Origin of the sequence: Defluviitalea phaphyphila, assembly GCF_001466305.1 — a bacterium.
In the GTDB taxonomy this organism is placed as follows: domain Bacteria; phylum Bacillota; class Clostridia; order Lachnospirales; family Defluviitaleaceae; genus Defluviitalea_A; species Defluviitalea_A phaphyphila.
The window spans coordinates 1-57,671 of record NZ_JWID01000010.1 but is presented as its reverse complement, the minus strand read 5'-3'; the positions used below and the strand labels follow the sequence as shown (position 1 = coordinate 57,671).

Here is a 57,671-nt window from a genome sequence, read left to right as displayed (position 1 = left end):
TGCCAAGGATATTGGCTAGGAGCATATCCGAAATTAGTTAATGGGCCAAATTGTCTTTCGTACATAATCTTAGCGTTCATTAATTCTTGAGTAAGTTTATTATAGTCCATAAGAGCTTGTTGATGGGTAGGATGGGTATCTAAATATAAATTAAGTTCAATTACTGCAAATTCTAATTCTTGTATTTTTCTTAAGCATTGTTCCCTATGCATTATATCCATATATATCCTCCTTTATTTATTTTTTGAATATGGTTGATAAAGATTAGGAAATAAGGTTCCTTTTTTTAATGCTTCATTTAATGGGAATAAATTATCATAAGGTTGATCTAGAATATAAGTCCTAGCGAGTTGAATATTTTTTGGCATTACAGGCATCATGGGAAAAGGCATGTGTTTTGGCATATTATTAGATGTATTCATTAAACGCACACTCCTTTATTTTTTTATAATATTTTATACATAAATAGGAATAAATGTGAAAAAATTATATGATTTTTAAGATATAAAATATGTTGTAACTATAAATTTAACACTATATAATAATGATTGATTGTTATTTTAATGTATAATAGACATACTATTTATAGATAATTTTATTTAATGAAATTGTTGAATTAAGTATAAATTTCAATTTATCTATAAAAAAAACAAGGAGGAATAGAATTGGAGAAAGAATTTCGTTCAGGATTTGTAACTTTAATAGGAAGACCTAATGTAGGGAAATCCACATTGATGAATACTCTTGTAGGAGAAAAAATAGCTATTATGTCTGATAAACCTCAAACTACAAGAAATAGAATACAAAGTATTTTAACTAAAGATGATTTTCAAATAGTATTTATTGATACTCCAGGTATTCATAAACCTAAGCATAAATTAGGAGAATATATGGTAAAAGTTGCTTCAAACACTTTAAATGAAGTGGATATAGTATTAATGCTTGTAGAACCTTCTAAAGTTATAGGACAAGGAGACAGATTTATAATTTCTCAATTAGAAAATATTAAAACTCCTGTGGTTTTAGTTATCAATAAAATTGATACAGTAGAAAAAGAAACATTATTAGAAATAATAGATTCATATAAGGATCTTTATAACTTTGCTCATATAGTTCCTATTTCAGCATATACAGGAGAAAATTGTGATAGATTATTAAAAGTAGTTAGTGAAATGCTTCCGCAAGGGCCTAAATATTTTCCAGAAGATATGATTACTGATCAACCAGAAAAACAGTTAGTGGCAGAGTTAATTAGAGAAAAAGCTCTTCATTTATTACAAAAAGAAATCCCTCATGGAATTGCAGTAGAAATAGAAAGTATGAATAGTCGAGAAAATAAGGATATAGTTGATATTCAAGCAGTTATATATTGTGAAAGAGATTCTCATAAGGCAATTATAATTGGGAAACAAGGTTCTATGTTAAAGCAAATTGGAAGTAGAGCAAGAAAAGATATAGAAAGACTTTTAGGATCAAAAGTATTTTTAGAATTATGGGTAAAGGTGAAAAAGAATTGGAGAAATGATTTGATTAAATTAAAAAATTTTGGATTTGATACAAAATCTATTTGAAAAACCATAAGGGCTGTATTACAATAAAATCGTGAACTTAAAAATGGGGTGAAAAAATGGAGCAGATAAAATTGTTGGATGAAATTAAAAATTTAATTGAGGGTAATAAAAATAGAGAACTAATAGATATAATACAAGACCTTCATCCAGCAGATATTGTAGAAATTCTGCTCGATTTAGATGAAGAAAGTCAAAAATATTTTTTTAAACTTCTTCCCCATGATATAGCAGCAGAAGTCTTAAATGAGGTGGATGGAGATACATTTTCATCAATTCTTGAAGTTTTAACAGAAGAAAAAACTACAGAAATTCTAGATGAAATGTCTTTAGATGATGTAGCAGATATTCTTGGAGAATTATCAGAAAATGAACAAAGCAAAATTATAAAGTTATTTGACCACGAAGATGCTACTGACATCCGAGATTTAATGCATTATAGTGAAGATACAGCTGGTGGTATTATGACCACAGAGTTTGTATCTGTTAAAGAAGATATGACTATATCTCAGGCTATAGAAGAACTTAGGAATATGGCAAGTGAAGCAGAAACGATTTATTATGTTTATGTTACAGATTATATTGGAACTTTAGTGGGAGTTTTATCTCTTAGAGAAATTATTATTAGTAACCCCAATTTACTTGTATCTGAAGTTATGCAAAGTAATGTAATATACGTTAATGTAAATATGGACCAAGAAGAAGTAGCAAAGTCAGTAGCAAAGTATGATTTGCTTGCAATTCCTGTAGTAGATGATGATACAATTCTTCAAGGAATTATTACTGTTGATGATATTTTAGATGTTATGGAAGAGGAAGCTACAGAAGATATTTATAGAATAGCAGGTACTAGTGAAATCGAATATAATGAAAATGATACTAATATTAATCATTTAGTATCTTCTGTGAAATCGAGACTTCCATGGCTTATGATAACTTTAGCTGGAAGTTTTATAACTGGTGCAGTTATTACAGGATTTGAATCTCAAATAAGCAATAATGCTGCATTAGTAAAGTTTATGCCTGCCTTAACAGGGATGGGTGGAAATATAGGAACTCAGTCTTCTACTCTTACAGTAAGAGGAATTGCAACAGGAAGAATAAATAGTAAAGAAATTTCTAAAAATCTATTTAGGGAGGCTTTAGTTGGGATAGCTATAGGAATTGTTTGCGGAATCGCTATTAGTCTTTTTGCAGGATTTGTATTTAATCAACCTCAGTTGGGGTCAATTGTAGGGATAGCTATGATTGCAAATATGCTTACTGCTTCCATAATAGGAACTTTAGCACCATTAATTTTTAAAAATGTTGGTATTGATCCTGCAGTTGCATCGGCACCATTTATTTCAACTACTATTGATATTACAGGAAATATTATTTATTTTACTTTAGTAAAATTAATGACATAAATTAAATATTTATTAATTATTTTGTCAAGGGATATAGTACTGGTAAGTTTTTTGTAGTATATAAAGCAGTTAAGAGGGTACCCTAATAGTATAAATTTAAAGATAGGGGGAACTCATATGCTTAAAAAAATATTTTGGGATGTTTTTCAAAAAACAGGTAGTATAGAAGCTTATCTTGCTTCTAAGGAATGTGAGCATAATGATTATGATTTAGAAATCTCTAAGGAAGTATTTCCTAATATAAAAAGTGAAATATATAGAAAAGATATAAAGAAAGATGAATAATATGAAACATATTAGTGTAAAAGGATTAGTTATAAAGGAAATTAATGTTGGAGAATCAGATAAAATTATTAAAATATTTACTAAAGATATAGGGAAAATATCAGCTTCAGCAAAAGGAGCAAGAAAACAAAAGAGTCATTTAATTGCAGGAACTCAAATTTTTTCGTATTGTGATTTTTTGATTTATCAAGGGAAAAATTATAATATTATACAGCAGTTAGAAGTAATTAATATATTTCATGGCATACGAGAGGATATAATAAAATTAACGTATGCCTCATATTTTTTAGAATTATTAGATGGAGTTACAGAAGAAAATCAGCCAAATAAAGAGCTTCTTTTACTTACATTAAAAACTTTATATGCTTTAGAAAAAACTAGTATAAATCCTAAATTAATTGCTAGAATTTACGAATTAAGACTAATGTCTTTAATAGGTTATATGCCAGAAGTTATACAATGTGTAAGTTGTAGAAATAAAGAAAATATATATAGATTTAGCTCTAAATTAGGAGGAGTTATTTGTAATAATTGTGTTAAACAAGATGAATATCCACATAAAATGTCTAAGACTACATGGTATACTATTCAATACATATTGTTTTCTGATCTAAATAATTTATTTAAATTTACTATTAACGATTCCACATTAGAGGAATTAGAAAAAATAACTAAAAACTATATGTCATATCATATAGAAAGAAAATTCAACACTTTAGATTTTTTAAAAGAGATAGAAGATTTTTATGGTTAATTTTATATTGACAAAATTTAATGAATTTGTTAGATTGATTAATGATAATTTTAAATAATGAAAATAAAGATACTGCGATGATAAAGAGGAGTAACTAAGTTAATTTTACAAAGCGAGTCAGGGATGGTGGGAGCCTGATAAAATTGCTTAGTGAAGGGCACTTTTGAGCAGAATGATTATTAAAGTGGATGCATTGCATCAAAAAGGGTGGAACCGCGGAAGTAAAACCTTTCGTCCCTTATTTAGAAGGGATGAATAGGTTTTTTTATTTATGCAAATATTAAAATGCAAAGCAGGAGGTTTAAATATGGAAAAAAACATGGAAAAAATTGTTGCTTTATCTAAGTCAAGAGGATTTATTTATCCAGGGTCAGAGATTTACGGAGGATTATCTAATACATGGGATTATGGACCTCTAGGAGTAGAACTTAAAAATAATATAAAAAAGGCTTGGTGGAAAAAATTTATTCAAGAAAATCCTTATAATGTAGGCGTGGATTGTGCCATTTTAATGAATCCTCAGGTATGGGTAGCTTCAGGACATGTAGGAGGATTTAATGACCCTCTTATGGACTGTAAAGACTGTAAAGAGAGATTTAGAGCAGATCAGTTAATAGAAAATTATATGAAAGAAAATAATATAGAAGGCTCTGTAGATGGTTGGGATAATGATAAGATGAAAAATTATATTGATGAAAATAATATAAATTGTCCAAATTGTGGAGCTCATAATTTTACAGATATAAGACAATTCAACCTTATGTTTAAGACTTTTCAAGGAGTTACAGAAGATTCTAAAAACGTTGTTTATTTACGTCCGGAAACAGCCCAAGGTATTTTTATTAATTTTAAAAATGTACAAAGAACTAGTAGAAAAAAAATACCTTTCGGTATAGGACAAATAGGAAAATCTTTTAGAAATGAGATTACTCCAGGAAATTTTATATTTCGTACTAGAGAATTTGAACAAATGGAATTAGAATTTTTCTGTGAACCGGGTAAAGATTTAGAATGGTTTGATTACTGGAAAGAATTTTGTAAACAATGGCTTTTATCTTTAGGAATTAAAGAAGATAACATTAGAATAAGAGACCATTCTAAAGAAGAGTTGTCCCATTATAGTAATGCTACTTCTGATATAGAATATTTATTTCCTTTTGGATGGGGAGAACTTTGGGGTATAGCAGATAGAACAGATTTTGATTTAAAACAACATCAAGAGCATTCAGGACAAGACATGAGTTATTTTGACCCTAATACTAATGAAAAATATATTCCTTATTGTATTGAACCTTCTTTAGGTGCAGATAGAGTAACCTTAGCTTTTCTTTGCGAAGCTTATGATGAAGAAGAAGTATCAAAGGGAGAAGTAAGAAAAGTTCTTAGATTTCATCCTGCAATAGCCCCTGTAAAAGCTGCAGTTTTCCCACTTTCTAAAAAGCTTTCTGAACAAGCATTTAAAATATATGAAAAATTAAGTAAATTATACAATGTAGAATTCGATGAAAGTGGAAGTATTGGTAAAAGATATAGAAGACAAGATGAAATAGGAACACCATTTTGTATTACTTATGATTTTGATTCTGAGACAGATGGTGCAGTAACTATTAGAAATAGAGATACTATGGAACAGGAAAGGGTAAAAATTGATGATTTAGAAAATTATTTAAAAGAGAAATTATATTTTTAAAAAATTTTTTAAAACCCCTATAAATTTTAAATATTTATGATATAATCAAGAATTGGATAGACAAAACTTACATATAGATAAAAATAGATAGATATGTCCCCCAATAAAAATAGTTTTGCCTATCTATAAAATAAATACTTTACAGGAGGTAATTTCAATGAGCAAACAGTTTGTTTACATGTTCAGTGAAGGAAATGCATCAATGAGGAATTTACTTGGTGGTAAGGGTGCTAATTTAGCAGAAATGACAAGATTAGGGCTTCCTATACCACAAGGTTTTACTGTTTCAACAGAAGCATGTAATGAATATTATAAAAACAACCAAAAAATTTCTAAAGATATTGTAGAGCAAATAGAAAAAGCTTTATCAAAGTTAGAAGAAATTTCAGGCAAAAAATTTGGAGATATTAAAAATCCATTATTAGTTTCTGTTCGTTCTGGTGCAAGAGTTTCTATGCCTGGAATGATGGATACAATTTTAAATTTAGGATTAAATGATAAAGCAGTTGAAGGATTTGCAGAAGCTACACAAAATCCAAGATTTGCTTATGATTCTTATAGAAGATTTATTCAAATGTTTGCGGATGTTGTTATGGGTATTTCTAAATCTAAATTTGAAAGAGTTTTAGATGAAATAAAAGAAGAAAAGGGAGTAGAATTTGATACTGATTTAACAGCAGAAGATATGAAAAATGTTGTTGTTAAATTCAAAGAATTATATAAACAAGAAAAGGGAGAAGATTTTCCGCAAGATCCAAAGATTCAATTAATGGAAGCAGTTACGGCAGTATTTCGTTCTTGGAATAATCCTCGTGCCATTGTATATAGAAGAATGAATGATATTCCAAATAGTTGGGGAACAGCTGTTAATGTTCAAATGATGGTATTTGGGAATATGGGAAATACATCAGGAACAGGAGTTGCATTTACAAGAAATCCTGCTACAGGAGAAAAAGCAATTTATGGTGAATATTTAATTAATGCACAAGGAGAAGACGTAGTTGCTGGAATTCGCACTCCAAAACCAATTAAAACTTTAGAAGAAGATATGCCAGAGGTATACAAGCAATTCTTAGAAATAGCTAATAAACTTGAAAAACATTATAAAGATATGCAAGATATGGAATTTACTATTGAAAATAAAAAATTATATTTTCTTCAAACTCGTAATGGTAAAAGAACAGCTGCTGCAGCATTAAAAATAGCAGTAGATTTAGTTGATGAAGGTCTTATTACAGAAGAAGAAGCATTACTAAAAGTTGATCCAAAACAATTAGACCAATTACTTCATCCAATGTTTGATATGCAAGCTTTAAAAGCTGCAAAACCAATTGGAAGAGGACTTCCAGCATCTCCAGGAGCTGCAGCTGGAAAAGTATATTTTACTGCTGAAGATGCAAAAGCTGCAAAAGAAGCTGGAGAAAGAGTTATTTTAGTTCGCCTTGAAACATCTCCAGAAGATATTGAAGGAATGGCAGCTGCGGAAGGTATTTTAACTGTTCGTGGAGGAATGACATCTCATGCTGCTGTAGTAGCTAGAGGAATGGGAACTTGTTGTGTATCTGGACTAGGCGAAATTAAAATGAATGAAGAAGAAAAATACTTTGAATTAGGTGGAAAAATTATTAAAGAAGGCGATTACATATCATTAGATGGTTCTACTGGTAATGTTTATGGAGAAGATATTCCTACAGTTGAACCTAAGATTTCAGGAGATTTTGCTAGATTTATGGCATGGGCTGATAAAACAAGAACACTTCAAGTTAGAACTAATGCAGATACACCAAAAGATGCTAAAAAAGCTGTTGAATTTGGAGCAGAGGGAATAGGATTAACTCGTACAGAGCATATGTTTTTTGAAGAAGATCGTATTCCAAAGGTTCGTAAAATGATTCTTTCTAAAACAGAAGAAGAAAGAAGAAAAGCTTTAGAAGATCTTCTTCCATTACAAAGAGAAGACTTTATTGGAATTTATGAAGCTATGGAAGGACGCCCAGTGACTGTACGACTTTTAGATCCACCTCTTCATGAATTTTTACCACAAGAAGATGAAGATATTAAAGAATTGGCTAAAGATATGGGAGTATCCTTTGAAGAATTAAAGAATACTGTAGAATCTTTACATGAGTTTAATCCAATGATGGGTCATCGTGGATGTCGTTTGGCAGTATCTTATCCTGAAATTGCAGAAATGCAAACAAAAGCAATTATTCAAGCTGCTATTAAAGTTAAAAAAGATAAAGGATATGATATAGTACCAGAAATTATGATTCCATTAGTAGGAGAAATAAAAGAATTAGAGTATGTTAAATCTGTTGTTGTAAAAACAGCTGATGAAGTAATTAAAGAATCAGGAATAGATTTAAATTATAAAATAGGTACAATGATTGAAATTCCAAGGGCTGCAGTTACTGCAGATGAAATTGCTAAAGAAGCTGAATTTTTCTCCTTTGGAACTAATGACTTAACACAAATGACTTTTGGATTTTCTCGTGATGATGCAGGTAAATTCTTAGAAGATTATTATGAAAAACAAATTTACGAATTTGATCCATTTGCTAGATTAGACCAAACAGGAGTAGGAGCATTAGTTGAAATGGCAGCTCAGAAAGGTCGTTCAACAAGACCAGATATAAAATTAGGTATTTGTGGAGAACATGGAGGAGATCCTTCTTCTATTGAATTTTGTCATAGAATAGGATTAAATTATGTATCTTGTTCACCATTTAGAGTACCTATTGCAAGATTAGCAGCAGCACAAGCAGCTGTTAAAAATAAAAATTAATTATTTTTATAAGTTGCTAGGTATTGTCTTTTGTTTATAAAAGACAATACCTATTTATTTGCAAAAAATTATTGTTTAATACATTATTAATAATTTTAAAATATAGCATAATAGAAAAACAAAAAAGAGTATTATTCCTTTATTTTTAAGGAAAATACTCTTTTTTATTATAAAATATAATTAAGTGAATTTTTAATTAAATTATATTTATAATTACAATTCTAAAGAACAAGGTGTTGTACATCCTAAAGAAGCTTCTACTGTAATATCTGCTTCTATAGGGAAAACTCCTGCTCCTAGGAATATTTGATTGTCAGAGGAGGTAGGAGTAACGGATTCTACGGTGTTTTGTATAGATACTTGATTAAATACGGAAGTAGACACTACAGTAAATTTAATTGTTTTTTTAATGGATCCACCAGAAGGTATAGAAATATTATTACAAACAATATTAATTCTTAATGGACCAACTAGATCGGTATTTACAGGAACTATTTCTTGGCTATTAGCAAAGGTTGCTGTACATCCGTCAAAACTGGTAAATCTAAGGGTGACGCCACTAGGAATAAAGATATTATCTACTATATCTACAGTAGTAGAAGGAGATTGACCAACAGATGATAAGGTAACTTGGAATTCTCCAGTATTAGTATCAGTTATTTGGCAACATTTTGTAGTATTAATTTGTACAGCATTTAATGTAGTTGTACATGTGGCAGTAGCTTCTGTGTCAGTTGCTGATGCCTGTGCTGTATTAGATATACGATATATTCCAGGAACTTCAATAGCTGTAATAGGAATAATATAGTTAATATTTACAACTTGACTTGGATCAATATTTCCTAAATTTCCACTAATAATAATTTCGCCAGGTAAAAGAGTGTTAACAGTCAAATTACCGGGAGTAACAATAATATTGCCCAAGGTAAAGTTATTAGGAATGGTTAAAACATCCCTAAATTGAACATTGTCTAATCTTGCGTTACCAATATTACTTACAGTTAATTGATAATTTAATATAGCTTCATTATTTTGAATAGTATAATTGCAATTTTTAGAAATACTTAAAGTTCCTTGTGGATTACATTCTGGTACTAAAAATCCACCATTACAGTCAAAAATCAATAAATCTGTAGATGCTTTTACGTCTATTGGTTGAGTAGCAACAGGGAAATTTCCATTTATCTCTCACAAACCCCTTTATCAAAGCGATCGTTTGTTTCAATTTTTAACCATTTAAATCCTTCAGGAGCAAGACCGAAGTTAGGGTCATCTGTAATCAATTCAAATTCTATTTCTGTAAATTCTCCACAGCCATCAATTTTTTCACTTACAATAATGTTTTCAATAGGAATAGATGAGCAAATAGGAATTAGAATATTACTAATTGCACTAGTATCTTGATCACAGTCGGTTAAAAATTTATAACTCCAGTAAGATTTTCCACTTTCAGGGTCAAAACAGGGGTTATTAACTACTCGACCATCTGGAATAGTTTGACATTTAGGTTGCGCTACTGAAATACCATTTATAGAGCCACAACAATTTAAGTTTTCATGAGGAGTACAATTACATTCTTGAATAATATCTGCCATAAATATGACACCTCCTAATTATTTTCTACAATATTATATGAAATAAGAACTTTTATGTTACCAAAAGGGAAAGAATTTTGTATAAATTTTGATATATGATATATTTTAATAAATAAAATTCATATAAATAAAATTAAGTTTAATATAATAAATATGTTTAAAATCCTATTCTTTTTTGATAGATTTGAAGGATTTTGAAATAAAGTGTAGTATATATAAGATAAAAGGGTTTCTAAGGATGTTAGATAGGTGGTGAAATAGATGAATCTCAGAGAGATACAAGAAAAAAGAGAAGAAGAATTTTTAAGTCCTTATGCAGTTAAAAGTAAAAATAGTAGAGGCAGAAAAATAGAAGAAAAAAAATGTGATGTACGTACAGATTTTCAAAGAGATAGAGATAGAATTATTCACTGCAAAACTTTTAGAAGATTAAAACATAAAACTCAAGTTTTTATTTCTCCAGAAGGAGATCACTACCGAACTAGACTTACTCATACATTAGAAGTTTCTCAAATTGCAAGAACTATAGCGAGAGCTTTATCATTAAATGAAGATTTAACTGAAGCTATTGCCCTAGGTCATGATCTTGGGCATACTCCTTTTGGCCATGCGGGAGAACAAGTTTTAAATGAAATATCTCCTTTAGGATTTAAACATTATGAACAAAGTCTTAGAGTTGTTGATATATTAGAAAGAAATGGGAGAGGATTGAATCTTACATGGGAAGTAAGGGATGGAATTATTAATCATCCAACTAAAGGAACTCCTAGTACTTTAGAAGGGAAAATTGTTCAATTATCAGATAAAATTGCATATATAAATCATGACATAGATGATGCAATAAGAGGAAAAATTATAAAAGAAGAAGATCTACCTAAAGATTGTATTGAAATTTTAGGAGATAATTTTAGCAAAAGAATTAATACTATGATTAGAGATATAATTAAAAATAGTATAGGGAAACCTGATATTATTATGAGCAAAGAAGTAGAAAGAAGTATGAAAAAATTACGTAAATTTATGTTTGAACATGTGTATATAGGTTCTTTAGCAAAAAAGGAAGAAAAAAAAGCTCAACATATTGTAAAACAGTTATATAAATTTTTTGTAAAACATCCTGAAAAGATTCCTAAAGAATTTTATTCTATTTATGAAGAAGAAAATAAAACAAAAGAAAGAATAGTGTGTGATTATATAGCAGGGATGACGGATAGATATGCTATAAAAAAATATTGTGAAATATATGTACCTTCTTCCTGGAATATTTATTAAGAGGGGAAAATATGAAGAACATTAGAATTGTTATAGATGGAGATAGTTGTCCAGTAATAAAAATTATCGAAGATATATCAATAAAATATAATATTACTGCTATTTTATTTTGTAGTTATTGTCATGTACCAAATAAAAAAAGTAATATAAAATATTGTATTGTTGATTCATATCCACAAGCAGTGGATTTAGCTATTATAAATGATATAAAAAACGGAGATATTGTAGTTACTCAAGATTATGGGTTGGCATCCATTGTTTTATCTAAAGGAGCAAGAGCAATTTCTCCTAATGGGAAAATTTACTTAAATGAAAGTATAGATATATTGTTATATAATAGACATTTAAATAAAGAGATAAGAAAAGCTGGAGGAAAAATCAAAGGAAATCACAAAAGAAATAGAAAAGATAATATTAATTTTGAAAGAAATTTAATAAGACTTATAGAAGATACTCAAAATTTACTATGAGAAATATATTAAAAATTAAAATAAATATATATTTTTTTATGTAATTTTTATAAAGATGAAAAATATTAAAATTGTTGAAGGATTAAAAGGTATTATGTCGAAATAATTAAGGTAGATTTCTATAGAATAATATTTAAAGATAAGGGGATCAAAATGTATTATTCAGAGGAGATCATAGAGGAAGTTCGCAGCCAAAATGATTTGGTTGACGTAGTTTCCGAATATGTTAAATTGAAAAAAAAAGGAAGCTCATATTTTGGATTGTGTCCATTTCATAATGAAGATACTCCCTCTTTTTCTGTTAGTCCTGACAAACAAATGTATTATTGTTTTGGATGTCAAGCAGGAGGAAATGTATTTACGTTTATTATGCAAATAGAAAATTTTAGTTTTATAGAAGCTGTAAAATATTTAGCTGAAAGAGCTCATATTAATTTGCCTGAATCTGAATATTCAGGAGAAACTAGAAAAAAACTAGAGGAAAAGAAAATATTACTTAATATTCATAAAGAGGCTGCGAAATATTTTTATGCTAATTTACATTCTTCTAGAGGAAGAACAGCAGTAGAATATTTAGAAAAAAGAAAATTACAAAAAAGAACTCAAAAATTATTTGGTATAGGATATTCTAATATAGATTTTAATGACCTATATAAATATTTATTATATAAAGGATACAATGAAGAACATATACTTAAAAGTGGACTAGTTATTTCTAAAAAGAATGGAAAAAGTCATATTGATAGATTTCGTAACAGAATAATGTTTCCTATTTTTGATGTTCATAATCAGATTATTGCTTTTGGAGGGAGAGTTTTAGATGATAGTTTACCTAAATATATGAATTCTCCAGATACCCCTTTATTTGATAAAAGTAAAAATTTATATGGATTAAATTATGCTAGAGTTTCAGGAAAAGAACAAATTTTAATAGTGGAAGGATATATGGATGTTATTTCTTTACATCAAGCAGGATTTAAAAATGTAGTAGCATCTTTAGGAACAGCCTTTACTTCTAGACAAGCTTTATTATTAAAACGATATACAGATGAAGTTGTATTAGTTTATGATAGTGATGAAGCAGGAACTAAAGCAGCTATAAGAGCAATTCCTATTTTATCTTCTGTTGGATTAAAAGTTAAAGTAATGCAAGTTCCAGATGGAAAAGATCCAGATGAATTTATTAAACAAAATGGAGGAGAAAATTTTCAAAAATTACTTAATGAAGCTATGGGAGCTATTATGTTTCAAGTTCATATTTTACGAAAAAAATATGATATATCAGATGCAGAACAAAAAATTAAATTTACAATGGAAGTAGCAGAAATTTTGTCTAAATTAGACAATGCAATAGAAAGAGATGTATATATTGATGAATTATCACGGGATATAGGTATTTCGAAAGAATCTATTTTTGGAGTAATAAGAAAAATTATAGCAGAAAAAGAACGTAGCAACAGAAAACAAATTAATTACAAAAAAGTATCAGAAACATTTAAAGATAATATAAGAATAAAACAAGAGAATAATGAAGAAAATGGATTATATAAAGCACAAAAAAATATTTTAAGTTTATTATATGATAATCCTCATATTTATGAAAAAATAAGACCCTATTTATCTTTTGAAGATTTTGACGATGCTACTTTAATGAAAGCAGCAAAGTTGATATATGAAAGATATGATAAAGGGCTTAACATAGAGCCAGCAGTTCTTATTAATAACTTTGAGAGTCTAGAAGAACAAAAGAAAATTTCTTCAATATTTAATAGTAAAGAAAAAAATAAGTATAATGATAGAGATTATGATATAGAAAAAGCTATTAATGACCAAATAAAATTAATAAAAAGAGCAAGTATTGATAAAAAAAGTAGAACAACTACAGATATATATAAAATACAAACTTTAATTGAAGAAAAAAAGCAACTAGAAAAATTGTATATTAACATTATAAATGGTTAAAATAGTAGACAAGTGAGAGAAAGGAAGGATTTTTGTGAAAACAAGCGAACAAACTAAATTTTTGACTCGTGTTAAAGAATTAGTTTCTTTAGCAAAGCAAAAAAAAGGAGTACTTGAATATAAAGAAATTATGGATTATTTTTCTGATTTAGAGTTAGAACCAGAACAAATTGAAAAAATTTATGAATATCTTGAAAAGCAAAATATTGATGTAATAGGAAATATAGAAGAAGAACCAGAAAATGAATTAGATTTAAGTTTACCTGATGGAATAAATATAGACGACCCTGTTCGTATGTATTTAAAAGAAATAGGGAAAGTGCCACTTCTTTCAGCAGAAGAAGAAATAGAGTTAGCTAAAAGAATGGAACAAGGAGATGCAGAAGCTAAAAGAAGATTAGCAGAAGCTAATCTTAGATTAGTAGTTAGTATTGCAAAAAGGTATGTAGGGCGTGGAATGTTATTTTTAGATTTAATTCAAGAGGGAAATCTAGGATTAATTAAAGCAGTAGAAAAATTTGATTATCGTAAAGGTTATAAATTTAGTACATATGCAACTTGGTGGATTCGTCAAGCTATTACAAGAGCTATAGCAGACCAAGCAAGAACCATTCGAATACCAGTTCATATGGTTGAAACAATTAATAAATTAATCCGTGTTTCAAGACAATTACTTCAAGAATTAGGCCGTGAGCCTCAGCCGGAAGAAATAGCAAAAGAAATGGATATGCCGGTTGCTAAGGTAAGAGAAATTATTAAAATTGCTCAAGAACCAGTTTCACTAGAAACTCCTATAGGAGAGGAAGAAGATAGTCATTTAGGAGATTTTATTCCTGATGAAGATGTTCCTGTACCATCAGAGGCTGCTGCTTTTACTCTTTTAAAAGAACAATTAATTGATGTTTTAGATACTTTGACAGAAAGGGAACAAAAAGTCCTTAGACTTAGATTTGGATTAGATGATGGAAGAGCGAGAACTCTAGAAGAAGTAGGAAAAGAGTTTAATGTAACTAGAGAACGTATAAGGCAAATAGAAGCAAAAGCTCTAAGAAAGTTAAGACATCCAAGTAGAAGTAAAAAGTTAAAAGATTATTTGGAATAAAAAGAAGTTGATTAATCAACTTCTTTTTATTCAATTAATTTATATATAAAGGAGAAGATTATGGAATTATCAAGCCGTTTACTTAGTATTGCAAAACAAGTACCCAAAGAGGCAATTATTGCAGATATAGGAACAGACCATGCTTATATTCCTATATATTTATGTAAAAGAAAAATTATAAAAAAAGCAATTGCTACAGACATTAATAAAGGGCCTTTAATAAGAGCAAAACAAAATATAAAGCAAAATAAATTAGAACAAATAATAGAAACAAGATTAGGAAATGGATTAGAACCAATAAAAATAAATGAAGTAAATACTATTATCATAGCAGGTATGGGTGGGAAATTAATTATTGATATTTTAGACAAAAAGCCTGAAATAGTAAAAGGAGCAAAAAGAATTATACTTCAGCCACAGATTGACCAAAAAGAAGTAAGAAAATATCTTCATAAAATTAATTTTAAAATAATAAATGAAGAAATAATTTATGAAGATAATAAATATTATTTTGTGATTACTGCTGAACCTGGGATTGAAAAATATAATAATGAAAAAGAATATTTATTTGGAGTAATTCTTGTTCTAAATAAAAATCCTATATTAAAACAATACATACAGCAAAGAATAATAACTTTACATAATATTTTAAACAAATTACAGAAAATTAATACTGAAAATACGTTAAAAAGACTATTTGAAATAAAAGAAGAAATTAAATATTGTGAAGAGGTGTTAAAATGTCTGTAAAATGTAAAAAAATTATTGAAGAATTAAATAAATTAGCTCCTGAATATTTAGCAGAAGAGTGGGATAATGTGGGACTTATGATTGGAGATATAGATCAAGAAGTTAATAGAGTATTAATTGCTTTAGATGCTATACCAGAGGTAATAGAAGAAGCAATAAAAGAAAAAGTTGATTTAATAATAACTCATCATCCATTTATTTTTAAACCTTTAAAATCTATTACAAAAAATGATGCTATAGGCCAAAGCATATATTCTCTTATTAAAAATAACATCGGAGTATATTCAGCACATACAAATTTAGATATTGCTTTTGGAGGAACTAATGATACCTTAGCTAATTTATTAGAATTAGAAAATATATCCGTATTAAAAGAAATAGATAATTATGGGATGGGTAGAATAGGCAATTTAAAAAACGCTTGTACTTTAGAAGAATATGCGAAATTTGTTAAGGAAAAATTAAAAATCTCAAATATACGAGTAGTAGGAAATCCTACAAAAGTAATTAATATTGTTGCATTAACTACAGGTAGTGGGATATCATATATACAAGAAGCAGTCAATAAAAAAGCTGATTTATTTATAACAGGAGATGTAAAATTTCATGATGCACAAAAAGCAAAGGAATTGGGTATAGCCCTTATTGATGCTGGACATTATGGAACAGAAAATATAATAATTCCTGTTATAAAAAAATATTTAGAAAATATAAATAAAGAAGATAAAAAATTAGAAATTATAGTTTCTAAAATAAATGGAGATCCATTTATTTTGTATTAAGTGATTATTAATAAATATAAGAGGGGGATGCATATGGATAATTTTAATGAACAAAATATAAAAGTTACTTTCCCTAATGGGGAAATAAAAATGTATAAAAAAGGAATTACCTTAGAAGAAATTGCCAAAGATGTTCAAAAGCATTACAAAGCCAAAATTGTAGCAGCAAAAATAAATAATAAAATTAGAGAATTAATGAATAAAATAGATGATAATTGTAATATAGAATTTATTGATTTAACTAACATTGATGGAATGAGAATTTATCAAAGAAGTTTATCTTTTTTACTTATATATGCCGTAAGAAAAATAATAAAAGATGGAAATGTTATAATACATCATTCTATGGGATCGGGGTTTTATTGTGAAATATTAGGAATGGATGAAGTATCTGAAGAAATATTAAATAAAGTTGAAAATAAAATGAAAGAAATTGTAGAAAGAGATATTCCATTTAAAAAACTCTCTCTCCCTCTAGATCAAGCAATGAATATATTTGAAGAAAATGGGATGGAAGACAAAAAGAAATTATTTAGATATAGAAGAGTTTCTATGATAAATTTATACGATTTAGATGGACTTAAAAATTATTTTTATGGATATATGGTTCCAAGCACAGGATATTTAAATCTATTTCGCTTAATCCCTCATTCACAAGGATTTATATTACAATTTCCTACAACAAAAGAACCAACAAAATTGCCAGAATATATTCCTTTAAAAAAATTATCTCAAGTATTTTTAGAATATAAAAATTGGGGAAAAATCATGAAAGTTGATACAGTTGGTGCTTTAAATGATGTAATATCAGACCAAGGAATAGGAGGATTAATTAGAATTTCGGAAGCTCTTCATGAAAAGAAAATTGCTCAAATAGCAGATAAAATAGCACAAAAAAGAGATTCTATTGGAATAATTTTAATAGCAGGGCCTTCTTCATCAGGGAAAACTACTTTTGCACAAAGACTTGCCATTCAACTTAGGGTAAATGGTATGCGTCCCCATGCAATTTCAATAGATGATTATTTTGTGGATAGAGAATTTACTCCTAGGGATGAAAATGGAGAATATGATTTTGAAGCATTAGAGGCGATTGATATTAAACAATTTAATGAAGATTTGAATAGAATGTTAAATGGCGAAATAGTGGAAATACCATCTTTTAATTTTAAGTTAGGTAAGAGGGAATATAGAGGAAGAAAAATAAAAATGGATGTTAATGATGTTCTTATAATAGAAGGAATTCATGGTCTTAATGAAAAGTTGACTAAAGATATTCCTAAAGAAAATAAATTTAAAATTTATATTAGTGCTTTAACTCAATTAAATTTGGATGATCATAATAGAATTCCGACAACGGATACAAGACTTATTAGAAGAATTGTGCGGGATAATCAGTATAGAGGCATAAGTGCAGAAAAAACTATAGAATTATGGCCTTCTGTAAGGAGAGGAGAAGAAAAAAATATATTTCCTTTTCAAGAAGAAGCAGACGTCATGTTTAATTCAGCTTTAGTATATGAATTAGCTGTATTAAAACAATATGCAGAACCTTTATTATTTAAGATAGACAACCAATCTAAATATTATTCAGAGGCAAAAAGATTGATTAAATTTTTAGATTATTTTTTAGGAGTAAGTACAGAAGATGTTCCAAAAAATTCTATTATAAGAGAATTTATTGGAGGCAGTTGTTTTCGTTAAATTTATTGACGAATAGATATAATTATGTTAATATAACAAAACAGCAAAAATATGGTGAGTAAGTCAGACGGTCGCAAGTACAGTACCGAAAGGTCGTACTTGAGGAAAGTCCGAGCTCCATAGGGCAAGGTGCTGGGTAATACCCAGTGGAGGCGACTCTAAGGAAAGTGCAACAGAAATAAACCGCCAGTTTTCTGGTAAGGGTGGAAAGGTGAGGTAAGAGCTCACCGCTCTTTAGGCGACTAAAGAGGCTCTGTAAACCCCACTTGGAGCAAAACCGTATAGGGGAACATATGTGGCGGCCCGTCACGTTCCCGGGTAGGTTGCTTGAGCGTATAGGTAACTATACGCCTAGATAGATGACCGTCTAATACAGAACTCGGCTTATAGACTTGCTCATTATATTTATGAAAACACTAGCCTTTAGGCTAGTGTTTTCATCTTAAAATTAGAAAATATTGTATAGAGATTTAATATAATAAAAATATTATTTAAACGGAGTTGATATAATTGGCAAGACCAATAAAGTGGAGAAAGGTTGAAAATATACCTTCTATACAGTATTTTATTCCTTCTGAAGAAAATGTTAATGGAATGCCAGAAAATATATTGAATTTTGAAGAATTAGAGGCAATACGTCTTAAGGATTTAAATGGTTTAGAGCAAGGAGAATGTGCTAAAAAAATGGAAATATCTCGTTCAACTTTTCAACGAATTCTTTTGTCTGCGAGAGAAAAAATTGCTGATAGTTTGGTAAATGGTAAAATTATTCATATAGAAGGTGGAAATTTTACCCGTAATATTTGTCCTGTTAAATGTTTGGAATGTGGGGAAGAATGGTTAGAAAGATATGAAAATCTAGAAGCTATTAAAGATAAAAAATACTCATGTTATTCTTGTGGCTCAACAAAAGTTAGTTGCAATAAGAACTGTGATGGAAAGTTAGAAAGAAAAAATTGTTGGAGACATATAAAAGATATTGAATAATAATTTTAAAAAGAAGGCAAAAATATAAAAATATTTTTAGTCTTCTTTTTTTATTTTTTATTAACAATATTGACATATCTTAATAACTGTAATAATATAGTTATGGGCATAAGCCCATAACTATATTATTTATTATTAAATAAAGTTAGTTAAAGGAGCTTGATAAAATGGAAAAAGGTAAAGTTAGTAATATGAAATCTTGTCTTCAGCCTACCCCTAAAGTACTTGTTTCATGTAGAGGGCTAGATGGAGAAGATAATGTGTTAGCAGTAGCATATTGTTGTAATTGTAGTTACGACCCACCAATGGTAATGGTAGGTATTGTACCAACAAGATATTCCTATCATATGATTAAAGAATCTGGATGTTTTGTAGTAAATCTTGTAGAAAAAAATTATAAAGAAACTTTTGAATATTTAGGGAAACATAGTAAACGAGATGAGAATAAATTAGAAGTTATGAATGTTAAATTAGTAGATGGTAAAAAAGTTAATGCACCTATATTACCAGATTGTCCTGTAAATATAGAGTGTAAGGTAGTTGATTCTATTGTAACAGGTTCACATGAAATGTTTGTTGGAAAAATTGAGTATGTTCATGCTGATAAAAAACTCATAGATACAGAAGGAAATATTGATTTTTCTCAAATAGATTTTCTTTAATAAATATATAATATTTATTTATGAATATATTATTTTAAAAAAACATTTTCATAAAACTTTTTAAATATATTATTTATTTAAAAAACTTTATATATAATTTTATGTTATTACATATAATAATTTATTTGATGAAATACAAGTAAATATATAAAAAAGTCTGTGATAAAAATTACAGACTTTTTTATTTTATAAGATAAAATACTATTTTAAACGATTATAGAATTATATTATTCTAATTATTAATTTTTGTTAAAACTTTTCCATTAACTATAACATTACCATCAATTAGTTCCGCAACTCCATCTGCATCAAAAGCTGATTGTCCTTCTATATTTATATTTCCACCTTTTATATATAAATCGCCGTTTGAATCAAAAGCATCTGTATCTCCATTTCCCATAATAATGTTTATATTTCCATCATTAACTTCTATAATTCCATCATAATTACTTTTAGATGTCGCATTTATCCCATCGTCTTTAGCGTAAATATTAATATTACCACCATTAATTTGAATATAATGAGCTTCAATTCCTTCACTAGATGTTTCTATATTGATTATTCCATCATCTATTATTACAAAACTATTTCCTGTAATAGCATCATCAACTGCTGAAATATTTAATACACCATTTTGAATATAAATATATCCAAGAGAAGAGTCTTCATTATTTTCGCTGTGAAAACCATCTTTATTTGTAACAATGTTAATTTCTCCATCATAAATACGAATTGAATCATTTGCTTCCAAACTATCAGCATAAGAATTTACAGATATTACCCCACCTGTGATTTTTAAATCATCTTTTGAAGTAATACCATTTCCTTTTGCAGATACTATTTTAAGATTTCCTACTCCATTTAATACCAAATCTGATTTTGAGAATATAACAGCGTTAAAATTAGTGTCTGTATCATTTAAATAATCTCCTGAAACTTCCATATAGTTTTCACTTTCAGTGGTAGTTATAAATACTTTATCAGCAGACTTTACATATATTGGAGGAAGATTTTCATTAATTATATTAACTCCATCTAATACTAATTGAACCTTAGCGTCATCATTTGCATCTATTTTGATAGTAGAATTTTTTACTTCTCCATTTATAACATAAATTCCTTCCTCATCTATAACTATTTCTTGTTCGCTTTCTAATTTTAAAGTAATGGCTTCATCTAAACTTGGATTTTGTTCAAGGTCTCTATCTGTAAACATTTCTGTTCTATTGAAAATAGAATTTTCAAAAGGCAAATCCGTTGATGAAAAATCTTCTATAGTTGTTATAGTTTCTTCGTTTTCTGTAGATTTTACAGAAACATTCATATTGTTATTTTCAGCATTATCTACCTTTAAAGATGTACATCCTCCTATCATTAATACTAATATTTCTATAATAATTATAAAAGTTACTTTTTTTATTATCATAACTATCCTCCTCATATATAATAATAAATTTAATAAGATTTTTATTGTTTATTTAATTAATGATAACATACTAATCTTAAATAAACCTAAAATTATATATTTTTATTTATGAAATTAAAGAGATTTTTATAAAATTAAAATATTTTGGAGTAAACATATTGGAATTATAAGATTTTTGTAGTAAAGTAATAGTGTTAAATTAATACTATTTTGGAAGGAGGAATATAGTATATGAGGAAATTTTTGTTTTTATTTAGTGTGCTATGTTTATTATTAACCAGTTGTTCTTCTGAAAAGAATGTTAAAAAAAATGAAGAAACTATCTCTGTTATAGATAGTGCAGGAAATGAAGTAACAGTTAAAAAATCTCCTAAAAAAGTTGTTTCTTTAACATCTTCTTTTGGAGAAATATGGATGCTTTCTGGAGGAACATTGGTAGGGATATCTAGTGATGCTTTTGAAGGAAGGGATTTAGGGATTTCTAAAGACGAAGTAGATATTATAGGAACTGTAATAAATCCTAATGTGGAAAAAGTTTTATCTTTACAACCTGATCTTGTAATTTTATCAAAAGATATATCTAATCATATGGGGATGACAGAAATTTTAGATAAAGCAAACATTCCATATTATATATGTAAAGTGGAAAATTTAGAAGATTATTTATTTACTCTTAAAAATTTTGTATATATAACAGGAAAAGAAGAATATTATGAAATAAATGGACAAGAGGTAAAAAATAAAGTTAGTGCTTTATTATCAAAGCTTCCTAGTATAGAAAATTCATCAATAAATGCTTTAGTACTTAGGAGTTATTCTTCTGGAGTAAGTGTAAAGGTTAGAGATGATATTGTTTGTGATATTTTAGAAGAAATAGGAGTAAATAATATAGCAAAAAATAATAATGCTATATTGGAAGATTTAAATATGGAAGCAATTATTGAAGCTAATCCTGATTATATTTTTATTACTACTATGGGTAGTGATAAAGAAAAAGCACTTTCTTCATTAAATGAATCTTTAATGTCAAACCCAGCATGGAATAATTTAAAGGCAGTTAAAAATAATAATGTATTTATATTACCAAAAGACTTATTTCATTATAAACCAAATAATAAATGGGGAGATGCCTATGAATATTTACTTAAAATCATATATCCAGAAATATATGAAACAGAATAAATTAATAAGTCTTTTATTATGTTTTATTATTACAGTATTTTTGATTATTATAAGTTTATTTGTGGGAGCTGCTAATATCAATATTAAAGATATTATATCATTTACTTTTGGAGGAACTACAAATAACACAGTGTCAGATGTAATTTTATATGCGAGGTTGCCAAGAATAATAGCAGCATATTTTTGTGGTATAGCTTTTGCTCTTGCAGGACTTCTTTTGCAGGTTACCTTAAATAATCCTTTAGCTTCACCAGGAGTTATTGGAGTTAATTCTGGAGCTGGATTTTTTGTTGTTATTTCTTCTGTATTATTTCCTTCAGTATTTTATACAAAAGTTATTTTTGCTTTTATTGGAGCCATATTTACAGCATTATTAGTTTATGGAATAGCAAAAAAAACCGGGAATAATAGAAGTACTATTGTTATGTCTGGTATAGCTATATCAAGTTTAATGTCTGCAGGAACAGATGCAGTTATTACTTTAAAACCAGAAGTGATTATAGATAAAACCTCTTTTTATATAGGAGGTTTTAGTACGGTAAATATTGAACTTATAAAATATACAGTAGTATTTATTTTTATTGGATTAATAGGAGCTTTTTTATTATCTTCTAGATTAAATGTATTGTTATTAGGAGACGAAGTGGCTATTTCTTTAGGATTAAATGTAACATTATGCCGTTTTTTATCCATTATGTGTGGAGCTTTATTAGCAGCTAGTGCAGTATGTATAGGAGGACTTATTGGTTTTGTTGGATTAATTGTTCCTCATATAGTTAGAAATATTTTTGATACAGATTATAAATGGCTTATTCCATTTACAGCTCTTATTGGAGGAGAATTTCTTTTATTTTGTGATACTTTAGCTAGAATTATTTTTATTCCTTATGAAATACCGGTAGGTATTATTCTTTCATTTCTAGGAGCTCCTTTTTTCTTATATCAATTGTTTAATAAAAAAAGGAGGGCAGAGATTTGATAGAGTTAAAAAATCTTACAGTTTCTTATGGAAATAAAATCATTCTAAATAATATTTCAACAACATTTCAAGAGGGAGATTTTGTCTGTATAATTGGTAAAAATGGATGTGGGAAATCTACTTTATTAAAAACTATTATTGGACTAAAAAATTACAGTGGTAAGATTTTATTAAATAATATTGACATAAAAAATTTGTCACGAATAGAAAGAGCTAAGGAGATTGCTTATCTTCCTCAAATAAGAGAAGTTCCATCTATTGATGTAAAAACACTAATTGAACATGGGAGATTTCCTTATTTAGGATTTTCGAAGATTTTAAAACAAGAAGATAAGGATAAGATTTCATATGCTATAGAAATAACTTCAACTAAAGATATTTTAAATAAGAAAGTTATAGAACTTTCTGGTGGAGAAAGACAAAGAGTATATCTTGCAATGGTTATTGCACAAGACGCTAAGACAATTATTTTAGATGAGCCTACAACTTTTTTAGACATTAGTCATCAAATAGAAATGATGGAGATTATATCTAAACTTAATAAAGAAGGGAAAAATATAATCATAGTAGTACATGATTTACCTCAAGCTTTTACTTATGGAAATGAAATTAAAGTTATAGATAGGGGAAATGTGGTTATAGAAGGTAAACCAGATAACCTCTATAAAAATGTTGAAATTGGAAAAATCTTTGGCATTAGTTTAACGAAAACTCATTCTAAGAAAGCTCTTTATTCTTATCATTTAGTTAAAAAAAATTTTATATAAAGCTTTAAATTTATGATATTTATATAAAAATAATTTATTAAGAATATGTAAGTAAACATATCAAAAAAGTCTGTGATAAAAATCACAGATTTTTTATTTGTACTTAGTTATAATAATAACAATGTTAAATAAGGAGGATAGCTATGTATTTTGAGGAAATTATGGCTGTTATGAAGACAGCAAAAGCAAAAGTAGAATTTTTAAAAAATAATTTATTGGGATATTTTATAGCTTCTGTGTTAGCAGGAGTTTTTGTTGGCTTTGGAATACTTCTTATTTTTACCATAGGAGGCTTATTAAACGGTCAACCCTATTCTAAAATTGTTATGGGGATATCTTTTGGGATAGCCTTAAGTCTTGTAATTATTGCAGGAGCAGAGCTTTTTACAGGAAATAATTTTGTTATGGCAGTAGGAGCTATGGGCAAAAAAGTTTCTTGGAAAGATGTAATTAAATTATGGATTGTATGCTATATAGGTAATTGGATTGGTTCTATAATATTAGCTTTATTATTTTTAGGATCAGGTCTTAATAGAGGAAATGTTGGCGAATTTATCGCTTCTGCGGCTGCTACCAAAATGGGAATAGATATAATACCGCTTTTTATAAGAGGAATACTTTGTAATATTTTAGTATGCGTTGCAGTATGGAGTGGATTTCGTTGTAAATCAGATAGTGGAAAATTGATTATGATATCTTTATGTTTATTTGCTTTTATAACCACTGGTTTTGAACATAGTGTTGCCAATATGACTTTATTAACAATTGCTTTAATATCTCCTTTTGAGGCTGCTGTAAGTCTTGGAGGATATTTTTACAATATTATAATTGTAACTTTAGGAAATATGATAGGAGGAATTGTATGTTTAGCTATTCCATATTTTTTAATGTCAAAGAAGAAAGAGGTGTAAAATATGGGCTTTTCTTTTAGTAAAGAAGGCATTAATAATGTATTTAAGGAATGGTCAAAAGATTATATAATATATGCTCCAAAGAGAATAATAGGAGGAGGAGCTTTTTCGGATACTGATTCTATTAGATATGAAAAGATAGATACAGTAGATGAGATAGAATTTAACGTGAAATCAACCTTTTCTTTTAAAGAAATTCTTTTACCAATTTCACAAACTCTATTTTTCTTTACAGAGGATGAGGTAAAAGAAGCAGATGGACCTAAAAAAGGAGCAATAATATTTTTAAGAAGTTGTGATTTACATGCAGTAAAAAGATTAGATGAAATATACCTTCGCAATGGTTTTGAAGACTATTATTATAAAAGAATACGAGAAAAAGGTAAATTTATCTTAATAGGATGTAAAAGTGCTTTTGAAAATTGTTTTTGTGTAGATATGAATACTAATAAAATTGATGCTTACGATGCAAGTTTAGAACCTACAGAAAATGGCTATGTAATGGATAACAAATGTCAAGACTGGGAAGAGCTTTTGTTAAATAATAGTTTAAGTCAAGACGAAGTAAACCCTTCTTATGTTACAGAAACTAAGATTCATGTAAATATTCCAGAAGGACTTTCCATAGATATTGCTAAATCAAAAATGTGGGATGAATATGATAGTCGTTGTATTAATTGTGGAAGATGTAATTTCGTATGTCCAACATGTACCTGTTTTACTATGCAAGATATTTTTTATACTGATAATGGGAAAGTAGGAGAAAGACGTAGAGTACATGCTTCTTGCATGGTTGATGGATATACAGATGTAGCTGGCGGAAGTTCTTATCGTAAGAACAATGGACAAAGAATGCGATTTAAAGTTCTTCATAAGATATATGATTATAAAAAACGTTTTGGTTATCATATGTGTGTTGGCTGTGGTAGATGTGATGATATCTGTCCAGAGTACATTTCTTTTTCTAATTGCATTAATAAATTAGAAGATGCTATAAAGGAGGTTAATGGTAATGAATAGTAATAACGAATACATTCCTTTTATGTCTGAAATAAAAGAAATAATAAAACACACTGAAATAGAATATACTTTTCGTATGACCTATGATGGTGAGGTAAAACCTGGACAGTTTTTTGAGGTTTCTATACCAAAGTTTGGAGAAGCGCCTATTTCTGTAAGTGGTATTCAAGAAGGATTAATTGATTTAACTATTCGTAAGGTTGGAAAGGTTACCAATGAAATTTTTGAACATTATGTAGGAGATAAAATATTTTTAAGAGGACCTTATGGAAATGGATTTGATGTAGACATCTATAAAAATAAGGAATTAGTAGTTATAGCAGGAGGAACTGGTGTTTCTCCAGTTAAAGGAGTTATAGATTATTTTTCCAATAATTCAAAAGAAGTAAAGAATATGACTTTAATTGCAGGTTTTAAAACTCCTAAAGATATATTGTTTCGTGAAGACTTTAAAAAATGGGAAGAAAATATAAATATTATTTTAACAGTAGATAGTTTAGATGGAGATGAAGAAGGAACTTATTCTGTTGGGCTTGTAACAAAGTATATTCCAGATCTTAAGTTTGAAAATATTAAAGAGGCAGTGGCGATAGTAGTAGGACCACCGGCAATGATGAAATTTGCAACACAAGGTCTTTTGGATATTGGATTTTTAGAAGAAAATATTTGGGTTTCTCATGAACGAAAAATGTGTTGTGGAATAGGTAAATGTGGACACTGTAAAATAGATGATGTATATGTTTGTTTAGATGGACCTGTGTTTAATTATGTAAAAGGAAAAACTTTTATTGATTAGTAGGGGTGGAATCATGGATGTAAATACAAAGGTTCTTAAAAAAAATGCATTTAGAGTTACAAAACAAAGAGGGATAACAGCTTCAAGAATTCGTGTTCCAGGAGGACATTTAGAAGCAAAATATCTTTCAATGATTCAAAAAATTGCTGATACTTATGGGAATGGAACGGTTCATATTACAAGTAGACAGGGCTTTGAAATTCCGGGAATTAAATATGAAGATATGCCAAAAGTAAATGAACTTCTCCAACCAATTATAGAAGGGCTTGATATTAATCAAGAAGTACCAGGACAAGGATATTCTGCAGCTGGGACAAGGAACGTTGTGGCGTGTATAGGAAATAAAGTTTGTCCTTATGCGTGTTATGATACAACGAAATTTGCAAAACGTATAGAAAAAGCTATCTTTCCTAATGATTTACATTTTAAAATAGCTCTTACAGGATGTCCTAATGATTGTGCAAAGGTAAGAATGCATGATTTTGGAATTATGGGAATGACAGAGCCTAGATATGATAGGGATAGATGTGTAAGTTGTGGAGCTTGTGTTAAAAAATGCAAGAAAAAATCAGTTGCAGCCTTAAAAGCTGTTAATTACAGGGTTCAACGTAATGAAGAAAAATGTATAGGCTGTGGCGAATGTGTTCTTGCCTGTCCTACAGCAGCTTGGACAAGAAAACAAGAAAAATTATACAGACTAACTATTTTCGGAAGAACAGGAAAGAAAAATCCAAGAATGGGTGAAGATTTTATAAAATGGGTAGATGAAGATAGTATAATAAAGATTATTTTAAATACCTATGATTATGTTAAAAAATATATTGATCCTGAAGCACCTGGTGGTAAAGAACATATAGGATATATAGTTGACCGTACCGGTTTTGAAGAATTTAAAAAATGGGCATTAAAAGATGTAAATTTACCTAGTACAGCAGAAATCTGTACTCCAATTTATTGGAAAGGTATAAAATATTAAATTTAAAGAAAGATAAGGAGAAATATTAAAAAATTATTTACTCCTTATCTTTTTTATGTAATTAAAATTTTATGAATAAATTTTAAGATAGTATTAAGATTTTTTAAAATATGATATAATTATAATATATAATTTAGTTAGGGGAATGTAAGAATGAATATAGAAAAAGTTTTTTATAATAAGGCATGTAAAGATTCTTTATATATAAGAAAAAAAGTTTTCATGGAAGAACAAGGATTTAAAAATGAAATAGATGATTATGATAATAAAGGAATTCATTTGGTGTTGTATATTGATGAAAAACCTGTTGCAACTGGAAGATTACATATAAAAGATATGGATAGTAAAATATATAAAATAGGACGAATAGCTGTTCTTAAAGAATATAGGAATAAACAATTAGGTAAAAAGATTATAGAAATTCTTGAAGCAAAAGCAAAAAAAGAAGGAGCAAAAAAGATAGTAATATCTGCTCAATGTCAAGCACAAGATTTTTATAAGAAAAATGGGTATATTGCTAAAGGAGATATTTATTATGAAGAATTTTGTCCCCATATTTATATGGAAAAAATTATAAATTAAATTTTTTGTATAAAAATAAGTTAAATAATAAATTAGAAATACTTGAACTTATTTAGTTCTTTTGATATATTATACTCGCTAAGATTATTTTTAATGCTTCTGTGGCTCAGGGGTAGAGCAATTGATTCGTAATCAATAGGTCGCCGGTTCGAATCCGGCCAGAAGCTTATTAATCAGTTAAGAACAGTTGGTGTTTTACCATCTGTTTTATTTTTATTTATATAACGATTAGTATTTAATTTATTTTAAATATTTCTTAATTGATTATATATAAATTGTATAGATGAAGGAGTTGGGTTAGTGGATTCAAATTTTAAAAAATTTATAAAGTTTATTACAAGTCGTTTATTTATTTTAATGATAGGGTTTTTTGTCATGTTTATGATTTTAGGAATACATTTGTTTAAATTGCAAATTATAGAAGGAGAATTACATAAAAGTCAAGTAAATACTAATGTGTTAAAAGAGCTTCCGATATCTGCTCCTAGAGGGACTATATATGATAGATATGGCAAGCCATTAGCAGTAAATAAAATAGCCATGAGTATAAAATTAGACCCTAGTATTGAAGTGGAAAATCAAGATGAAGTGCTATTAAATTTAATAGAATTATTAGAAAAAAATAATGAAAAGCTGATAGATGAGCTTCCTTTATCAGATGATAAACCCTTTGAATTTACAGGGGGAGAAAATGAAGAACTTAGTTGGAAAGCGGAAATATTTGGAGTATCAACAGAAAATTTAACTGAAGAAGAAATAAATATGGATGGAAATGATTTTTTTGAAGAATTAAGAAAATTTTTTAATATAGATAAAAATTTAAGTGATGAAAAAGCAAGAAAACTTATTTCTTTAAAATATTCTCTTTATCAAAAGAGATATAAAAAATATCAACCTATTACAGTTGCTTATGATATTCAAGATAAAACTATAGCGGAATTAGAAGAAAATTACGATAAGTACCCAGGTTTTTATATAGATATAGAACCAGTAAGATATTATCCTGAGGGGGAGTTAGTAAGTCACATATTAGGTTATACAGGGAAAATAACACAAGAACAATATGAAGTTTTAAAAGATGAAGGATATAGTTTAGACGATATTGTTGGAAGAATAGGGATTGAAAAAGAAATGGAAAGTTATCTTAGAGGTGAAGATGGAGTTACATTTGTTGAAGTAGATCCTTTAGGGCAAAGAAAAGAGGTTCATAGTGTAGAAGACCCTACTCCAGGAGGAAAAGTTTTTTTGACTTTAGATTTAGGATTACAAGAAAAGGTTAGCAATATTTTAGAAAATAAACTTAAGGATATTATTCTTTCAAGAATTGAAAAATCGCCTTCTAAAAATGAACCACCTATATATCTTGAAGATATGTTAGCTGGATTAGTAAGTACTAATACAGTTTATATAGAAGACATATTAGAAGCTCCTTTGGGTACTGCACAAAATTCAATTGCAAAAATATTAGAAGATAGATTAGAAGATGTAAATGATGAAGATAAAGCAGCTTTAGCAAAACAAACTTTAATAGATATGATAAAAAATAAGGAAATTTCTTTTAAAGATTTTATTAATGTAATGATAGAGCAGGGAGTAATTACTGTAGATGACTCTTTGAAAAATAATTTAGAAAAAGGAATAATATCTCCTTTAGAAATTATAAAAAATAAAATTCAAGAAGGAGAAATTTCACCTCATAATTTAGGTTTAGATCCAAGTACTGGAGCCGTAGTTGTTGTAGATGTTCATAGTGGAGAGGTTTTAAGTTTAGTCAGTTATCCAAGTTATGATAATAATAAATTTATTAATGGGATTGATTATAAATATTACAAAAAATTGCAAGACGATCCTACTCTTCCTATGTTTCCTAGAGCAACGAATGGAAGAATGGCGCCTGGGTCTACATTTAAAATGATTACAGGAATGGCCGTTTTAGAAGAAGGAATTATAACTCCAACAGAAAAAATTAATGCAACAGGATTATTCAAAGATGCAGGAGTTCCTTATGCAAGATGTTGGATATATAGTTCTTATCATATAGGTCATGGATTAACGGATATAAGTAGGGCATTAGAAGTATCATGTAATTACTTTTTTTATGATGTTTCTTATAGAATGGCACAAACTAATAATGGTGAAATTGGAATTGAAGAAAATGGACTTAATATTCTTAAAGAATATGCAAGTAAATTTGGATTAGACTCTAAAACAGGAATCGAAATTGGTGAGTATGCTCCTAAATTATCAGATACGGACGTTATTCGTTCTGCTATTGGTCAAGGAACCCATAATTTTGCACCTATTCATATGGCGAGATATGTAGCTACTTTGGCTAATGGAGGAACGTTATATGATTTGCATATTATTGATTCAGTAAAAAGTTTTGATGGAGAATTATTACTAAAAAAAGAACCAATAATAAAAGAGATTTCTAATTTTGATCCTGAAAATTTAGAAACAATTTATAAAGGTATGAATTTAGTTACAGAAGGTGATGAAGGAACTGTTAGAGGAGTATTTAAAGATTTTCCTATTAAAGTCGCAGGGAAAACAGGGACAGCTCAAGAACAATCAAATAGAGGAGAACATGCATGGTTTGTTGGATTTGCTCCTTATGAAGATCCACAAATTGCTATAGCAGTAGTTATTCCTTATGGATATTCTTCTAGTTATCCAGCAGAAATTTTTAGAGATATTGTAGCAGAATATTTTGGAATTAATGAAGAAAATGAGAAAATTTCCATGGATAATATTTTATATTAAAAAAATATAATTTTAAATCAAATTTTGTATATTTTTATTTCATTATATACAATAAATAGATATCATATATATAAAATCACCTAAAAAAAATGTCAAAAAACCTTAAGTTTATGCACACTTATATTTAAGTTTTTGTTATAATAACCCCTGTAAGACCCCCCAATTGATTTAATATATAAAGCAGCAAGTAATTTGCTGCCCCCCAAAAGTTATTTAATACCTTCTCCAGGAAAAACAGCAAATTTGCTGTTTTTCTTTTTTTTATTGAAAAATTTCCAAAAATTTTTCAATATATTTATTGTTTTTTCTTCAAAATATAAATATATAAATCATAGTTAAAATGATTTATTTATAATATAATCATTGATTCAAAATTAATATATAATAAATTTATTTATTTTAAAAAGAAGGAGATTATATATGGATTCTAAAAAAACATTTGTACCTTCTTTTGTAATTTCACTAGAAGAAGTAGAACATAGAATAAATATGCTTCAAGAATTTATAAAAAAATATATGATAAAAGGAGAAGATTATGGAGAAATTGCTGGAGTATCAAAGCCAACTTTACTAAAGCCAGGAGCAGAAAAACTTTGTGACGTATATGGATTTTCTAAAATTGTAGAGGTAAAAAATAGAGTTGAAGATTGGGAAAAAGGATTTTTTCATTATGAGGTAGAAGTGACTCTTATAAATAAGAAAAACAACACAATTGAAGCTCAAGGTGTTGGATCTTGTAATTCAAAAGAAAAAAAATATAGATATCAAGATTCATATACTATAGTGAATACAATTTTAAAAATGGCTAAAAAAAGGGCCTTTATAGATGCTGTATTATCAGCAACTCGTTCATCTGGAATATTTACTCAAGATATAGAAGATTTAAATATAGAAGAAGAAACAATAAAATATAGTACAGAAAAGCAAAGAAGATATATTTATAATTTATCAAAAGAAAAACATTTAGATGAAGAGCAATTAAAAATTTTTTGTAAAAATGTTATAGGAAAGGATAAGCCTAGTAAAGATTGGAATAGTGAAGAAGCAAGTAAAATAATATCTGCACTTCAAAATCTTCCAACATCATCTATAATAATAGATACACAGAAAAACAGCCATTAGGCTGTTTTTCTGTTGTAAACAACTACCATGGACTTTCTTATAAATGTATTATAACATATATTATGTAAACTTATATATTGAAAAAATAAAATACAGGAGGTTTTTTTGTGTGGAAAAAACAAAAAATTATATGGGTAATACCCATTATTTGTGTGATATTAATTTTGGCTGGATTATATATATATAAACAAAATCAAGTAGAAGAAATGACTTATTCTACATTCTTAGAAAAAGTAGAAGCTGGACAAATTGAAGAAGTAGTTATTGATGGAAGTTCAAAAATGAAAGTAAAGGTAAAAGGGGATCTTGATACTTCTTATATTACAGATAATCCAAGAAACCCAGAGTTAAAAGAATTTTTATTGAAAAAGAATATAAAAGTAGAAGAAACTGATTCTATAACAACCACTAATATATTTCAAGGGCTAATAATGTTAGGTATATTTTTTATAGCTTTTAGATATGCCTCTAAAAAAATTACACCTCAAAATTCAGGGAGCTCTATGAATTTAAATATAAAAGAATTAGAATTTAATAAAATACAGCATTTTTCTTTTTCTGATGTAGCAGGGAATGAAGAAGCTAAGGAACAAGTTGAAGATATTATAGATTTTCTTAAAAATCCAGAAAAATACGTAAAGTATGGAGCTAGAATGCCTAAGGGAATTATTTTTTATGGACCTCCAGGAACAGGTAAAACTTTGATGGCAAAAGCTATATCAGGAGAAGCAAAAGTGCCATTTTTTTCTGTTTCAGGTTCTGATTTTGTTCAGATGTATGTAGGGGTAGGAGCAAGTCGTGTTAGAGAACTTTTTGAAAAAGCAAGAAAAGCTGGTAAAGCAGTAATTTTTATTGATGAAATAGATGCCTTAGGGAAAAAAAGAGCCAATAATCCTACTGGAGGAAATGATGAGAGAGACCAAACCTTAAATGCTCTTTTAACTGAAATGTCAGGGTTTAAAGAAAACGAAGGAATTATTGTTATTGCAGCTACTAATAGACTGGATATTTTAGATGAAGCTCTTTTAAGACCAGGACGATTTGACCGTCATGTAGAAATTGGGCTTCCAGATGTTAATGGAAGAGAACATATATTAAAACTTCATGTAAAAAATAAACCTATTTCTGATCAAGTAGATTTAAAAAAATTAGCTAAACAAACAGTGTATTTTAGTGGTGCTATGTTAGAGAATCTTTTAAATGAAGCTGCTATAATTTCAGCTAAAAGAAATGGAAAATTTATTGATTGGAATGATATTGATAAAGCTTTTTATGCAGTTGTAGCAGGTTCAGAAAAGAAAAATAGAGATGCTATACTAAAAATAGAAAGAGAAATTACAGCTTATCATGAAGCAGGACATGCGCTTATTACTAAATTAGTGGCTCCTAATAATACAGTATCTAGAGTTACTATTATTCCTAGTACTAAGGGGGCAGGAGGATTTAGTATGAATATTCCACCAGATAAAATGTATTATACTAAAAAAGAAATGGAAGCACAGATAAAAATAAATCTTGCTGGTAGAGTAGCAGAAGAATTAATTTTTGGAGAAGATAATATTACAACAGGAGCAAGTAATGATATAGAAAAAGCTACTAAAATTATTAGGGATTATATTATTAAATATGGAATGAGTAAAAAAGTAGGTTTACTTAATATGGATGTATTATTTAATAATAAATCTCAAGGATTTGTAGAAAAGACTTTAATAGAAGAGTGTAGTAAAAGTATAAAACGTTTATATGATGAAACTAAAGAAACTATGATTGAAAATAAATTTTATTTAAATCAAATAGCAGAAATTCTTTTATTAAAAGAATCTATTAATGAAGATGATTTAAATGATATTATGGAAAGAAATTTTATAATAGAAGAAAAAAATGTAAATAAGTCACATTTTCAAAAAGCAATGAGGATTAAACCTGTAGTAGAAACTGTATAAAAATATCATATTCCCACAAATACTATTTTAAAGATTATTTTATATGAATATTTATATTAGGACAAACATAAAAATGACTTAGGAGGTGGGAATATGAATTATGTAACTAAATACACAAAAAGAAGAAATGTGGTTAAATTATGTTTAAATACTAAAAAAAAGAGAATAATAGAGAGTATGTATACTATACCAGAAAACAGATTAATAAAAAGAATATCCTTTACAGGAAATACTATAGAAGAAATAGTATATATTTATTTTGAAAAAATTAACAAATATAATATACTAGGATATAAATCAAATAATACAAGAGACGGGAAAATTATCTTTGTAGAATTTAATTAATATTATGAGAAAAACATATAATTTGGGATATAGGAATTTCTACTATGCAAAAGGGATTAATATAAATAGATATGTATTCTCTATTTACATTTATAAGAATTCCAGTATAACCAGAGCCACTGTATCCACCACTTTTTAAAAAAATTGTTATAGTTTGCCCTATATATTTTTCTAAAACATTTTTTAAAATAATTTTATTTTTAGGCTCATTAATTAATCTAAATTTTGATTTGTGTAGATTTTTATTTTTAAATTTATTAAACATATACATTATATAAAATATTTTCCACATAATATGTTCTCCTTTCTTTATATATTTATTAATAATAATTGGCGAACGTTGTTCGCCAATTATTATTTGCTAATATCTATTCTGATTTTTTCAAAAGATTTGTTATTAGCAGATCTAGTAGGAGAATATAAGTGAATATTAAAGCTAATATTATTGGAACTTTCTAGTTCTTTACCATCATAAGAAATAATTTCATACCCTATTACATTATATAAATAATAAGGTTTTAAATTCCCTTTTTGATCAATATAATTTAGTTCTATTTGATCTATTTTATAATCTATAGGAGATGCCCATAAAGGTTTAAATCCTATACCAATAATTTTCCCAGAAATTTTTGAAGAAGTAGTATTATGAGGAGTAAAACATTTTATATTATAACCTTTTATAACAAATTGAGTTAAAATAGATTTTAAATTTTCTATTTCTTGAAGATTCATTTTATTCACCACCGTAGAAATATCATAGTATATTTTATGTTCTTTTTTTTAGATATAGTTCTAATATACATAAAAAAGTAATTAATATAATTTCATGAAAGAAATAATATTATCAATATTTGTATATATAGAAAATCTATTGTATTTGTAATTTCTAAGACTAAATTTATATTTTACATTTTAAAAAACTTCTAAGAATATTTTTATTTATTAAATAGACAAATAAATTACTAACACTAAGTATAATTCCAGTTAATACATATTATTTTATAAAATACAAAATAAACATGATTATATAAAATACAAAAATAAAAAGTATTAAATTGTTTTAAATAATAAAATTCCCTTAAAAATATTTAGAAACTATTAGATATTTTTTTAAGTAATATTCATGGTTTTTACTTCTTATATTTAATGTTATAATAATTTTTAAAGTAAGTTGTTATTTTTTATATTTTTATATGAAAGTTTTTTATTTTTTAAAATTATAAAAATTATAAATAAATCAGAAAGAAGGTGCTTTATGGATCTTTCACATCCCGTAGAAGTAGTAAAAGGAGTGGGAGAACAGACATTAAAAAAACTTAATAAATTAGGAATATATACGGTGGAGGATCTTTTATATCATTTTCCAAGAAGTTATGAAGATAGGTCTAAGATAATAAAAATAAGTCAAATAGAGTATAATAAAACAAATACTATTTTAGCTAAAATAAATACATTACCTCAAAATATAAAAAGAGGAAAAAAGATTATTACAAAAGTTAATTTAAGAGATGATAGTGGTAGTATTTTTGCTGTTTGGTTTGGACAACCTTATTTAAAAAAACAATTTAAATTAAACGATACTTATATTTTTACGGGGAAAGTTACATATAAATATGGTCAAATTCAAATAGAATCTCCTGATTATGAAAAGATAGTAGATGATAAAGATATTTTTACAAAAAGAATAATACCAATTTATCCTAGCACATATAAATTATCTCAAAAAGTGATTCGCCAAATAATTTATAATGCTTTAGTAGAAACACAAAATCAATTAATTGAATTTTTACCTCTTTGGATTAGAAAAAAATATAAATTAGCTGACTATAATTATGCTATACATAATATACATTTTCCAGAATCTGAGGATAGTTTTCTTATTTCTAGGAAACGATTAGTATTTGAAGAACTTTTTTTACTTCAAACTGGACTTATGAGTATTAAAAATAAAATAGGTAAAAATAAGAAGGCAATTAAATTTAAAGAAATAAAAGAACTAGATGATTTTATAAAATCTCTTCCTTTTGAATTAACTAATGCCCAAAAAAGAGTATTTAATGAAATTAAGCAGGATATGATAAATGATAAAATAATGAATAGATTAGTTCAAGGAGATGTAGGTTCGGGAAAAACAATAATTGCGGCATTAGCTTTATTTTTAGCTGTTAAAAATGGATATCAAGGTGTTATGATGGCACCTACGGAAGTTTTAGCAACTCAACATTACAAAGGATTGACTCCTTTATTAGAGAAATTTAATATTAAAACAGGACTTTTAACGGGTTCTCTTACTAAAAAACAAAAAGAAAATATTTTAAATCAAATTAAAAATGGAGATATAGATATTGTTTTTGGAACTCATGCTCTTATACAAGAAAAAGTTTCTTTTAAATCTTTAGGATTAGTAATTACTGATGAGCAACATAGATTTGGAGTAAGACAAAGAAATATGCTATCAGAAAAAGGAAATAATCCAGATGTTCTTGTTATGACTGCTACTCCTATTCCTAGAACTTTAGCGTTAATATTATACGGAGATTTAGATATCTCTATTATAGATGAATTACCACCAGGAAGGAAAAATATAGATACTTATGCTGTAAATTCTTCTTATAGGCATCGTATTTATCAGTTTATAAAAAAAGAATTAATAAATGGTAGACAAGCTTATGTTATTTGTCCTATGGTTGAAGAAGCAGAGGAAGAAAATCTTAAATCAGTTATTTCATATACAGAAGAATTACAAAAAGAATTTAAAGGATATAAAGTAAGTTATTTACATGGGAAAATGAAGCCAAAAGAAAAGCAAAAAATAATGAATGACTTTTCAGAAGGGAAAATACAAATATTAGTATCTACTACAGTTATAGAAGTAGGAGTTAATGTACCTAATGCAACTATTATGCTTATTGAAAATGCAGAAAGATTTGGTCTAGCACAACTTCATCAACTTCGGGGAAGAGTAGGTAGAGGAGAATTTAAATCTTATTGTATTTTAATCACAGATTCTAAAAATAAAGTAACAATTGAAAGAATGAAAATAATGAAAAAAACTAATAATGGATTTAAAATTTCAGAAACAGATTTAAAAATTAGAGGTCCTGGAGAATTTTTTGGTACTAGACAACATGGATTACCAGATTTAAAAATTGCTAATTTGTATAAAGATATTCCTATTTTGAAAAAAGCACAAGAGGCTTCCGAGATAATATTAAGTATAGATCCTAATCTTGATAAAGAAGAACATAAATTTTTAAAGGAAAAAATAAATAAATTTTTTGAAGAAAAAATAAAAAATATTTCATTATAATATTTCTACATTTTAACAATTATATTCGACAAGAATTTGCATATAATATTAGTGTACCCACTAAAAAATTAAAATAGAAGGGTATTAAAATATATTGACGATATAGGAGGGTTTTGAATATGGCAAGTAGAAATAGAAAAGTAGTTCCACAAGCTAGAGCAGCTTTAGAACAATTTAAATATGAAGTGGCAAATGAAATAGGAGTTCCTTTAAAACCAGGATATAACGGAGATTTAACTTCTGCACAAAATGGTTCTGTTGGTGGATATATGGTTAAAAAAATGATAGAACAACAAGAACAACAAATGGCTGGACAAAATATTAAATAAATATTTATTATAAATAGAAAAAGGAATGACTTAAGTCATTCCTTTTTCTATTTAAATATAGATAGAAAGAAACTAATTAATATATAAAGGGAGAGGAAAATAAAGAAAATATGAGATGATTCGATAATATTATGTGTATAATAATTGACATTTATTCTGTTTATTATAAAATTATATTTATAGGGAAAAGATTTGTTGATTTTAGTATTTTAATAAGAATAAATTTACATTGGAGGAAATATATTGAGAGTAATTGCAGGAATAGCTAAAGGACATAATTTAAAAGCACCAAAAGGGATGGAAACTCGTCCAACCACAGATAGAATTAAGGAATCTCTATTTAATATTATATCACCAGATTTATATGAATGTTCTTTTCTTGATTTATATAGTGGAACAGGGGCAATAGGAATAGAAGCTTTAAGTAGAGGAGCTAAAAAAGCAGTATTTATTGATAAGTCTCCAATTTGCAAAAAGATTATTAAAGAAAATTTATTACATACAAAATTAATAGATAAGGCGGTAATTTATCAGCTTAATGTAAATTTAGGGCTGGATATTTTAAAGAAAAATAATGAAATATTTGATATTATTTTTATGGACCCTCCATATTCTTTAGATATAATTACAGAAACTTTAAACAATATCGCAGAATATGGTATATTAGACAAAAAAGGGTACGTTATAATTGAACATTCTTCTAAAAAAGATATACAAATTCCAGATAATTTTCTACTGTGGAAAGAAAAAAAGTACAAAACTACTAAGATTACATTTTTAAAATTATTGGAGGGGAATATATGAAAATAGGAGTTTATCCAGGAAGTTTTGATCCAGCTACTTATGGACATTTAGATATTATAAAAAGAGCTTCTCAATTAGTAGATTATTTAATTGTTGGAGTTCTTAATAATGTTAGAAAAAAGCCACTTTTAACTGTTGAAGAAAGGATTAAATTGCTTCAAGACATAACAGAAGATTTAGATAATGTTTCGGTTGAAGCTTTTTCAGGATTATTAGTTGATTTTGTAAAAGAAAAAAATGCTAATATTATTATAAGAGGACTAAGGGCTGTAACTGATTTTGAATATGAGCTACAAATGGCTCAAGTTAATCAAAGTTTAGATAAAAATATTGAGACAATTTTTTTAGCAACAAGTGTACAGTATTCTTTTTTAAGCTCAAGTCTTGTTAAGGAAATAGCTAAATTTGGTGGGAATGTTGATTCTTTAGTTCCTCAAAAGGTTTCAGATTATATGAAGAAAAAATATATATGAGGGGGATTATTATGGAAAGTATATTAAAGTTGTTAGAATTAATGGAGGATATTCTAGATAATAGTAGTGCAGTTCCGTTTACAGGAAAGGTAATGGTAAATAAGGAAGAATTATATGAAATAATAACAGACATACGTTTAAAGTTGCCTAATGAAATAAAACAATCTAAATGGGTTCTTGAAGAGAGAAATAAAATTTTAATTGATGCTCAAAAAGAAGCAGAAAATATAATAAAAGAAGCTGATGATAAACTTTCAAAGTTAATAGATGAAAATGAGGTTACGAAAAAAGCATATGAACAAGCAGAAGAAATTATAGAAAATGCAAAAAAAAATTCAAGAGAAATGCGTTTAGGAGCTATAGAATATGTTGAAGAAATTTTATTAGCTGTAGAAAATACAATAAAACAAACTTTAGAAAATATACATAATGAATCTTCAAAATTAGAGGAATCTTTAGGAAAAACTATTAATTTGCTTCAAAGTAATAGACAAGAATTAAAAGGCAAAAACACATAAAAATCGTACTTTATAGTACGTTTTTTTTTGTATTTGTAATGGTTATTATAGCGAATATTATACAAAAAAGTGAACAGATGTAAAGCCATATATTGTTAAATATATTATTTGAAGATGAATAGGTAAAAAGGTTAAAGACATTACTAGTTTTTAAATATATTTTATCTATATATGGATAAAATATTATTGTATATATAAAAGCAAATATAGATTGTATGAATTTTGAACATCCATAAATAAAAATATTGATATCAGAATAACTAATCATGCTAATAGTTTGCATAAATATTGATAAGCCTCCCCAGGCAATTATAGAATTAATCAGTATAATTTTTTGATTAAGAGGAGCAGAAGTTGTTCCTATTATATTTATTCCATTGGTTATTTCAATTATTCCCATTATAAATCCTGAAATTAGATCATTGTCAAAAACTAATCCTATAATAGAAAAAACAGTATAAAATATATCAGTTAACACTTTCATTATGTGGAATAACTTTAGTAGTTCGGATATAACAGAAAAAAGTATAATAAATCCCCCTATTTGAGATATCATTTCCATAGAATTCATAATACTTTCTTTAAGAATAAGGCCTATTTTTTTAGATTGATGTTTTTGTTTGATTATGAGTGTATTAATAGCTTGTTTTAAAATATGATTATATTTTGGCTTTTGATGAGATTTTTCTTTTTTATAAAATCTAAATAAAATTCCCACAGATAAAGAAGATAAATAATGAATTAGTAAAAGAAAACAACCAATTTCTGGGCTGGAAAGTATACCTACTGATACGGATCCTAGTATAAATAAAGGGCCACTATTATTGGAGAAAGAAATAAGTCTTTGAGCTTCTACTTGAGTAATTTGTTTTTTAGACCTTAAATCTGCAGTGATTTTAGCACCTACTGGATATCCTGATATAAGTCCCATAATCCATGCAAAGGCGCCAATACCAGGAACATTAAAGATAGGCCTCATAATTGGTTCGAATAGTACTCCTATAAAATGTACAACACCCAATTCTATTAAAAGATAAGCTCCTATCATAAAAGGGAATAGAGAGGGAAATACTGTATTAAACCATAAAAGAAGTCCTTTTTTAGAAGCAATAAATACTTTTTCTGGGAAAATAAGAATTCCAATTACAACTATAATAACGATAAATATAAAAATAAATTTATATTTTTTTATAGATGTTTTTTTTATTTCCATTAAACTTCCCCCATAACCATAGTAAAAAACTGTCTTCTATAAATATATATTTATTAATTATTAGTTTATACATATATATTTAGCGATCTAAAATAATTACAGGGGAAGAAAATTCTTTTCCAATTATTCTATATAAACTATTAGGATAATGAAGACTATATATGTTTGTAGAAATCACTTCTTTTTCCAACATTTTTTTTATTAATCCTTGAGATCTTTGATATGAATCTTTAAAATTTGAAATTATAGGAATACAAGCATTTTGTTTTAATTTTTTTAATAAAAAAGATGCACTTTTTCTAAAACCTAATATACGTATATATTGAGGCCCACCATTTTTATGAAATTCCCAGAAATCTTCAGATTTAATTTGTAAGATAATATTAAGTAAACTTCTTTGGATACTAGTCAAAGTATATCTCTTTGTTTTTATTTTTTTAACTAAATCATCAATAAAAAAATTATTGGCTGACAAATCAAAAATTCTATTTTCAAGTCCTTCTGTAATCCCCATAAATCCTTTTAATTCTTTTTTTGAAATAGTTCTAAGTACATAATTGAGTTCTAAAGAAAAATCATTAAGATACACTGGAGCTAATCCTTTATTTATAGTTTCTAATAATAGTTCTGCACAATCTTTAGGTATAGTTTTAAAAAGAATGTCATATTTATTATTTTTAATAGCCTTTCGTATTCCTGTTGCAGATGCAATAGAAGATTCTATATTAGAAGAATGATAGTGTTCTCCTTTTCTTTTTATAGTAAAAGGAACAATAGAACTATTTAAAGCTTTTAAAGCTTTTAAATATTCTATTCCTAAAATATTATTAGGCGATGATAAAATTTCATTTAACTCATTCTCTGATTCAAATATATTATTTTGACGTAATGAATCTAATAATGCCTTGTTTCTTGCTTTCGGGAAGGTAAGCCCTTTAGATAAATATTTTTTTATATTTATTTTAAAATCTTCTGGTTCATTGTATAAAAAATTAGCTATTTGTGATAATAATTTTAAATTTCCATGTTCACTACCAAAACAAATTGAGTCTATAATCCCTGATTTATGAAGAAGAGAAATAGCTCCAAAGCTAAAAAATTCTGCACTAGAGATTGAATATATAACGGGAAGTTCTATAACTAAATCAGCACCCGCCTTTAAAGCCATAAGAGTTCTTGTCCATTTATCAATTATAGCTGGTTCTCCTCTTTGTACAAAATTACCACTCATAACAACTACACAAAAATTTGATTGAGTAATTTCTTTAGATTTTTTTAAATGATATAAATGTCCATTATGAAAAGGATTATACTCTGTTATTATACCAACAGTTTTCATAAAAAATCTCCTAATTTCATTTATTTTTAATATTATATTTAATTTTACTACAATATATGTTATTTAACAAAAAAAATTATAAACTTTTGGTCAAGAGTATTGTATACAATGAGCAATTTGTTTATAATAAAAGAAGAAAATATTGAAAGGGGTAAGAACTGTGGATTTTTTAACATCAATTAAAGAAAGAGCAAAAGCAGATAAAAAGACTATTGTTTTACCAGAATCTTTAGAAAGAAGAACATTGGAGGCTACTGAGACAATTTTAAAAGAAGATTTGGCCAATATAATATTAATTGGCAATGAAAAATCTATATTAAGTAAAGCAGAGGGATTAGACATTTCTAAAGCTAGAATTATTGATCCTAATACATATGAAAATATGGAGGATTTTATTGAAACATTAGTTGAATTAAGAAAACATAAGGGAATGACAAAAGAAAAAGCGGCAGATTTACTTATAAACAACCCATTATATTTGGGAGTTATGATGGTTAAAAAGGAAGTTGCAGATGGAATGGTAGCTGGAGCAGTAAATTCTACTGCTAATGTACTTAGACCTTCATTGCAAATTTTAAAAACAGCACCTAATACAAAATTAGTGTCTGCATTTTTTATAATGGTGGTACCTAATTGTGAATATGGAGCAAATGGAACATTTCTTTTTGCAGATTCAGGGCTTGTTCCAAATCCTAATTCTGAAGAGTTAGCAGCGATTGCAATTAGTTCTTCAAAATCTTTTAGACAATTAGTTGGAGAAGAACCAATTGTTGGTATGCTTTCATTCTCAACTAAAGGAAGCGCAAGTCATGAAGATGTAGATAAAGTAGTAGAAGCAGTGAAAATAGCAAAAGAATTAGCTCCAGATTTAAAATTAGATGGAGAATTTCAATTAGATGCTGCAATTGTTCCTAGTGTTGGAGCAAGTAAGGCTCCAGATAGTGATATTGCAGGAAAAGCTAATGTACTTGTATTTCCAGATTTAGATGCTGGTAACATTGGATATAAATTAACTCAAAGATTAGCGAAAGCTGAAGCTTATGGTCCTATTACCCAGGGGATTGCAAAGCCTGTAAATGATTTATCAAGAGGTTGTAGTGCTGATGATATAGTAGGAGTTGTAGCAATTACTTGTGTTCAAGCTCAAATATCAGAAGAATAAAATATAAGTTTTTAAAATTATTTTGTAATAATTTAAATAAGTAATAAGGAGACGATATTAATGAATATACTTGTAATCAATTGTGGGAGTTCTTCTCTTAAATATCAATTAATTAATATAGAAGAAGAAAAAGTTTATGCAAGAGGACTTTGTGAAAGAATTGGAATAGATGGGTCAAGAATCAAACATACTCCAGAAGGAAAAGAAACTATTATTAATGAAATTCCAATGAATAATCATAAAGATGCAGTAAAATTAGTAATAGACGCTTTAACTAATAATGATTATGGAGTTATTAAAAATATGGATGAAATATCTGCTGTTGGACATAGAGTTGTTCATGGAGGAGAATATTTTAGTGAGTCCGTTATTATCAATGAAGAAGTAAAAAAAGCTATTGAAGAATGTAGTGATTTAGCACCTTTACACAATCCACCAAATTTAATAGGAATTGAAGCTTGTGAACAATTAATGCCTAATACACCTATGGTTGCTGTATTTGATACTGCATTTCATCAAACTATGCCTAAAGAAGCTTATTTATATGCAATTCCTTATGAATTATATAAAAAGCATAAAATAAGACGTTATGGTTTTCATGGAACTTCTCATAAATATGTAGCAAATAGAGCTGCGAATATTTTAGGAAGACCTATTGAAGAATTAAAAATTGTTACTTGTCATTTGGGAAATGGTGCTAGTGTATGTGCTATAAAAAATGGGAAATCTATAGATACAAGTATGGGATTTACTCCTTTAGCAGGATTAGTTATGGGGACTCGTTCAGGAGATATTGACCCAGCTATTGTAAGTTTTATAATGGAAAAAGAAAATATGTCTGTTAAAGAAGTAGATAATTTATTAAATAAAAAGTCTGGAGTGCTTGGATTATCAGGAGTTTCTAGTGATTTTAGAGATATTGAAGCTGCTATGAAAAATGGAAATGAAAGGGCTAACATAGCAATGGATGTATTTACTTATACAGTTGTAAAATATATAGGAGCTTATGCTGCTGCAATGAATGGACTTGATGCTATAGTATTTACAGCAGGACTTGGAGAAAATAATCATGAGATTAGAAGAGATATATGTAAACATGTAGAATTTTTAGGAGTTAAAGTAGATGAAGAAAAAAATAATTGCAGAGGAGTTGAAAGAGATTTTTCAGCAGAAGGAGCAAAAGTTCATACACTAGTAATTCCTACTAATGAAGAATTAATGATTGCTTATGAAACAAAGAATTTGCTTAAAAAATAATTTATTGACAAATAATAACCCTGTATGTATAATATCAAGAGTAGCCTTACAGGGGTGATATAATGATACTAAATATATCTAAAATTATGAAGATTCCCGATGCTACTATGAAATTATCTTTTGAAGAAAATATTAATTTCATAGAATCTAAAGCTGAAAAAATAAAATTAGTTAGCCCTATTAAATTTAAAGGGGAACTAATTAGTGATGGGAAAATGTTATATTTAAATGGTGATGTTAATACGGTTTTAGAGTTACATTGTGACCGATGTACAAAGCCAGTACCAACTTCTTTATCTATAAGAATAGAAGAAAAATTTGGTAGTTATGAAAATGATGAAGAAGAAATTCACATTATTAGTGGTAATGAAATTGATTTAACCCCTATACTAATTAATGCTATTTTATTAAATATACCCATGAAAGTAGTATGCAGCGAAGAATGCAAAGGGATTTGTCCACAATGTGGAAAAAATTTAAATGAGGATACTTGTGATTGTAAAGAAGAAGTAGTAGATTCTCGCTTTGCAGTTTTAAGAACATTATTTGATAGTTCTAAGTAAAAATCTTCTGCTGTAAATAAGGGGTCTATTTATGGTTAAGGAGGTGTAGAAATTGGCTGTACCAAAAAGAAAAACATCTAAAGCTAGAAGAAATAAGAGAAAAGCAAATTGGAAATTAACTTCTCCAAATTTAGTTTCATGTCCTAAATGTGGGGATTTAATGATGCCTCATAGAGCATGCAAGTCTTGTGGAACATATAATAAACGTGTGGTATTAGATGTAGAATAAAATTTTTAAAGACAGCTTTTGCTGTCTTTTGTTCTATTTAATTATATAAATTTTAATAGATTTTTATATAGGGAGAATGGGGAGGTTGTTATGGCAAATAATATAATTATTGCAGTTGATGCAATGGGGGGAGATAATGCTCCTAATGAAATTATAAAAGGATGTATAGAAGCATTAAATCAAAATAATATACATATTATTTTAGTAGGAAATCAAGATGCTATTAAGAATGAATTAAATAAGTACTCTTATGATGAAACTAAAATATCGATTATACATACTACAGAAATTATAACAATGGAAGAATCTCCGGTTGTTGCCATAAGAAGTAAAAAAAATTCCTCCATGGTAGTAGGGTTAAATCTTTTGAAAGAAAAGAAAGCCGACGCTTTTATATCAGCAGGAAGTACAGGAGCACTTTTAGCAGGAGGAACATTTTTAGTAGGAAGAATAAAAGGTGTAAAAAGACCTGCTCTTGCTCCACTTATTCCAAATAAAAAAGGATTTTCTTTGCTTATAGATTGTGGAGCTAATATGGACGCAAAGCCTGAATATTTGTTGCAATTTGCTCAAATGGGATACATATATATGAAAAACATCATGAATATTCCATCCCCCAAAGTTGGATTGGTAAATGTAGGTACAGAAAAAGAAAAAGGAAATCAACTTACAAAAGAAGCTTATACTCTAATGGAAAAAGCAGATATTAATTTTATAGGAAATATAGAAGCTAGAGATATTCCTTATGGAAAAGCAGATATTGTTGTATGTGATGCTTTTACAGGGAATGTTATTTTAAAATATACAGAAGGATTTGGTCTTTCTTTATTTGATATAATAAAGGAAGAAATTATGAGCAATGCTATATCTAAAATAGGAGGATTATTATTAAAATCTGCTTTTAGGAACATAAAAAATAGATTTGATTATACTGAATATGGAGGAGCACCCATGTTAGGATTAAAAGGATTGGTTGTAAAAGCACACGGGAGCTCTAATGCAAAAGCTATTAGTAGTGCTATTAAGCAAGCAATTAAGTTTAAAGAACAAAGGATAGCAGAGGAAATTGAACAAAAAATAAATAAATAATAAATTTTCATATTGACGTCTTAAAGAGTATATACTATTATCAAAATATAAAAACTGGAAGAGGTGATTACATGATACTAGAAAAAGTAAAAAAAATTATAGCTGAACAACTAAATATTCAAGAATCAGAAATTACAGAAGATACATCTTTTCAAGATGATTTAGGGGCAGATTCTTTAGACATATTTCAAATTGTTATGGCATTAGAAGAAGAATTTGATATGGAAATTTCAAATGAAGATGCAGAAAAAATTATTACTGTAAAAGATGCTGTAGAATATATAAAAAATGCAACTAATAATGAATAAAAAGTCCTTTAAAAGGGACTTTTATTATTGTAATCAAATTTATGGAGGTGATAAAATGAAAAATATAAAAGATGAAAAAATATCAAAGTTTGAAAAAATTATTGGATATACCTTTAAAAATAAAAATTTGATAATAGAAGCTTTAACCCATAGTTCTTATGCTAATGAAAATAGAAAGTATAATATACCTAATAATGAAAGATTAGAGTTTTTGGGAGATGCTATTTTAGAGTTAATTATTAGTGATTTTATTTTTCATAAATATCCTAATATGCCAGAAGGAGAATTAACTAAACTAAGGGCTAGTATTGTATGTGAAGCATCTTTAGCTAATATTGCAACAAAAATGAATTATGGAGATTTTCTTTATCTTGGAAAAGGAGAAGAATTGTCAGGAGGAAGAAGAAGAACTTCTATCTTAGCAGATGCTTTTGAGGCTGTATTAGGAGCAATTTATTTAGATGGGAAAATGGAAAGTGCAGTTAATTTTATAAATAAAGTTTTGATTCCATCAATTGAAACAATAAAAGATAATAACATGTATATGGATTATAAGACACTTCTTCAAGAAAAAATTCAAAAAACAAGTTCTATTCCTGTTGATTATCATATAGTTAATGAAAAGGGGCCAGACCATGATAAATTATTTTTTGTTGAAGTTAGACATGAAGGGATTACTCTTGGAAAGGGAGAAGGAAAAAGTAAAAAAGAAGCAGAACAAAATGCTGCATTTAATGCATTAAATAGTTAATTTGGGGTGAATCTATGTATTTAAAAAGATTAGAAATACAAGGCTTTAAATCTTTTGCAGACCCTTTAAAATTAGATTTTAATAAAGGAATTAGTGCTATAGTAGGCCCTAACGGAAGTGGGAAAAGTAATATTGCAGATGCCATTAGATGGGTTTTAGGAGAACAGAAAGTTAAAAGTCTTAGAGGCTCTAAGATGGAAGATATTATTTTTGCAGGAACTGAAAATAGAAAACCTTTAGGATTTGCAGAAGTATCTATTACTTTAGATAATACAGATAAAAAAATACCTATTTCTTTTGAAGAAGTGACTATTACAAGACGAGTTTATAGATCTGGAGAAAGTGAATATTCTATCAATAGGACCTCCTGTCGTTTAAAAGATATTTATGAATTATTTATGGATACAGGAGTAGGAAAAGAAGGATACTCTATTATTGGACAAGGTCAAATTGATAGAATACTCAGTAGTAAACCAGAAGATAGAAGATTTTTATTTGAAGAAGCAGTAGGAATTGTTAAATATAAAAATAGGAAACAAGAAGCGGAAAAAAAATTAGAAATAGAAAGACAAAACTTAATTCGTATAGAAGATATTATAAGAGAATTAGAAAAACAAATAGAACCTTTAGCTAAAAGTGCGGAAAAGACAAAAAAATATTTAGATATAAAAAATAAACTAAAAAAGGTAGATTTAAATTTATTTTTAAAAGAAGCCGATAATTTAAAATCTCAAATATCTGATCTTGAAGAAATTTATGAAAATAATAATGAAAATCTTTTAAATCAAGAAAAACTTAATACTAAACAAAAAGAACAATATGAAATTGTAAAACAAGAAATAGAAAAACTTGATGAAAAAATATTTAAACTTCAAAATGAAATTATAGATATTAAAACAATAATTGAAAAATCTCAAGGAGATAATAAAGTTATTCAACAGGATATTATCCATTTAAATGAAAACATAAAAAGACTTCAAAATGAATGTAATGAGATTCAAAATAAAATATTTAAGAATGATGAAGAAATAAATAAATTAATAGTTAAAAAAAATGGTATAGATTTAGAACTAAAAATTAAAGAAGAACTTTTAGAAAAATATGAAAAAGATTTTAATGAGCTTACAAAATTATTGTTATCTAATGAAACAGAAATTGAAAAATATAAATCTGATATTATTGAAAAAATGAATGAAGCTTCAGAAATAAAGAGTAATGTTCAAAGAATAAATTCTAATTTAGAACAAATTAAAAATAGAAGAGATCAAATAAAGCATGAGAAGGAAAAAGTTGCAACCCAATACAAAAATCAGCAAGTTCATTTGAATGCGCTTAAAAAAATACTGAATGATAAAAAGAATAAATTAGAAATTATACAAAAAGATATAGATGATTTAATTAATAAAAATAAAAAAATAATTAATGTAGTAAATAAAAAATCTAATGAAATAAATTTATTAACAGAAGAAAAACATCGTATTAAGTCTAAAAAGCAAATTATAGAGCAAATGGAAAAGGAATACGAAGGATTCAGTAAAAGTGTTAAAAATATTCTTTTATTAAAAAATAAAAATCCTATTAAATGGGAAGGAATTTGTGGAGTTGTAGCAGAGTTAATTAAAGTTCCTAAAGGATATGAAGTTGCTATAGAAGTAGCTTTAGGAAGTAGATTACAAAATATTGTTACAACAACAGAAGAAGTTTCTAAAGATATCATTGAATATCTTAAAAAGAATAAATTAGGAAGAGCAACTTTTTTACCGTTGACATCTATAAAAGGAAATTATTTAGGCAGAGAAAAAGAAGAGATTTTAAAAGAAGAAGGTATACTTGGAGTTGCTTCAGACATAATTAAATATGATAGTATTTATAAAAATATTATTTCTTATTTATTAGGAAGAGTATTTATTGTAAAGAATTTAAATTTTGGAATAAAAATTGCTAGAAAATATGACTATAAGTATAAAATAGTTACCTTAGATGGGGAAGCTTTAAATGCTGGAGGTTCAATAACAGGAGGAAGTATATACCAAAAATCTAGTAATTTCTTTTCAAGAACAAGAGAATTAGAAGAATTAAAACATAAATTAAGCCAAATTTCAAAAAAACTGGAATGTTATCAACAAGAATTAGAAACTTATGAAAAAGAAAAAAATAGAAATATATTTTTAATAGAAAATAAAGAAAAAGAAATTCAAGATATTAACATGCAAATTATATCGGAAAACCATAAAATAAAACAATCTAAAGAACTTTTAATAGAAATAGAAGAAAGAAAAAGACAATTATCAATAGAAGAAGAACAGTTAAAGATTCAATATGAAAATTTTTTAGAAAAATTAAATAAAGAGACTTCAATTCTAAAAAAGATTGAAGTAGAAATTGAAGAAATACATAATAAAGTTGAAGCTCATCAATCTCATTTACAAACAGAAAGAACATCGAAAGAAAGTTTATCTATTAGTATTACAGAAATAAAAATTGAAATTTCTTCATTAAAACAAAAAAATCAATATATTTTAGAAGATATAAAACGTTTAGAAAATGATATTAAAAATTTAAATTTAGAAAAAAATAAAAAAGAAGAAGAAATACAAGTTCTTTCTAAAGAAATAAAAATAAAAGAAGAAGAAATTATAAAAAATAAAGAAAAAATACGAGAATTAAATTTAAATTTGGGCACGAATGCTGATCTGCAAAATAAATTACAAAAAGAAAAAAGAGAAAAAAACATAATACTCAAACAATATGAAAATAACATAAATAAAACAAGAGAAAACATTGATTTGATTAAACAAGAAATTCATAGAATAGAAAACAAAAAAACTAAATTAAAGTTAGAAGAAGAAAATTTATATAATCGTATATGGGAAGAATATGAAGAAACTTATAATTCAGCCTTAAAATTTAAAGAAGATATAGGAAGTATATCTGAAATGAAAAATAAATCTCAATATTATAAAAATCAAATTAAAAATTTAGGAAATATTAATTTAGATGCTATTGAAGAATATGAAAAAGTGAAAGAAAGATATGAATTTTTAATAAATCAAAAAAAAGATATTGAAGATGCAGAGAAAAAACTTAGAAATATTATTAAAGAATTAATTTCTTCTATGGAAAAACAATTTATTAAAAATTTTTCCATTATATCATCTAATTTTAATAAAGTTTTTGTTGAATTATTTGGTGGAGGAAAAGGATATCTTCAATTGGTAGATGAAAAAAATATTTTGCAATCGGGAATAGAAATAATTGCTCAACCCCCAGGGAAAAAATTGCAAAATATGACTTTATTATCTGGAGGAGAAAGAGCTTTAACAGCCATTGCCCTTTTATTCTCTATATTGAAAATGAAACCTTCTCCATTTTGTGTTTTAGATGAAATAGAAGCAGCATTAGATGATGCAAATGTAAACAGGTTTGCTAATTATTTAAAAAAATTTAAAGATACTCAATTTATTGTTATAACCCATAGAAAAGGGACTATGGAAGCAGCAGATACATTATATGGTGTAACTATGCAAGAACAAGGAATATCAAAATTAATATCAGTAAAACTTTCTGATGTTCAGGATGAAGAGGCAAGTTAAAAAAGGAGTGAAAAGATATGGCAATATTTAAGAATTTATTTAATAGAGATAAAAAACAAGTAGAAAAAAATAAAGAACAAGAAAGAGCAGGAAAAGCAATAGTAGAAGAAAATATGGAAGAAAGTATAGAGGAAACAGTTATAGAAGAAGATAAAGGACAGAAAGAAGAAGAAACAGAAATAATTGAAGAAGATAAAGAGCATAAAGAAGAAATGGTAGAAGAAAAAGTATCTCAACCTAAAAAAAGTTTTTTTTCTAAATTAGTTAAAGGATTAACTAAAACAAGAAGTAATATTATGGATGGAATAGATCAAGTTTTAAAATCTTTTAAAAAAATAGATGAAGAACTTTATGAAGAATTAGAAGAAGCTCTTATTATGGCAGATATAGGAGTTTCAACTACTATGAACATCATGGAAAATTTAAGAAAAAGAGTAAAAGAAGAAAAAATTACAGAGGCAATAGAGCTTAGACAACTTCTTATAGAAGAAATTTCAAAACTTCTTGAAAAAGGAAACCATGAAGTTAATATAGAAGAAGGGCCAGTTGTTATTTTAGTTATTGGAGTTAATGGAGTTGGTAAAACTACAACCATAGGTAAATTAGCTCACAATTTTAAGAAACAAAAAAAGAAAGTACTTTTAGCAGCTGCAGATACTTTTAGGGCAGCAGCTATTGAACAATTAGAAGTTTGGGGAGATAGAGTAGGAGTAGATGTTATTAGGCACCAAGAAAACTCTGACCCAGCAGCAGTAATATTTGATGCTATACAAGCAGCTAAGTCAAGAAAAATTGATGTATTGATATGTGATACAGCTGGAAGATTACATAATAAAAAGAATTTAATGGAAGAATTAAAAAAAATATTTAGAATAATAACCAGGGAATATCCAGAAGCTAAAAAAGAAGTTTTTCTAGTATTGGATGCAACGACAGGACAAAATGCTCTTCAACAAGTAAAATTATTTAAAGAAGTTGCAGATATTTCAGGAATTGTTTTAACAAAGTTAGATGGAACTGCTAAGGGAGGAATAATTGTTGGTATTAGTTCTGAAATGAATATTCCGGTTAAATATATAGGAGTAGGAGAAGGAATTGATGATTTACAACCATTTAATCCTAAAGAATTTGCCACAGCTTTATTTGCGAATTATGATGATTAAAATTTTCTTGACAAACTAATGATTTTACTATAGAATACTTCTGTAAAGCAGAACAACTTTACACCCATTTAAAATGTGGTGATTTTATGGAACGTATATTAGAAATTTCATTATTATATGATTTTTATGGAGAATTATTAACAGATAGACAAAAAAATATATTTGAGTTATATTATCATAATGATTTGTCTTTAGGAGAAATAAGCGAACAATTAAAAATCAGTAGACAAGGAGTTTATGATACTTTAAGACGATCTGAACATATTTTATTTCAATATGAGGAAAAACTTAAATTAGTAAAACGGTTTATTGCTAATAAAAATTATATTAAAGAAATTCTTGATATAGTAGAAAGTATAGAAAAAGATTTATCTAAAGAAGCAGTAATTAAAATTAATAGAATAAAAGCTATTGCCCATAAAATTTTAAATGAATAATTAGGAGGCTTAGTTCATGGCTTTTGAAAGTTTATCTGATAAGCTTCAAAGTGTATTTAAAAAACTTAAAAGCAAAGGGAAATTAACCGAAAAAGATGTTACTTCTGCTTTACGTGAAGTAAAATTGGCTTTATTAGAGGCTGATGTAAACTTTAAAGTAGTAAAATCATTTATTAATAAAATTAAAGAAAGAGCCGTAGGACATGATGTTTTAGAGAGTTTAACTCCAGGGCAACAAGTAATAAAAATAGTACATGAAGAATTAATTAGTTTAATGGGAAGTACTCAAAGTAAGCTTACATTTTCTAATGTTCCACCTACTGTATATATGATGGTAGGATTGCAAGGAGCAGGGAAAACAACTACTTCTGGTAAGTTAGCAGGACAAATCAAAAAAATGGGAAAAACTCCTCTATTAGTTGCTTGTGATGTTTATCGTCCTGCAGCAATAAAACAGCTTCAAGTAGTAGGATCGCAAGTAGATGTTCCTGTATTTTCTATGGAAGGTGTTAATAATCCAGTTGAAATTGCAAAAAAATCTCTTGATTATGCAAAAGATAATAATAATGATGTAGTAATTATTGATACAGCAGGAAGATTGCATATAGATGAAAAATTAATGGATGAACTTTCAGATATTAAAGCTTTTGTAAAACCTCAGGAAATTCTACTTGTAGTTGATGCAATGACTGGACAAGATGCAGTTAATGTAGCAGAAAGTTTTAATGAAAAGTTGGGTATAGATGGAGTTATATTAACAAAATTAGATGGTGATACCAGAGGTGGAGCAGCTTTATCTGTACGTTCAGTAACTAATAAACCTATAAAATATGTGGGCTTAGGAGAAAAATTAGAAGATCTTCAAGCATTTCATCCTGATAGAATGGCTTCAAGAATATTAGGAATGGGCGATGTTCTTAGTCTTATAGAAAAGGCTCAACAAAATTTTGATGATAAAAAAATTGCAGATTTAGAAAAAAAGATAAGAAAAATGGAATTCGATTTCGAAGACTTTTTAGAACAAATGCAACAAGTTAGAAAAATGGGGCCATTAAATCAGCTTTTAGGAATGATTCCTGGGATGAATATGCAAAAATTAGGCAACATTGATATTGATGAAAAAGAAATTGCCCATGTAGAAGCTATTATAAAATCTATGACTAAAGAAGAAAGAAGAAATCCTTCCATTTTAAATGGGCCTAGGAAAAAAAGAATAGCTCTAGGAAGTGGAAGAAGTTTACAAGAAGTAAATAGGCTTATTAAACAATTTGAGCAAATGAGAAAAATGATGAAACAATTTTCAGATATGAGTAGAGGCAAAAAGGGTAAGTTTAAACTTCCTTTTATGTAATATATTAAACCGATTAATTTTGTAAGGAGGTGAAAAATTATGGCAGTTAGAATTAGGTTAAAAAGAATGGGTGCAAAAAAAGCTCCTTTTTATAGAATAGTTGTTGCTGATTCCAGATCTCCTAGAGATGGAAAATTTATTGAAGAAGTTGGATATTATGATCCAACAAAGGACCCAGTAGAATTAAAAGTAGATGAAGAGCTTGTTCAAAAATGGTTAAAAAATGGTGCTCAACCTTCTGACACAGTAAAAGCTTTATTAAAAAAAGCTAATGTACTCCAGTAGTCAAAAGGTTTGAGGAGGTGTAAATAATGAAAGAACTAATAGAAGTTATTGCTAAAGCTTTAGTAGATAATCCTGAAGCAGTAGAAGTTAATGAAATAGAAGGAGAACGTTCCGTTATTTTGGAGTTAAAAGTAGCTCCAGAAGATATGGGAAAAGTTATAGGAAAACAAGGTAGAATTGCAAAAGCAATTCGTACAGTTATAAAAGCAGCGGCAACTCGTGAAAATAAGAGAGTTGTAGTTGAAATTTTGCAATAAATTTAGACTAGGGATAACCTAGTCTTTTTATATATATTCATTTTATAAATTAATGCAAGGAGGATATATATTGTCAAGTTATATAGAGATTGGTAAGATTGTAAATACTCAAGGTATCCGAGGCGAAGTAAGAGTTATTCCTATGACCGATGACCCAAAACGTTTTGAATTATTAAATTATATTTATATAGAAAATAGAAATATATTAAATGAATATGAAATAGAAAGAGTTAGATATCATAAAAATTTTGTATTATTAAAGTTAAAAGGAATATCTTCAATGAATGATGCGGAAACTTTAAAAAATAGTATTATAAAAATTCCTAGAGAATTAGCACTTCCTTTAGAAAAAGATGAATATTATATTGGAGATTTATATGATTTAGATGTATATACAAATGAAAATGAATATTTAGGGAAAATTGTTGACATTATTTTTACAGGAAGCAATGATGTTTATGTTGTAAAAAAAGAAGGAGCTAAAGAGATACTTATTCCAGCAATTAAACAATGCATATTAGATGTTGATATAGATAATAAAAAAATGACAGTATTTTTAATAGAAGGATTGAGAGATTAATGAATTTTTATATTCTTACATTATTTCCCGATATGATTAAATCGACAATGTCTTATAGTATTTTAGGGAAAGCTCAAGCTGCAAAAAAAATAAATATTGAATGTATAAATATTAGAGATTTTTCGAAAAGTAAACATAAGCAAGTAGATGATTATCCTTATGGTGGAGGACCAGGGATGGTCATGCAACCACAACCTATATATGATGCTTATGAATATATAATTTCAAAATATAAAATTAATCCAAGGGTAATCTATATGTCTCCTCAAGGAAAGACTTTTTCTCAAAAAATTGCTAAAGAATTATCCATAGAAAAAGAGTTAATAATTCTTTGTGGACATTATGAAGGAATAGATCAAAGAGTAATAGATGAAATAGTTACAGATGAAATTTCTATTGGAGATTATATTCTTACAGGAGGAGAATTAGCTGCTATGGTAGTTATAGATGCAGTAGCAAGATTAGTTCCTGGAGTTCTTGGTAGAAAAGAATCTTTTGAAGAAGAATCTTTTTCGAATAATTTATTAGAATATCCCCAATACACAAGACCACCTGTTTTTAGAGGTAAAGAGGTTCCTAAAGTATTATTATCTGGTCATCATGAAAAAATAAAACAGTGGAGAAGGGAACAATCTCTTAAGATAACTTTAGAAAAACGTCCAGATTTATTAGAAAAAACTAATTTAACTGATAAAGATATAAAGTATATAGAGAAATTAAATAATGAGTAAGATAATATTTATATTTTGAGTAATGATAAAAAGAGCATCTAAGTATTAGAAATTGTAAACAGCTCACCCATAAAAATAGGGTGAGCTTATTTTATTATATGACATTAAATTTCAACTACTTAGAATTATTAATCAAGTAATTTAATTGATATTGTTTGGGAGTAAGATTATATTTATTTTTAAATAATTTTATAAAATATGAAATGTTAGAATAACCAAGACTAAGAGCGACATCTGTAACACTTTCAGTTTTAAGTAGTTTTAAAGCTAATTCTAATTTTTTATTTTTAATATACTCAGTAGGTTTTATGCCTACTATTTTTTTAAATAGATTAGTGAAATTTGATTCGGACATGTTTAAATCTTTGGCAAGTTTTCCTATGTTTATATTATGTTCAAGATTTTCATTAATATATTTAATAGCAATACGTATGGGATGGTTATTTTCTGTATTCAGAATGCTGTAGGTAGTCCTATTTTTTATCAAATCAAAAACTAACTTTTGAGAGTATAAGTCGAATAAAAATTCACTGTTGATATCTTTTTGTTTTGCAGCAAGAAGTAAATTATTTATATCGTCAGCAATATTATGAGTATTTTTCCCTAAAAAATAATTTTGAGTATAATCTATATTTTCCTTAATCTCATCAGGTATATCAATTTTTTTTATTACTGATTTAATCAGTTCATCATTAAGTTCAAAAGCTAAAGCAGTTGTTTTTGAACTTATGTTCATATGAACAAGTGAGTTAGAAGGTAAAAGCAAATAACTATCTTTCCCATAAGAAAATTTATCTTTATTATCTAATATTACTTCTTTTTTTCCATTTAGAATAACACAAAGTCTAGGATAGTTAAAAGTTCTGTATCTACCAGAAGATTTAAATGGTAAGTTATAATAATATAATTTTACATAATCTGTTTCATAACCATTATAATTTTCAAATTGAGCATTTAAGTCATTAATCATATATATCATCACCATTTATTGTTAAAAATATAACTAAATTTGTTAAAAATAATACTAATTTCATTAAAAATATCATAAAATTTTTAAAAAATAATACCATTTTAAAAAAAATGAGCTAGTTTTATTAAAAAGATTGACATATAATTAACTAAGAATATAATAACTAAATAAAAATCTTATGTCAAGTAAATTAGGTAAAATCTTGTCCTTGAAATTATATAAAAATATTAAACAAAATTATTAATTTATTAAATATTAAAAAATATATCTAAGGAGGAAACAATGTATAAAATATTAGATAAGAGAAAATTAAATAAGACCGTGGAACTTATGGTAGTTCATGCTCCTTTTGTAGCACGAAAATGTGAAC

General features: G+C 27.2%; 57 protein-coding genes, 1 tRNA gene, 1 other RNA gene and 1 other annotated feature (1 of these 60 running past the window's edge). Of the genes, 49 read left to right on the top strand and 10 right to left on the bottom strand.

Annotation, left to right across the window (positions count from 1 at the left end; translation table 11 throughout):
- Both OM90_RS07985 and OM90_RS07980 read right to left on the bottom strand, forming a co-directional pair.
- A protein-coding gene (locus OM90_RS07985; RefSeq protein WP_058486372.1) for a spore coat protein CotJB crosses the window boundary here: on the bottom strand, positions 1–221 show its 5' portion. The gene continues 82 nt to the left of window position 1, outside the view; only the first 221 of its 303 coding nucleotides appear in the window; the start codon lies at positions 219–221; its stop codon lies beyond the left edge, outside the window.
- A gap of 12 nt (positions 222–233) precedes the next feature.
- Positions 234–422: a spore coat associated protein CotJA gene (locus OM90_RS07980; protein WP_058486371.1), complete on the bottom strand. Its 189-nt coding sequence runs from the start codon at positions 420–422 to the stop codon at positions 234–236.
- Positions 423–665: 243 nt separating this feature from the next.
- Here OM90_RS07980 and era point away from each other — a divergent pair, with 243 nt between their 5' ends.
- From era to ppdK, 6 genes are all read left to right on the top strand, one after another.
- Positions 666–1,571: a GTPase Era gene (gene era / locus OM90_RS07975; RefSeq protein ID WP_058486370.1), complete on the top strand. Its 906-nt coding sequence runs from the start codon at positions 666–668 to the stop codon at positions 1,569–1,571.
- A gap of 56 nt (positions 1,572–1,627) precedes the next feature.
- Positions 1,628–2,977: a magnesium transporter gene (gene mgtE / locus OM90_RS07970; RefSeq protein ID WP_058486369.1), complete on the top strand. Its 1,350-nt coding sequence runs from the start codon at positions 1,628–1,630 to the stop codon at positions 2,975–2,977.
- Positions 2,978–3,094: 117 nt separating this feature from the next.
- Positions 3,095–3,262 carry a YqzL family protein gene (locus OM90_RS12600; RefSeq protein WP_144428564.1) on the top strand — a complete coding sequence of 56 codons (168 nt, stop codon included), beginning with the start codon at positions 3,095–3,097 and terminating at the stop codon, positions 3,260–3,262.
- A 1-nt stretch (position 3,263) separates the two neighbouring features.
- The gene (gene recO, locus OM90_RS07965) at positions 3,264–4,016 is read left to right on the top strand and encodes a DNA repair protein RecO (protein WP_058486368.1); all 753 of its coding nucleotides are present in this window, start codon (positions 3,264–3,266) and stop codon (positions 4,014–4,016) included.
- Positions 4,017–4,084: 68 nt separating this feature from the next.
- Positions 4,085–4,258 (top strand) — a binding site (T-box leader).
- Between the two features lie 65 nt (positions 4,259–4,323).
- Entirely contained in the window at positions 4,324–5,706 is a 1,383-nt protein-coding gene (locus OM90_RS07960) for a glycine--tRNA ligase (protein ID WP_058486367.1), read from the top strand.
- A 157-nt stretch (positions 5,707–5,863) separates the two neighbouring features.
- Complete coding sequence (gene ppdK / locus OM90_RS07955; RefSeq protein WP_058486366.1) at positions 5,864–8,491, top strand: pyruvate, phosphate dikinase; 2,628 nt, start codon at positions 5,864–5,866, stop codon at positions 8,489–8,491.
- A 213-nt stretch (positions 8,492–8,704) separates the two neighbouring features.
- On the opposite strand, the gene OM90_RS07950 is transcribed toward ppdK, so the two are convergent.
- Complete coding sequence (locus tag OM90_RS07950; protein ID WP_058486365.1) at positions 8,705–9,616, bottom strand: hypothetical protein; 912 nt, start codon at positions 9,614–9,616, stop codon at positions 8,705–8,707.
- Between the two features lie 56 nt (positions 9,617–9,672).
- Positions 9,673–10,086, bottom strand: coding sequence for a hypothetical protein (locus OM90_RS07945; RefSeq protein ID WP_058486364.1), 414 nt, complete (start codon positions 10,084–10,086; stop codon positions 9,673–9,675).
- Between the two features lie 261 nt (positions 10,087–10,347).
- Between OM90_RS07945 and OM90_RS07940 the strand changes: the two genes are divergently transcribed.
- The 10 genes from OM90_RS07940 to OM90_RS07900 all read left to right on the top strand — a co-directional run bounded on the left by OM90_RS07940 (position 10,348) and on the right by OM90_RS07900 (position 19,777).
- On the top strand, positions 10,348–11,358 hold the full coding sequence (locus OM90_RS07940) for a deoxyguanosinetriphosphate triphosphohydrolase (protein ID WP_058486363.1): 1,011 nt from the start codon (positions 10,348–10,350) through the stop codon (positions 11,356–11,358).
- 11 nt (positions 11,359–11,369) lie between these two features.
- Positions 11,370–11,828 (top strand): YaiI/YqxD family protein, encoded by a 459-nt coding sequence (locus OM90_RS07935; protein ID WP_058486362.1) that lies wholly within the window; start codon positions 11,370–11,372, stop codon positions 11,826–11,828.
- Positions 11,829–11,981: 153 nt separating this feature from the next.
- The gene (gene dnaG / locus OM90_RS07930; RefSeq protein WP_058486361.1) at positions 11,982–13,790 is read left to right on the top strand and encodes a DNA primase; all 1,809 of its coding nucleotides are present in this window, start codon (positions 11,982–11,984) and stop codon (positions 13,788–13,790) included.
- Between the two features lie 34 nt (positions 13,791–13,824).
- Complete coding sequence (gene rpoD, locus OM90_RS07925) at positions 13,825–14,892, top strand: RNA polymerase sigma factor RpoD (protein ID WP_058486360.1); 1,068 nt, start codon at positions 13,825–13,827, stop codon at positions 14,890–14,892.
- 60 nt (positions 14,893–14,952) lie between these two features.
- Entirely contained in the window at positions 14,953–15,642 is a 690-nt protein-coding gene (locus OM90_RS07920) for a tRNA (adenine(22)-N(1))-methyltransferase (RefSeq protein WP_058486359.1), read from the top strand.
- A complete protein-coding gene (locus OM90_RS07915) occupies positions 15,633–16,424 on the top strand; it encodes a Nif3-like dinuclear metal center hexameric protein (protein ID WP_058486358.1) in 792 nt (263 codons plus the stop codon). The genes OM90_RS07920 and OM90_RS07915 overlap by 10 nt, the downstream gene beginning before the upstream one ends.
- Before the next feature lie 33 nt (positions 16,425–16,457).
- Positions 16,458–18,128 (top strand): nucleoside kinase, encoded by a 1,671-nt coding sequence (locus tag OM90_RS07910; protein WP_058486357.1) that lies wholly within the window; start codon positions 16,458–16,460, stop codon positions 18,126–18,128.
- Between the two features lie 55 nt (positions 18,129–18,183).
- Positions 18,184–18,531: RNase P RNA component class A (gene rnpB, locus OM90_RS08005), an RNA gene on the top strand.
- 107 nt (positions 18,532–18,638) lie between these two features.
- Positions 18,639–19,115, top strand: a complete 477-nt coding sequence (locus tag OM90_RS07905; protein WP_058486356.1) for a DUF134 domain-containing protein — start codon at positions 18,639–18,641, stop codon at positions 19,113–19,115.
- 167 nt (positions 19,116–19,282) lie between these two features.
- On the top strand, positions 19,283–19,777 hold the full coding sequence (locus tag OM90_RS07900; protein ID WP_058486355.1) for a flavin reductase family protein: 495 nt from the start codon (positions 19,283–19,285) through the stop codon (positions 19,775–19,777).
- Positions 19,778–20,009: 232 nt separating this feature from the next.
- Here the strand turns inward: OM90_RS07900 and OM90_RS07895 are convergent, their stop codons facing one another.
- Positions 20,010–21,203, bottom strand: a complete 1,194-nt coding sequence (locus OM90_RS07895; protein ID WP_058486354.1) for a carbohydrate-binding domain-containing protein — start codon at positions 21,201–21,203, stop codon at positions 20,010–20,012.
- A gap of 231 nt (positions 21,204–21,434) precedes the next feature.
- Between OM90_RS07895 and OM90_RS07890 the strand changes: the two genes are divergently transcribed.
- The 13 genes from OM90_RS07890 to OM90_RS07830 all read left to right on the top strand — a co-directional run bounded on the left by OM90_RS07890 (position 21,435) and on the right by OM90_RS07830 (position 34,589).
- Positions 21,435–22,385 carry an ABC transporter substrate-binding protein gene (locus OM90_RS07890; protein WP_058486353.1) on the top strand — a complete coding sequence of 317 codons (951 nt, stop codon included), beginning with the start codon at positions 21,435–21,437 and terminating at the stop codon, positions 22,383–22,385.
- Positions 22,372–23,364, top strand: a complete 993-nt coding sequence (locus OM90_RS07885) for a FecCD family ABC transporter permease (protein ID WP_064505517.1) — start codon at positions 22,372–22,374, stop codon at positions 23,362–23,364. Before OM90_RS07890 ends, OM90_RS07885 begins: the two co-directional genes overlap by 14 nt.
- The gene (locus OM90_RS07880) at positions 23,361–24,131 is read left to right on the top strand and encodes an ABC transporter ATP-binding protein (protein WP_058486351.1); all 771 of its coding nucleotides are present in this window, start codon (positions 23,361–23,363) and stop codon (positions 24,129–24,131) included. Before OM90_RS07885 ends, OM90_RS07880 begins: the two co-directional genes overlap by 4 nt.
- 143 nt (positions 24,132–24,274) lie before the next feature.
- Positions 24,275–25,042, top strand: coding sequence for a formate/nitrite transporter family protein (locus OM90_RS07875; protein WP_058486350.1), 768 nt, complete (start codon positions 24,275–24,277; stop codon positions 25,040–25,042).
- Between the two features lie 3 nt (positions 25,043–25,045).
- Positions 25,046–26,062, top strand: coding sequence for an anaerobic sulfite reductase subunit AsrA (gene asrA, locus OM90_RS07870; protein WP_058486349.1), 1,017 nt, complete (start codon positions 25,046–25,048; stop codon positions 26,060–26,062).
- Positions 26,055–26,858 carry an anaerobic sulfite reductase subunit AsrB gene (asrB, locus tag OM90_RS07865; RefSeq protein ID WP_058486348.1) on the top strand — a complete coding sequence of 268 codons (804 nt, stop codon included), beginning with the start codon at positions 26,055–26,057 and terminating at the stop codon, positions 26,856–26,858. The genes asrA and asrB overlap by 8 nt, the downstream gene beginning before the upstream one ends.
- 13 nt (positions 26,859–26,871) lie before the next feature.
- A complete protein-coding gene (gene asrC, locus OM90_RS07860; protein ID WP_058486347.1) occupies positions 26,872–27,834 on the top strand; it encodes a sulfite reductase subunit C in 963 nt (320 codons plus the stop codon).
- Positions 27,835–27,987: 153 nt separating this feature from the next.
- Positions 27,988–28,416 carry a GNAT family N-acetyltransferase gene (locus tag OM90_RS07855; RefSeq protein ID WP_058486346.1) on the top strand — a complete coding sequence of 143 codons (429 nt, stop codon included), beginning with the start codon at positions 27,988–27,990 and terminating at the stop codon, positions 28,414–28,416.
- Between the two features lie 95 nt (positions 28,417–28,511).
- Positions 28,512–28,583: transfer RNA gene (locus OM90_RS07850), tRNA-Thr, on the top strand.
- 133 nt (positions 28,584–28,716) lie between these two features.
- The gene (locus OM90_RS07845; RefSeq protein ID WP_058486345.1) at positions 28,717–31,179 is read left to right on the top strand and encodes a penicillin-binding transpeptidase domain-containing protein; all 2,463 of its coding nucleotides are present in this window, start codon (positions 28,717–28,719) and stop codon (positions 31,177–31,179) included.
- A 420-nt stretch (positions 31,180–31,599) separates the two neighbouring features.
- Positions 31,600–32,301, top strand: a complete 702-nt coding sequence (locus tag OM90_RS07840; protein ID WP_058486344.1) for a hypothetical protein — start codon at positions 31,600–31,602, stop codon at positions 32,299–32,301.
- 107 nt (positions 32,302–32,408) lie between these two features.
- Complete coding sequence (ftsH, locus tag OM90_RS07835) at positions 32,409–34,244, top strand: ATP-dependent zinc metalloprotease FtsH (RefSeq protein WP_064505516.1); 1,836 nt, start codon at positions 32,409–32,411, stop codon at positions 34,242–34,244.
- 93 nt (positions 34,245–34,337) lie between these two features.
- Positions 34,338–34,589: a hypothetical protein gene (locus OM90_RS07830; protein ID WP_058486343.1), complete on the top strand. Its 252-nt coding sequence runs from the start codon at positions 34,338–34,340 to the stop codon at positions 34,587–34,589.
- Here OM90_RS07830 and OM90_RS07825 read toward each other — a convergent pair.
- Positions 34,582–34,881 carry a hypothetical protein gene (locus OM90_RS07825; protein WP_058486342.1) on the bottom strand — a complete coding sequence of 100 codons (300 nt, stop codon included), beginning with the start codon at positions 34,879–34,881 and terminating at the stop codon, positions 34,582–34,584. The two genes, OM90_RS07830 and OM90_RS07825, sit on opposite strands and share 8 nt — an antisense overlap.
- 62 nt (positions 34,882–34,943) lie before the next feature.
- Positions 34,944–35,321 carry a hypothetical protein gene (locus OM90_RS07820; protein WP_058486341.1) on the bottom strand — a complete coding sequence of 126 codons (378 nt, stop codon included), beginning with the start codon at positions 35,319–35,321 and terminating at the stop codon, positions 34,944–34,946.
- Between the two features lie 523 nt (positions 35,322–35,844).
- Between OM90_RS07820 and recG the strand changes: the two genes are divergently transcribed.
- The 5 genes from recG (at position 35,845) to OM90_RS07795 (ending at position 40,023) form a co-directional block, all read left to right on the top strand.
- Positions 35,845–37,899 carry an ATP-dependent DNA helicase RecG gene (gene recG, locus OM90_RS07815; protein WP_058486340.1) on the top strand — a complete coding sequence of 685 codons (2,055 nt, stop codon included), beginning with the start codon at positions 35,845–35,847 and terminating at the stop codon, positions 37,897–37,899.
- A gap of 119 nt (positions 37,900–38,018) precedes the next feature.
- Complete coding sequence (locus OM90_RS07810; RefSeq protein WP_058486339.1) at positions 38,019–38,228, top strand: alpha/beta-type small acid-soluble spore protein; 210 nt, start codon at positions 38,019–38,021, stop codon at positions 38,226–38,228.
- 243 nt (positions 38,229–38,471) lie between these two features.
- Positions 38,472–39,032, top strand: coding sequence for a 16S rRNA (guanine(966)-N(2))-methyltransferase RsmD (rsmD, locus tag OM90_RS07805; RefSeq protein ID WP_058486338.1), 561 nt, complete (start codon positions 38,472–38,474; stop codon positions 39,030–39,032).
- Positions 39,029–39,505, top strand: a complete 477-nt coding sequence (gene coaD / locus OM90_RS07800) for a pantetheine-phosphate adenylyltransferase (RefSeq protein WP_058486337.1) — start codon at positions 39,029–39,031, stop codon at positions 39,503–39,505. The genes rsmD and coaD overlap by 4 nt, the downstream gene beginning before the upstream one ends.
- Positions 39,506–39,516: 11 nt before the next feature.
- Positions 39,517–40,023, top strand: a complete 507-nt coding sequence (locus tag OM90_RS07795; protein WP_058486336.1) for a hypothetical protein — start codon at positions 39,517–39,519, stop codon at positions 40,021–40,023.
- 10 nt (positions 40,024–40,033) lie between these two features.
- Here the strand turns inward: OM90_RS07795 and ylbJ are convergent, their stop codons facing one another.
- Together ylbJ and OM90_RS07785 are read right to left on the bottom strand one after the other, a co-directional pair.
- Complete coding sequence (gene ylbJ / locus OM90_RS07790) at positions 40,034–41,236, bottom strand: sporulation integral membrane protein YlbJ (RefSeq protein ID WP_058486335.1); 1,203 nt, start codon at positions 41,234–41,236, stop codon at positions 40,034–40,036.
- Positions 41,237–41,315: 79 nt separating this feature from the next.
- Complete coding sequence (locus OM90_RS07785) at positions 41,316–42,575, bottom strand: nucleotidyltransferase (protein WP_058486334.1); 1,260 nt, start codon at positions 42,573–42,575, stop codon at positions 41,316–41,318.
- A 160-nt stretch (positions 42,576–42,735) separates the two neighbouring features.
- Here OM90_RS07785 and pta point away from each other — a divergent pair, with 160 nt between their 5' ends.
- The 15 genes from pta (at position 42,736) to trmD (ending at position 56,331) form a co-directional block, all read left to right on the top strand.
- The gene (pta, locus tag OM90_RS07780; RefSeq protein ID WP_058486333.1) at positions 42,736–43,737 is read left to right on the top strand and encodes a phosphate acetyltransferase; all 1,002 of its coding nucleotides are present in this window, start codon (positions 42,736–42,738) and stop codon (positions 43,735–43,737) included.
- Between the two features lie 60 nt (positions 43,738–43,797).
- Positions 43,798–44,994: an acetate/propionate family kinase gene (locus OM90_RS07775; RefSeq protein WP_058486332.1), complete on the top strand. Its 1,197-nt coding sequence runs from the start codon at positions 43,798–43,800 to the stop codon at positions 44,992–44,994.
- Positions 44,995–45,056: 62 nt separating this feature from the next.
- The gene (locus tag OM90_RS07770) at positions 45,057–45,557 is read left to right on the top strand and encodes a YceD family protein (RefSeq protein ID WP_058486331.1); all 501 of its coding nucleotides are present in this window, start codon (positions 45,057–45,059) and stop codon (positions 45,555–45,557) included.
- A 52-nt stretch (positions 45,558–45,609) separates the two neighbouring features.
- Positions 45,610–45,786 carry a 50S ribosomal protein L32 gene (gene rpmF, locus OM90_RS07765; protein WP_058486330.1) on the top strand — a complete coding sequence of 59 codons (177 nt, stop codon included), beginning with the start codon at positions 45,610–45,612 and terminating at the stop codon, positions 45,784–45,786.
- 90 nt (positions 45,787–45,876) lie between these two features.
- Positions 45,877–46,875 carry a phosphate acyltransferase PlsX gene (gene plsX / locus OM90_RS07760; protein ID WP_058486329.1) on the top strand — a complete coding sequence of 333 codons (999 nt, stop codon included), beginning with the start codon at positions 45,877–45,879 and terminating at the stop codon, positions 46,873–46,875.
- Between the two features lie 71 nt (positions 46,876–46,946).
- The gene (gene acpP, locus OM90_RS07755; RefSeq protein WP_058486328.1) at positions 46,947–47,183 is read left to right on the top strand and encodes an acyl carrier protein; all 237 of its coding nucleotides are present in this window, start codon (positions 46,947–46,949) and stop codon (positions 47,181–47,183) included.
- A gap of 55 nt (positions 47,184–47,238) precedes the next feature.
- Positions 47,239–47,934, top strand: coding sequence for a ribonuclease III (rnc, locus tag OM90_RS07750; RefSeq protein WP_058486327.1), 696 nt, complete (start codon positions 47,239–47,241; stop codon positions 47,932–47,934).
- 14 nt (positions 47,935–47,948) lie between these two features.
- Complete coding sequence (smc, locus tag OM90_RS07745; protein ID WP_058486326.1) at positions 47,949–51,527, top strand: chromosome segregation protein SMC; 3,579 nt, start codon at positions 47,949–47,951, stop codon at positions 51,525–51,527.
- Between the two features lie 212 nt (positions 51,528–51,739).
- Positions 51,740–52,690 carry a signal recognition particle-docking protein FtsY gene (gene ftsY, locus OM90_RS07740; protein ID WP_058486375.1) on the top strand — a complete coding sequence of 317 codons (951 nt, stop codon included), beginning with the start codon at positions 51,740–51,742 and terminating at the stop codon, positions 52,688–52,690.
- Positions 52,691–52,776: 86 nt separating this feature from the next.
- Positions 52,777–53,127, top strand: a complete 351-nt coding sequence (ylxM, locus tag OM90_RS07735; protein ID WP_058486325.1) for a YlxM family DNA-binding protein — start codon at positions 52,777–52,779, stop codon at positions 53,125–53,127.
- A 16-nt stretch (positions 53,128–53,143) separates the two neighbouring features.
- A complete protein-coding gene (ffh, locus tag OM90_RS07730) occupies positions 53,144–54,478 on the top strand; it encodes a signal recognition particle protein (RefSeq protein ID WP_058486324.1) in 1,335 nt (444 codons plus the stop codon).
- A 39-nt stretch (positions 54,479–54,517) separates the two neighbouring features.
- Positions 54,518–54,763 carry a 30S ribosomal protein S16 gene (gene rpsP, locus OM90_RS07725; RefSeq protein WP_058486323.1) on the top strand — a complete coding sequence of 82 codons (246 nt, stop codon included), beginning with the start codon at positions 54,518–54,520 and terminating at the stop codon, positions 54,761–54,763.
- A 26-nt stretch (positions 54,764–54,789) separates the two neighbouring features.
- The gene (locus OM90_RS07720) at positions 54,790–55,020 is read left to right on the top strand and encodes a KH domain-containing protein (RefSeq protein ID WP_058486322.1); all 231 of its coding nucleotides are present in this window, start codon (positions 54,790–54,792) and stop codon (positions 55,018–55,020) included.
- A 70-nt stretch (positions 55,021–55,090) separates the two neighbouring features.
- On the top strand, positions 55,091–55,600 hold the full coding sequence (gene rimM / locus OM90_RS07715) for a ribosome maturation factor RimM (RefSeq protein WP_144428562.1): 510 nt from the start codon (positions 55,091–55,093) through the stop codon (positions 55,598–55,600).
- Positions 55,600–56,331, top strand: coding sequence for a tRNA (guanosine(37)-N1)-methyltransferase TrmD (trmD, locus tag OM90_RS07710; RefSeq protein ID WP_058486320.1), 732 nt, complete (start codon positions 55,600–55,602; stop codon positions 56,329–56,331). The genes rimM and trmD overlap by 1 nt, the downstream gene beginning before the upstream one ends.
- A gap of 115 nt (positions 56,332–56,446) precedes the next feature.
- On the opposite strand, the gene OM90_RS07705 is transcribed toward trmD, so the two are convergent.
- On the bottom strand, positions 56,447–57,301 hold the full coding sequence (locus OM90_RS07705; protein ID WP_058486319.1) for an AraC family transcriptional regulator: 855 nt from the start codon (positions 57,299–57,301) through the stop codon (positions 56,447–56,449).
- Positions 57,302–57,671: the final 370 nt, after the last annotated feature.

Coding starts and splice junctions, on each gene's coding strand:
- OM90_RS07820 (WP_058486341.1), bottom strand. CDS start 35,321: ATGAATCTTCAAGAAATAGAAAATTTAAAATCTATTTTAACTCAATTT.
- acpP (WP_058486328.1), top strand. CDS start 46,947: ATGATACTAGAAAAAGTAAAAAAAATTATAGCTGAACAACTAAATATT.
- OM90_RS07960 (WP_058486367.1), top strand. CDS start 4,324: ATGGAAAAAAACATGGAAAAAATTGTTGCTTTATCTAAGTCAAGAGGA.
- OM90_RS07770 (WP_058486331.1), top strand. CDS start 45,057: ATGATACTAAATATATCTAAAATTATGAAGATTCCCGATGCTACTATG.
- OM90_RS07945 (WP_058486364.1), bottom strand. CDS start 10,086: ATGGCAGATATTATTCAAGAATGTAATTGTACTCCTCATGAAAACTTA.
- recG (WP_058486340.1), top strand. CDS start 35,845: ATGGATCTTTCACATCCCGTAGAAGTAGTAAAAGGAGTGGGAGAACAG.
- OM90_RS07915 (WP_058486358.1), top strand. CDS start 15,633: ATGTCTGTAAAATGTAAAAAAATTATTGAAGAATTAAATAAATTAGCT.
- OM90_RS07795 (WP_058486336.1), top strand. CDS start 39,517: ATGGAAAGTATATTAAAGTTGTTAGAATTAATGGAGGATATTCTAGAT.
- rnc (WP_058486327.1), top strand. CDS start 47,239: ATGAAAAATATAAAAGATGAAAAAATATCAAAGTTTGAAAAAATTATT.
- smc (WP_058486326.1), top strand. CDS start 47,949: ATGTATTTAAAAAGATTAGAAATACAAGGCTTTAAATCTTTTGCAGAC.
- OM90_RS07720 (WP_058486322.1), top strand. CDS start 54,790: ATGAAAGAACTAATAGAAGTTATTGCTAAAGCTTTAGTAGATAATCCT.
- OM90_RS07900 (WP_058486355.1), top strand. CDS start 19,283: ATGGAAAAAGGTAAAGTTAGTAATATGAAATCTTGTCTTCAGCCTACC.
- asrC (WP_058486347.1), top strand. CDS start 26,872: ATGGATGTAAATACAAAGGTTCTTAAAAAAAATGCATTTAGAGTTACA.
- OM90_RS07775 (WP_058486332.1), top strand. CDS start 43,798: ATGAATATACTTGTAATCAATTGTGGGAGTTCTTCTCTTAAATATCAA.
- OM90_RS07810 (WP_058486339.1), top strand. CDS start 38,019: ATGGCAAGTAGAAATAGAAAAGTAGTTCCACAAGCTAGAGCAGCTTTA.
- OM90_RS07895 (WP_058486354.1), bottom strand. CDS start 21,203: ATGATAATAAAAAAAGTAACTTTTATAATTATTATAGAAATATTAGTA.
- trmD (WP_058486320.1), top strand. CDS start 55,600: ATGAATTTTTATATTCTTACATTATTTCCCGATATGATTAAATCGACA.
- ftsY (WP_058486375.1), top strand. CDS start 51,740: ATGGTAGAAGAAAAAGTATCTCAACCTAAAAAAAGTTTTTTTTCTAAA.
- mgtE (WP_058486369.1), top strand. CDS start 1,628: ATGGAGCAGATAAAATTGTTGGATGAAATTAAAAATTTAATTGAGGGT.
- OM90_RS07825 (WP_058486342.1), bottom strand. CDS start 34,881: ATGTGGAAAATATTTTATATAATGTATATGTTTAATAAATTTAAAAAT.
- OM90_RS12600 (WP_144428564.1), top strand. CDS start 3,095: ATGCTTAAAAAAATATTTTGGGATGTTTTTCAAAAAACAGGTAGTATA.
- ffh (WP_058486324.1), top strand. CDS start 53,144: ATGGCTTTTGAAAGTTTATCTGATAAGCTTCAAAGTGTATTTAAAAAA.
- rpsP (WP_058486323.1), top strand. CDS start 54,518: ATGGCAGTTAGAATTAGGTTAAAAAGAATGGGTGCAAAAAAAGCTCCT.
- asrA (WP_058486349.1), top strand. CDS start 25,046: ATGGGCTTTTCTTTTAGTAAAGAAGGCATTAATAATGTATTTAAGGAA.
- asrB (WP_058486348.1), top strand. CDS start 26,055: ATGAATAGTAATAACGAATACATTCCTTTTATGTCTGAAATAAAAGAA.
- plsX (WP_058486329.1), top strand. CDS start 45,877: ATGGCAAATAATATAATTATTGCAGTTGATGCAATGGGGGGAGATAAT.
- OM90_RS07935 (WP_058486362.1), top strand. CDS start 11,370: ATGAAGAACATTAGAATTGTTATAGATGGAGATAGTTGTCCAGTAATA.
- recO (WP_058486368.1), top strand. CDS start 3,264: ATGAAACATATTAGTGTAAAAGGATTAGTTATAAAGGAAATTAATGTT.
- OM90_RS07875 (WP_058486350.1), top strand. CDS start 24,275: ATGTATTTTGAGGAAATTATGGCTGTTATGAAGACAGCAAAAGCAAAA.
- OM90_RS07830 (WP_058486343.1), top strand. CDS start 34,338: ATGAATTATGTAACTAAATACACAAAAAGAAGAAATGTGGTTAAATTA.
- OM90_RS07920 (WP_058486359.1), top strand. CDS start 14,953: ATGGAATTATCAAGCCGTTTACTTAGTATTGCAAAACAAGTACCCAAA.
- ylxM (WP_058486325.1), top strand. CDS start 52,777: ATGGAACGTATATTAGAAATTTCATTATTATATGATTTTTATGGAGAA.
- dnaG (WP_058486361.1), top strand. CDS start 11,982: ATGTATTATTCAGAGGAGATCATAGAGGAAGTTCGCAGCCAAAATGAT.
- OM90_RS07890 (WP_058486353.1), top strand. CDS start 21,435: ATGAGGAAATTTTTGTTTTTATTTAGTGTGCTATGTTTATTATTAACC.
- ylbJ (WP_058486335.1), bottom strand. CDS start 41,236: ATGGAAATAAAAAAAACATCTATAAAAAAATATAAATTTATTTTTATA.
- OM90_RS07785 (WP_058486334.1), bottom strand. CDS start 42,575: ATGAAAACTGTTGGTATAATAACAGAGTATAATCCTTTTCATAATGGA.
- OM90_RS07705 (WP_058486319.1), bottom strand. CDS start 57,301: ATGATTAATGACTTAAATGCTCAATTTGAAAATTATAATGGTTATGAA.
- OM90_RS07840 (WP_058486344.1), top strand. CDS start 31,600: ATGGATTCTAAAAAAACATTTGTACCTTCTTTTGTAATTTCACTAGAA.
- OM90_RS07910 (WP_058486357.1), top strand. CDS start 16,458: ATGGATAATTTTAATGAACAAAATATAAAAGTTACTTTCCCTAATGGG.
- OM90_RS07980 (WP_058486371.1), bottom strand. CDS start 422: ATGAATACATCTAATAATATGCCAAAACACATGCCTTTTCCCATGATG.
- OM90_RS07940 (WP_058486363.1), top strand. CDS start 10,348: ATGAATCTCAGAGAGATACAAGAAAAAAGAGAAGAAGAATTTTTAAGT.
- OM90_RS07855 (WP_058486346.1), top strand. CDS start 27,988: ATGAATATAGAAAAAGTTTTTTATAATAAGGCATGTAAAGATTCTTTA.
- coaD (WP_058486337.1), top strand. CDS start 39,029: ATGAAAATAGGAGTTTATCCAGGAAGTTTTGATCCAGCTACTTATGGA.
- ppdK (WP_058486366.1), top strand. CDS start 5,864: ATGAGCAAACAGTTTGTTTACATGTTCAGTGAAGGAAATGCATCAATG.
- OM90_RS07885 (WP_064505517.1), top strand. CDS start 22,372: ATGAAACAGAATAAATTAATAAGTCTTTTATTATGTTTTATTATTACA.